The organism is Leifsonia xyli subsp. xyli str. CTCB07 (assembly GCF_000007665.1).
Lineage (GTDB): Bacteria > Actinomycetota > Actinomycetes > Actinomycetales > Microbacteriaceae > Leifsonia > Leifsonia xyli_C.
The window spans coordinates 1,539,012-1,596,264 of record NC_006087.1 but is presented as its reverse complement, the minus strand read 5'-3'; the positions used below and the strand labels follow the sequence as shown (position 1 = coordinate 1,596,264).

At 68.1% G+C, this 57,253-nt stretch carries 53 protein-coding genes and 4 pseudogenes (2 of these 57 only partly in view); 45 read left to right on the top strand and 12 right to left on the bottom strand.

Going from position 1 to position 57,253, the window contains the following annotated elements; translation table 11 throughout:
* The 18 genes and pseudogenes from LXX_RS07615 to LXX_RS16790 form a co-directional block, all read left to right on the top strand.
* Positions 1-1,043: the 3' portion of a peptidoglycan D,D-transpeptidase FtsI family protein gene (locus LXX_RS07615; RefSeq protein ID WP_223227615.1), read on the top strand. The gene continues 724 nt to the left of window position 1, outside the view; the window shows 1,043 of its 1,767 coding nt (coding positions 725-1,767); the start codon falls outside the window, past its left edge; the stop codon is at positions 1,041-1,043.
* Between the two features lie 11 nt (positions 1,044-1,054).
* Positions 1,055-2,599 carry a Mur ligase family protein gene (locus LXX_RS07610; protein ID WP_011186327.1) on the top strand — a complete coding sequence of 515 codons (1,545 nt, stop codon included), beginning with the start codon at positions 1,055-1,057 and terminating at the stop codon, positions 2,597-2,599.
* Positions 2,600-4,027, top strand: coding sequence for a UDP-N-acetylmuramoyl-tripeptide--D-alanyl-D-alanine ligase (gene murF / locus LXX_RS07605; protein WP_011186326.1), 1,428 nt, complete (start codon positions 2,600-2,602; stop codon positions 4,025-4,027).
* The gene (gene mraY, locus LXX_RS07600; RefSeq protein ID WP_011186325.1) at positions 4,024-5,139 is read left to right on the top strand and encodes a phospho-N-acetylmuramoyl-pentapeptide-transferase; all 1,116 of its coding nucleotides are present in this window, start codon (positions 4,024-4,026) and stop codon (positions 5,137-5,139) included. The genes murF and mraY overlap by 4 nt, the downstream gene beginning before the upstream one ends.
* A complete protein-coding gene (gene murD / locus LXX_RS07595; protein WP_011186324.1) occupies positions 5,136-6,689 on the top strand; it encodes a UDP-N-acetylmuramoyl-L-alanine--D-glutamate ligase in 1,554 nt (517 codons plus the stop codon). The genes mraY and murD overlap by 4 nt, the downstream gene beginning before the upstream one ends.
* Positions 6,649-7,863, top strand: a complete 1,215-nt coding sequence (ftsW, locus tag LXX_RS07590; protein ID WP_011186323.1) for a putative lipid II flippase FtsW — start codon at positions 6,649-6,651, stop codon at positions 7,861-7,863. Before murD ends, ftsW begins: the two co-directional genes overlap by 41 nt.
* Complete coding sequence (locus LXX_RS07585; RefSeq protein WP_011186322.1) at positions 7,860-8,936, top strand: UDP-N-acetylglucosamine--N-acetylmuramyl-(pentapeptide) pyrophosphoryl-undecaprenol N-acetylglucosamine transferase; 1,077 nt, start codon at positions 7,860-7,862, stop codon at positions 8,934-8,936. Before ftsW ends, LXX_RS07585 begins: the two co-directional genes overlap by 4 nt.
* Positions 8,937-8,977: 41 nt before the next feature.
* On the top strand, positions 8,978-10,390 hold the full coding sequence (murC, locus tag LXX_RS07580; RefSeq protein ID WP_041767602.1) for a UDP-N-acetylmuramate--L-alanine ligase: 1,413 nt from the start codon (positions 8,978-8,980) through the stop codon (positions 10,388-10,390).
* Between the two features lie 3 nt (positions 10,391-10,393).
* Positions 10,394-11,359 (top strand): FtsQ-type POTRA domain-containing protein, encoded by a 966-nt coding sequence (locus tag LXX_RS07575; RefSeq protein WP_041767601.1) that lies wholly within the window; start codon positions 10,394-10,396, stop codon positions 11,357-11,359.
* Positions 11,360-11,512: 153 nt separating this feature from the next.
* On the top strand, positions 11,513-12,688 hold the full coding sequence (ftsZ, locus tag LXX_RS07570; protein WP_041767600.1) for a cell division protein FtsZ: 1,176 nt from the start codon (positions 11,513-11,515) through the stop codon (positions 12,686-12,688).
* A complete protein-coding gene (locus LXX_RS07565; RefSeq protein ID WP_041767599.1) occupies positions 12,654-13,358 on the top strand; it encodes a YggS family pyridoxal phosphate-dependent enzyme in 705 nt (234 codons plus the stop codon). Before ftsZ ends, LXX_RS07565 begins: the two co-directional genes overlap by 35 nt.
* A 63-nt stretch (positions 13,359-13,421) precedes the next feature.
* Positions 13,422-13,928 (top strand): cell division protein SepF, encoded by a 507-nt coding sequence (locus LXX_RS07560; protein ID WP_041767598.1) that lies wholly within the window; start codon positions 13,422-13,424, stop codon positions 13,926-13,928.
* Between the two features lie 82 nt (positions 13,929-14,010).
* Positions 14,011-14,307, top strand: coding sequence for a YggT family protein (locus LXX_RS07555; protein ID WP_011186316.1), 297 nt, complete (start codon positions 14,011-14,013; stop codon positions 14,305-14,307).
* Between the two features lie 144 nt (positions 14,308-14,451).
* Entirely contained in the window at positions 14,452-15,273 is an 822-nt protein-coding gene (locus tag LXX_RS07550; RefSeq protein WP_011186315.1) for a DivIVA domain-containing protein, read from the top strand.
* Between the two features lie 31 nt (positions 15,274-15,304).
* Positions 15,305-15,856: a signal peptidase II gene (gene lspA / locus LXX_RS07545; protein WP_081423122.1), complete on the top strand. Its 552-nt coding sequence runs from the start codon at positions 15,305-15,307 to the stop codon at positions 15,854-15,856.
* On the top strand, positions 15,856-16,776 hold the full coding sequence (locus tag LXX_RS07540; RefSeq protein ID WP_011186313.1) for an RluA family pseudouridine synthase: 921 nt from the start codon (positions 15,856-15,858) through the stop codon (positions 16,774-16,776). Before lspA ends, LXX_RS07540 begins: the two co-directional genes overlap by 1 nt.
* 127 nt (positions 16,777-16,903) lie before the next feature.
* Entirely contained in the window at positions 16,904-20,419 is a 3,516-nt protein-coding gene (gene dnaE, locus LXX_RS07535; RefSeq protein ID WP_011186312.1) for a DNA polymerase III subunit alpha, read from the top strand.
* A gap of 111 nt (positions 20,420-20,530) precedes the next feature.
* Positions 20,531-21,031, top strand: a pseudogene (locus LXX_RS16790) (glycosyltransferase); the annotation flags it as partial.
* 355 nt (positions 21,032-21,386) lie between these two features.
* On the opposite strand, the gene LXX_RS07530 reads toward LXX_RS16790, so the two are convergent.
* Positions 21,387-21,902 carry a flavin reductase family protein gene (locus tag LXX_RS07530; RefSeq protein WP_011186311.1) on the bottom strand — a complete coding sequence of 172 codons (516 nt, stop codon included), beginning with the start codon at positions 21,900-21,902 and terminating at the stop codon, positions 21,387-21,389.
* A gap of 62 nt (positions 21,903-21,964) precedes the next feature.
* Between LXX_RS07530 and hisD the strand changes: the two genes are divergently transcribed.
* The 3 genes from hisD to LXX_RS07515 are packed head-to-tail and all read left to right on the top strand — an operon-like array spanning position 21,965 to position 24,848.
* Positions 21,965-23,278 carry a histidinol dehydrogenase gene (gene hisD, locus LXX_RS07525; RefSeq protein ID WP_041767597.1) on the top strand — a complete coding sequence of 438 codons (1,314 nt, stop codon included), beginning with the start codon at positions 21,965-21,967 and terminating at the stop codon, positions 23,276-23,278.
* 38 nt (positions 23,279-23,316) lie between these two features.
* The gene (gene nrdR, locus LXX_RS07520; RefSeq protein WP_011186309.1) at positions 23,317-23,790 is read left to right on the top strand and encodes a transcriptional regulator NrdR; all 474 of its coding nucleotides are present in this window, start codon (positions 23,317-23,319) and stop codon (positions 23,788-23,790) included.
* 26 nt (positions 23,791-23,816) lie between these two features.
* Complete coding sequence (locus LXX_RS07515; RefSeq protein ID WP_011186308.1) at positions 23,817-24,848, top strand: quinone-dependent dihydroorotate dehydrogenase; 1,032 nt, start codon at positions 23,817-23,819, stop codon at positions 24,846-24,848.
* Positions 24,849-24,902: 54 nt separating this feature from the next.
* On the opposite strand, the gene LXX_RS07510 is transcribed toward LXX_RS07515, so the two are convergent.
* Together LXX_RS07510 and LXX_RS07505 are read right to left on the bottom strand one after the other, a co-directional pair.
* Positions 24,903-25,781, bottom strand: coding sequence for a ribonuclease HI family protein (locus LXX_RS07510; protein ID WP_011186307.1), 879 nt, complete (start codon positions 25,779-25,781; stop codon positions 24,903-24,905).
* 1 nt (position 25,782) lies between these two features.
* Positions 25,783-26,379, bottom strand: coding sequence for a DUF3043 domain-containing protein (locus LXX_RS07505; protein WP_041767596.1), 597 nt, complete (start codon positions 26,377-26,379; stop codon positions 25,783-25,785).
* A 43-nt stretch (positions 26,380-26,422) separates the two neighbouring features.
* Between LXX_RS07505 and LXX_RS07500 the strand changes: the two genes are divergently transcribed.
* The 9 genes and pseudogenes from LXX_RS07500 to LXX_RS07470 all read left to right on the top strand — a co-directional run bounded on the left by LXX_RS07500 (position 26,423) and on the right by LXX_RS07470 (position 34,585).
* On the top strand, positions 26,423-27,844 hold the full coding sequence (locus LXX_RS07500) for a dipeptidase (protein ID WP_041767595.1): 1,422 nt from the start codon (positions 26,423-26,425) through the stop codon (positions 27,842-27,844).
* Between the two features lie 78 nt (positions 27,845-27,922).
* A complete protein-coding gene (gene erpA, locus LXX_RS07495) occupies positions 27,923-28,279 on the top strand; it encodes an iron-sulfur cluster insertion protein ErpA (RefSeq protein ID WP_011186304.1) in 357 nt (118 codons plus the stop codon).
* A gap of 146 nt (positions 28,280-28,425) precedes the next feature.
* A complete protein-coding gene (gene coxB / locus LXX_RS07490; RefSeq protein ID WP_011186303.1) occupies positions 28,426-29,316 on the top strand; it encodes an aa3-type cytochrome oxidase subunit II in 891 nt (296 codons plus the stop codon).
* Between the two features lie 8 nt (positions 29,317-29,324).
* The gene (gene ctaD / locus LXX_RS07485) at positions 29,325-31,073 is read left to right on the top strand and encodes an aa3-type cytochrome oxidase subunit I (protein WP_041767594.1); all 1,749 of its coding nucleotides are present in this window, start codon (positions 29,325-29,327) and stop codon (positions 31,071-31,073) included.
* A 4-nt stretch (positions 31,074-31,077) separates the two neighbouring features.
* Positions 31,078-31,500, top strand: coding sequence for an aa3-type cytochrome oxidase subunit IV (locus LXX_RS07480; protein ID WP_041767593.1), 423 nt, complete (start codon positions 31,078-31,080; stop codon positions 31,498-31,500).
* Between the two features lie 590 nt (positions 31,501-32,090).
* The gene (locus LXX_RS13645; RefSeq protein WP_081423024.1) at positions 32,091-32,501 is read left to right on the top strand and encodes a helix-turn-helix domain-containing protein; all 411 of its coding nucleotides are present in this window, start codon (positions 32,091-32,093) and stop codon (positions 32,499-32,501) included.
* Positions 32,502-32,520: 19 nt separating this feature from the next.
* Positions 32,521-32,941 (top strand): annotated as a pseudogene (locus LXX_RS16785) (branched-chain amino acid ABC transporter permease); the annotation flags it as partial.
* Positions 32,942-32,976: 35 nt separating this feature from the next.
* Positions 32,977-33,885 (top strand): ABC transporter ATP-binding protein, encoded by a 909-nt coding sequence (locus LXX_RS07475; protein ID WP_041768357.1) that lies wholly within the window; start codon positions 32,977-32,979, stop codon positions 33,883-33,885.
* Positions 33,872-34,585 (top strand): annotated as a pseudogene (locus LXX_RS07470) (ABC transporter ATP-binding protein). Before LXX_RS07475 ends, LXX_RS07470 begins: the two are co-directional and overlap by 14 nt.
* 15 nt (positions 34,586-34,600) lie before the next feature.
* Here the strand turns inward: LXX_RS07470 and thrC are convergent.
* On the bottom strand, positions 34,601-36,010 hold the full coding sequence (gene thrC / locus LXX_RS07465; RefSeq protein ID WP_011186297.1) for a threonine synthase: 1,410 nt from the start codon (positions 36,008-36,010) through the stop codon (positions 34,601-34,603).
* 114 nt (positions 36,011-36,124) lie between these two features.
* Between thrC and smc the strand changes: the two genes are divergently transcribed.
* The 4 genes from smc to ffh all read left to right on the top strand — a co-directional run bounded on the left by smc (position 36,125) and on the right by ffh (position 42,757).
* Positions 36,125-39,670: a chromosome segregation protein SMC gene (smc, locus tag LXX_RS07460; protein ID WP_011186296.1), complete on the top strand. Its 3,546-nt coding sequence runs from the start codon at positions 36,125-36,127 to the stop codon at positions 39,668-39,670.
* Positions 39,671-39,766: 96 nt separating this feature from the next.
* Positions 39,767-40,642 carry a signal recognition particle-docking protein FtsY gene (gene ftsY, locus LXX_RS07455; protein ID WP_011186295.1) on the top strand — a complete coding sequence of 292 codons (876 nt, stop codon included), beginning with the start codon at positions 39,767-39,769 and terminating at the stop codon, positions 40,640-40,642.
* The gene (locus tag LXX_RS07450) at positions 40,642-41,142 is read left to right on the top strand and encodes a DUF2004 domain-containing protein (RefSeq protein WP_011186294.1); all 501 of its coding nucleotides are present in this window, start codon (positions 40,642-40,644) and stop codon (positions 41,140-41,142) included. Before ftsY ends, LXX_RS07450 begins: the two co-directional genes overlap by 1 nt.
* A gap of 43 nt (positions 41,143-41,185) precedes the next feature.
* Positions 41,186-42,757, top strand: a complete 1,572-nt coding sequence (ffh, locus tag LXX_RS07445) for a signal recognition particle protein (protein ID WP_011186293.1) — start codon at positions 41,186-41,188, stop codon at positions 42,755-42,757.
* A gap of 65 nt (positions 42,758-42,822) precedes the next feature.
* Here the strand turns inward: ffh and LXX_RS07440 are convergent, their stop codons facing one another.
* The 6 genes and pseudogenes from LXX_RS07440 to LXX_RS07425 all read right to left on the bottom strand — a co-directional run bounded on the left by LXX_RS07440 (position 42,823) and on the right by LXX_RS07425 (position 48,055).
* Positions 42,823-43,947 carry a hypothetical protein gene (locus tag LXX_RS07440; protein ID WP_041767592.1) on the bottom strand — a complete coding sequence of 375 codons (1,125 nt, stop codon included), beginning with the start codon at positions 43,945-43,947 and terminating at the stop codon, positions 42,823-42,825.
* A gap of 154 nt (positions 43,948-44,101) precedes the next feature.
* Positions 44,102-44,233 (bottom strand): annotated as a pseudogene (locus LXX_RS16780) (IS5/IS1182 family transposase); the annotation flags it as partial.
* Positions 44,172-45,191 (bottom strand): IS30 family transposase, encoded by a 1,020-nt coding sequence (locus LXX_RS07435; protein ID WP_223227743.1) that lies wholly within the window; start codon positions 45,189-45,191, stop codon positions 44,172-44,174. The gene LXX_RS07435 and the pseudogene LXX_RS16780, both read right to left, overlap by 62 nt.
* Complete coding sequence (locus LXX_RS16775) at positions 45,131-45,586, bottom strand: transposase (RefSeq protein ID WP_223227607.1); 456 nt, start codon at positions 45,584-45,586, stop codon at positions 45,131-45,133. The genes LXX_RS07435 and LXX_RS16775 overlap by 61 nt, the downstream gene beginning before the upstream one ends.
* 629 nt (positions 45,587-46,215) lie before the next feature.
* The gene (locus tag LXX_RS07430) at positions 46,216-46,737 is read right to left on the bottom strand and encodes an SGNH/GDSL hydrolase family protein (protein WP_223227614.1); all 522 of its coding nucleotides are present in this window, start codon (positions 46,735-46,737) and stop codon (positions 46,216-46,218) included.
* A 181-nt stretch (positions 46,738-46,918) separates the two neighbouring features.
* On the bottom strand, positions 46,919-48,055 hold the full coding sequence (locus LXX_RS07425) for a glutamate--cysteine ligase (RefSeq protein WP_011186290.1): 1,137 nt from the start codon (positions 48,053-48,055) through the stop codon (positions 46,919-46,921).
* 200 nt (positions 48,056-48,255) lie between these two features.
* Here LXX_RS07425 and rpsP point away from each other — a divergent pair, with 200 nt between their 5' ends.
* Genes rpsP through rimM form a run of 3 tightly spaced genes read left to right on the top strand, consistent with a single transcriptional unit; the run spans position 48,256 to position 49,607 of the window.
* Positions 48,256-48,717, top strand: coding sequence for a 30S ribosomal protein S16 (rpsP, locus tag LXX_RS07420; protein ID WP_011186289.1), 462 nt, complete (start codon positions 48,256-48,258; stop codon positions 48,715-48,717).
* Positions 48,718-48,721: 4 nt separating this feature from the next.
* Positions 48,722-48,952, top strand: coding sequence for an RNA-binding protein (locus tag LXX_RS07415; RefSeq protein WP_011186288.1), 231 nt, complete (start codon positions 48,722-48,724; stop codon positions 48,950-48,952).
* A 1-nt stretch (position 48,953) separates the two neighbouring features.
* Positions 48,954-49,607 (top strand): ribosome maturation factor RimM, encoded by a 654-nt coding sequence (gene rimM, locus LXX_RS07410; protein WP_011186287.1) that lies wholly within the window; start codon positions 48,954-48,956, stop codon positions 49,605-49,607.
* A 121-nt stretch (positions 49,608-49,728) separates the two neighbouring features.
* Here the strand turns inward: rimM and LXX_RS07405 are convergent, their stop codons facing one another.
* Positions 49,729-50,175, bottom strand: a complete 447-nt coding sequence (locus LXX_RS07405) for a FadR/GntR family transcriptional regulator (protein ID WP_223227613.1) — start codon at positions 50,173-50,175, stop codon at positions 49,729-49,731.
* 153 nt (positions 50,176-50,328) lie between these two features.
* On the opposite strand from LXX_RS07405, the gene LXX_RS07400 reads away from it, so the two are divergent.
* Positions 50,329-51,558, top strand: coding sequence for an MFS transporter (locus tag LXX_RS07400; RefSeq protein WP_041767591.1), 1,230 nt, complete (start codon positions 50,329-50,331; stop codon positions 51,556-51,558).
* Between the two features lie 22 nt (positions 51,559-51,580).
* The gene (trmD, locus tag LXX_RS07395; protein ID WP_011186284.1) at positions 51,581-52,264 is read left to right on the top strand and encodes a tRNA (guanosine(37)-N1)-methyltransferase TrmD; all 684 of its coding nucleotides are present in this window, start codon (positions 51,581-51,583) and stop codon (positions 52,262-52,264) included.
* Between the two features lie 23 nt (positions 52,265-52,287).
* Here the strand turns inward: trmD and map are convergent, their stop codons facing one another.
* On the bottom strand, positions 52,288-53,052 hold the full coding sequence (map, locus tag LXX_RS07390; protein ID WP_041767590.1) for a type I methionyl aminopeptidase: 765 nt from the start codon (positions 53,050-53,052) through the stop codon (positions 52,288-52,290).
* A 114-nt stretch (positions 53,053-53,166) separates the two neighbouring features.
* Between map and LXX_RS07385 the strand changes: the two genes are divergently transcribed.
* From LXX_RS07385 to LXX_RS07360, 6 genes are all read left to right on the top strand, one after another.
* A complete protein-coding gene (locus tag LXX_RS07385; RefSeq protein ID WP_041768349.1) occupies positions 53,167-53,661 on the top strand; it encodes a hypothetical protein in 495 nt (164 codons plus the stop codon).
* Between the two features lie 193 nt (positions 53,662-53,854).
* Complete coding sequence (rplS, locus tag LXX_RS07380; protein ID WP_011186282.1) at positions 53,855-54,202, top strand: 50S ribosomal protein L19; 348 nt, start codon at positions 53,855-53,857, stop codon at positions 54,200-54,202.
* A gap of 221 nt (positions 54,203-54,423) precedes the next feature.
* Positions 54,424-55,107: a ribonuclease HII gene (locus tag LXX_RS07375; protein ID WP_141692876.1), complete on the top strand. Its 684-nt coding sequence runs from the start codon at positions 54,424-54,426 to the stop codon at positions 55,105-55,107.
* Positions 55,108-55,119: 12 nt separating this feature from the next.
* Entirely contained in the window at positions 55,120-55,443 is a 324-nt protein-coding gene (locus LXX_RS07370) for a DUF2469 family protein (protein ID WP_011186280.1), read from the top strand.
* A gap of 145 nt (positions 55,444-55,588) precedes the next feature.
* Complete coding sequence (locus LXX_RS07365) at positions 55,589-55,945, top strand: YraN family protein (RefSeq protein WP_011186279.1); 357 nt, start codon at positions 55,589-55,591, stop codon at positions 55,943-55,945.
* Positions 55,945-57,253 carry the 5' portion of a YifB family Mg chelatase-like AAA ATPase gene (locus tag LXX_RS07360; protein WP_011186278.1) on the top strand. It continues 227 nt past the right edge of the window, so the window shows 1,309 of its 1,536 coding nt (coding positions 1-1,309); its start codon is at positions 55,945-55,947; its stop codon lies off the right edge, out of view. The genes LXX_RS07365 and LXX_RS07360 overlap by 1 nt, the downstream gene beginning before the upstream one ends.

Genomic DNA, 57,253 nt, shown 5'->3' with positions numbered 1-57,253 from the left:
TCGCCGAGCAGACGCTGGCCCAGCAGGTGCGGGCGACCGGCTCGACGTTCGGTTTCGTCACGGTCGCGGAGGCGAAGACCGGCAAGATCAAGGCAGTCGCGCAGTATCCGTCGCTGGACCCGAACAACATCTCGGCGACGGACCCGTCGTACTGGAATCTGCTGCCGTTCACCGACCCCTACGAGCCGGGTTCGACGTTCAAGGCGCTGACCGCGGCCATGCTGATCGACCAGGGCAAGGCCAGCCCCACCTCGCAGGTGCTCGCCCCCTACGAATGGAAGTCGGGCAACGGCGCGGACCTGCACGACTCGGGCTACCACGCCCCGCTCCGGCTGACGCTGACCGGCGTGCTCATGATGTCCTCCAACACCGGCATGTCGCAGCTCGGCCGGGCGCTGAGCGACCAGACCCGCTACGACTATCTCAAGAAGTTCGGCATCGGTGAGGACACCGGTCTGCCCTACCCCGGGCAGTCGGACGGCATCCTGCGCCCGGTGGGGGACTGGGACGACCAGACCAAGTACGCGACCATGTTCGGCCAGGGCGTCTCGGCCACGCAGCTGCAGATGGTCGGCGCGTATCAGGCGCTCGCCAACGGCGGCGCCCGCATCCCGCTCACGATGGTCGAGAGCTGTACGCAGCCCGACGGCAAAGAGAAGACCCTCCCGAAGCCGCAGCCGGTGCCGGTCGTCTCGCCCCAGGCCGCCGCCACGACGCTCGGGATGATGGAGTCGGTGGTGACCAAGGGCGAGCTCAAGAGGCAGCTCCAGATCCCCGGCTACCGCGTCGCGGCGAAGACGGGAACCGCCCAGCAGCCGGACGGGAAGGGGGGCTATCTGCCCTCGTACTACGTCTCCGTGATGGGCATCGCGCCGCTCGACGATCCTCAGTACGTGGTTTCGGTCAACCTCGGATACCCGACTACCATTACTTCATCGGCAGCAGCCGCTCCGCTGTTCCACACGATCATGAGTCAGGTGCTGAAGACTTACCGGGTGAAGCCCTCGACGTCGGGCCCGGCCGACTATCCTCCGTATTACTGAAAGTGAGCCCCGTGACAGGACCGGCGCCCTCCGCTCTGCGCCCTGAGCATCCCGTCGCCCGCCCGCTCGCCCAGCTGGTCGCGCTCTTCGGGCTCGATGTCCGGGGTGACCTCGACGGTGTCGAGGTCACCGGGGCGGCTCTCGCGAGTTCCGCCGTCGAGCCCGGCGATCTCTACGTCGGCGTCCCCGGCCGGAACGCCCACGGCGCGGCCTACGCCGCCGCCGCCGCCGAGGCTGGCGCTGTCGCCGTGCTCACCGACGGGGACGGCGCGGACCTCGCTGCCGCTGCGGGCCTCCCGATCGTCGTCACCGCCGACCCCCGGGCGGCGCTCGGCGCCGTCGCGGCCTGGATACACCGCACCGAGGACAATGCGGCGACGCTGTTCGGCGTCACCGGCACGAACGGCAAGACGAGCGTCGTCTACCTGCTGTACGCGATCCTGGGCCAGCTCGGAATCGTCGCCGGACTCACCTCGACGGCCGAGCGCAGGATCGGCGAGCACGCCATCACGAGTACACTCACCACGCCCGAGGCCACCGAGCTGCACGCCCTCCTTGCCCGGATGCGCGAGGAAGGCGTGCGCGCTGCGGCGATCGAGGTCTCGGCGCAGGCGCTGAGCCGCCACCGGGTCGATGGGATCGAATTCGACGTGGCCGGTTTCACCAACCTCAGCCACGACCACCTCGACGACTACACGGCGATGCCGGACTACTTCGCCGCGAAGCTGGAGCTGTTTCAGCCGGACCGCGCCCGTCGCGGTGTCGTGACAGTGGACTCCGAGTGGGGGCACAGGCTCGTCGAGCAATCGCGCATCCCGGTCACGACGCTCTCGAGCGTGGCGGGATCGGAGGCCGACTGGAGAGTGACCGTCCTTGAGGAGACCCTGGCCCGCACCGCGTTCGCACTGGAGGGCCCCGGGGGACGCCTGCTGGAGACGAGTGTGCCTCTCCTTGGCGCCTACAACGCCTCGAACGCGGCGCTTGCGATCGTGATGCTGGTGGAGTCGGGCTACGATCTCGACGCCATCGGCGCCGCGCTCGAGCGCGACGGCGGCATCGACGCCTACATCCCGGGCCGCGCCGAGCGTCTCTCCGGCGACCGCGGTCCCGTCGTCTTCATCGACTACGGCCACACTCCTGACGCCTTCTCCTCGACGCTCGCGGCGCTGCGCCGCGTGACCGCGGGCAGGATCGTCATGGTCTTCGGCGCAGACGGGGACCGCGACATCACCAAGCGCGCCGAGATGGGCGCCATCGCGGCCCGCGGCGCGGACGCCGTGGTGATCACCGACTTCCACCCACGCTGGGAGGATCCGGCCACGATTCGCGCCGCCCTTCTCGAGGGGGCGCGGAACGCCGTCCCGGAGCGCGATCTGTACGAGGTCCCCGACCCGCGCACCGCCTTCCGCACCGCGCTTTCCCTCGCCGGTGAGGGGGACGTGGTGCTGTACGCCGGCCCCGGACACGAGGATTACCAGGAAGCGGCGGGCGAGCGCATCCCCTATTCCGCGCGCGACGACGCCCGTCTCGCGCTGCGAGAGGCCGGGTGGCTGTAGATGATCGCGCTCACTCTGTCCGAGATCGCCGCCGCGACCCGCGGGCGTCTCCTCCTCGAGGGCACGGACGCCACACCGCGTACCGTCGTGGACGGCCTCTCCACCACCGATTCGCGCGAGGTGGTCCCCGGCTCGATCTTCTTCGCGAAGCCCGGCGAGACGACAGACGGCCATCTGTTCGTGCCGCAGGCCCTCGACTCTGGCGCCGCGCTCGTCGTGGTGGACCGCGAACTCGACGTCGCCGGGCCGCAGCTGGTGGTGGAAGACACCGTCGTGGCCCTCGGCGAACTCGCGGCCGACGTCATCGCCCGTGTCCGCGCCCTCGGGAACCTCCGGATCGTCGGGATCACCGGCTCGAACGGCAAGACCACGACCAAGAACCTGCTGCGCGCCATCCTGGAACAGAGCGGCCCGACCATCGCCCCGCGCGCCTCGTTCAACAATGAGGTCGGGGCGCCGGTGACGATGCTCGAGGTCTCCGAGAGGACGCAGTACCTCGTCGCCGAGATGAGCGCGAGTGGCATCGGAGAGATCGCCCGGCTGGTGGGCATGGCGCGGCCCGACATCGGCATCGTGCTCAAGGTCGGCCTCGCGCACGCCGGCGAGTTCGGCGGGATCGAGAAGACTCTCGCTGCGAAGACGGAGATGGTCAGCGACCTGCTGGAGTCGGATGTCGCCGTCCTGAACCTGGACGATCCGCGGGTGGCGTCGATGGCTGACAAGACCGCGGCCCATGTGCTGTGGTTCGGACTGGACGACCGCGCCGCGGTTCGGGCCAGCGACATCCGCTCGACCTCGCGTGGCACCTCCTTCGTTCTGCGCCTGCCCGGTGCGGACGGGGGCGACGCTGCATCGCGCCCGGTCCGGTTCCACGTGCTCGGGGAGCATCACGTCATGAACGCGCTGGCGGCGGCGGCGGCGGCCCACACGCTCGGTATCGGCATCGACCGCATCGTGGGAGGGCTAGAGGCGGTCCAGCGCGCCGAGCGCTGGCGGATGGAGGTCCTGGGCGGCGCGGGCGGCGTGACCGTGATCAACGACGCCTACAACGCCAGCCCCGATTCGATGTCGGCTGCTCTGAAGACGCTCGCGCAGATCGCCGGGCCGGGGGAGCGGACCATCGCCGTCCTCGGCGAGATGAGCGAGCTCGGCGAGTTCTCGGGCGAGGAGCACGACCGGGTCGGACTGCTCGCGGTCCGTCTCGGCATCGACCAGCTCGTCGTCGTCGGCCCCCCGGCTCGCCGGATGCACATCACCGCGATCAACGAGGGCTCCTGGGATGGTGAGTCGCTCTACTTCGAAAGCCAGGACGCGGCCTACGACCACCTGAAGGAAACGTTGCGCGCCGGGGACACCGTGCTCGTCAAGTCCTCCAACTCCGCCGGCTTGCGATTCCTCGGCGACCGACTGGGAGAATTGTTCTCGTGAGAGCCCTGCTGACCTCCGGCGCACTGTCGATGGCGTTCACGCTTTTCCTGACACCGGTCTTCATCCGGCTGTTCCGCCGCCTGCAGTGGGGCCAGTTCATCCGCGACGACGGCCCGCAGAGCCACCACGCCAAGCGCGGCACCGCCACGATGGGCGGCATTGTCGTCATCCTCGGCACGCTCTTCGGCTACTTCGTCGCGCTTCTCCTCACCGGAGACGAGACGAGCGTGTCGGCGCTGCTCGTCCTCTTCCTCATGGTCGGGCTCGGCACCGTCGGCTTCGTCGACGACTTCCTGAAGACCCGCCGCGAGCGGAGTCTGGGGCTCACCGGCTGGGCGAAGGTCGCCGGCCAGGTGTTGGTCGCGACCGTGTGGGCGCTCCTGGTGATCATGTTCCCGAACGGGCGTGGCGCCACACCGGCCACGATGAGCGTCTCGTTCATCCGTGACCTGCCGGGTCTCGACTTCGCCAACATCACCCGCTTCGGTGCGATCGGCGTGATGGTCGGCTACGGGCTGTATCTGATCTGGATCAACTTCATCGTCGCCGCCGCCTCGAACGGCGTGAACGTGACCGATGGGCTGGACGGTCTCGCCTCCGGAGCGAGCATCCTCGCCATCGGCGCCTACATCATCATCGGGTTCTGGCAGTCCATCCAGTCCTGCGCGAGCTCGACGCTCAACCCCGAGAACCTGTCCAAGTGCTATGACGTTCGCGATCCGTTCGACCTCGCGGTGGTCGCGACCGCGATCGTCGGCGCGGTCGTCGGCTTCCTGTGGTGGAACACCTCGCCCGCGCAGATCTTTCCCGGGGACACCGGCTCGCTGGCCCTCGGCGGCGCCGTCGCCGCGCTGGCGATCCTGAGCCACACCGAGTTGCTGCTGGTCCTGATCGGCGGCCTGTTCGCCATCGAGGCCGGTTCGGTGATCGTTCAGCGGGCGTACTTCAAGCTCACGCATGGCCGCCGCATCTTCCTGATGAGCCCGATCCACCACCACTTCGAGCTGAAGGGCTGGGCCGAGGTCACCGTGGTGGCCCGATTCTGGATCGTGGGCGGACTGCTGGTGGCCGCCGGCGTCGGAACCTTCTACCTCGAATGGCTCGCCACATGACCGCATCGGAGGAGCGTCTCGCCGCTCTGACCAGCTGGCACGCCGACTGGTCGGGCCTGCGGGTCGTGGTGTACGGGCTCGGAGTGACCGGATTCTCCGTCGCGGACACCCTGGCCGAGCTGGGCGCGTCCGTGCTCGTCGTCGCGTCCCGGGCGGACCACGAGCGCGCGATGCTCCTGGACGTCATCGGCGCGGAGCTGCTGCTGCAGGCCGATCTGAGCGCACCGCCGGAGAGGCTGACCGCGTTCGGCCCCGAGCTGATCGTGGTCTCCCCGGGCTTCCACGCGGACCACCCGCTGCTGCTCTGGGCGGACCAGCAGGGCATCCCGGTCTGGGGCGACATCGAACTGGCGTGGCGGCTGCGTGACAAGACGGCCCCTCCGGGCAGCGGAAACAGCCCGGCCGACTGGATCTGCGTCACGGGCACCAATGGCAAGACCACGACCGTGCAGCTCACCGCGACCATGCTGCTCGCGGGCGGCTCCCGCGTCGCGCCGTGCGGTAACATCGGCGTCGCCGTGCTCGACGCGATCCGCGATCCGCAGGGCTTCGATGTCCTCGTGGTCGAGCTGTCGAGCTATCAGCTGCACTGGATCAACCGCAACGCCGGGGGCGAGGTCTCGCCGTACGCAGCCGCCTGCCTCAACATCGCGGACGACCACCTCGACTGGCACGGCTCGCTCGAGGCGTATGCCGCCGCGAAGGCGAAGGTCTACGAGAACGCGCAGGTTGCCTGCGTGTACAACCGGGCGGATGAGGCCACTCTGCGGATGGTGGAGGAAACGGAGGTCGTGGAGGGCGCCCGCGCGATCGGCTTCGGCCTCGATGTGCCCGGCCCGAGCGACTTCGGGATCGTGGACGGCATCCTGTGCGATCGCGCCTTCCTGGACGATCGCCTCCACAGTGCGATCGAGCTCACCACGCTTGAGGAGCTGCGCGAGGCCGGCCTGGCCGCCCCGCATATCGTGGCCAACATTCTGGCCGCGAGTGCGCTCGCCCGCGCCTACGGTGTCGAGCCCTGGGTGGTCCGGGATGTGCTCAGCGCCTTCCGTCTGGACGCGCACCGCATCGAGCTGGTGCGCATCGAGGCCGGGGTCAGCTGGGTGGACGATTCGAAAGCCACCAATCCGCACGCCGCGGATGCATCGCTGCGGGCCTACCCGTCGGTGGTCTGGGTGGTCGGCGGGCTGTTCAAGGGCGTGGACCTCGATGGTCTGGTGAAGAGGCACGCCGCGCGTCTTCGCGGTGCAGTGCTCATCGGCGCCGATCGAGACCTGCTGCGTTCCGCATTCCAGCGACACGCCCCTGGGCTCCCCGTGGTTGAGGTGGACGCCGACGAGACTGAGCACGTCATGCCGACGGCGGTCCGGCTGGCCGCCGCTCTCGTCCGAGACGGGGACACGGTCTTGCTGGCACCGGCGGCGGCGTCGATGGATCAGTTCTCCGACTATGCAGAGCGCGGGCGTCTCTTCCAGGCGGCCGTCAACGAATACTTGGGAGGTGGGGCGGATGACGGCAGCTCCGCCTCGCGTCCCGGCTCCGGCGGCTGAGCCCGCGTCCCGGCTATCGGGCATCGTCTCCCGAATCTCCCTGGGACGGTCGGCCTCGAGTGAGTCCGCCGACTATTTCCTGCTGCTCGGCACGACCCTGTTCATGGTGGTGTTCGGCCTGGTCATGGTGCTCTCGTCGTCGGCCGTGGAGTCCCACAACGACACCGACAACTTCTTCTCGCGGTTCTGGTCGCAGGGCGCGTATGCGCTCATCGGGCTCCCGCTCATGTTCCTCGTCTCGCGGCTATCGGCCCGCTTCTGGCGCAAGACGATCTGGTTCTTCCTGGCCGCGGCCTGCTTCCTGCAGTTCCTCGTTCTCGTGACGCCCCTCGGCGTCGAGATCGGCGGCAACCGCAACTGGCTGCGCATCGGCTCGCAGACCGTGCAGCCCTCGGAGGCGATCAAAATCGCCCTGGTGGTCTGGCTCGGGGTGGTGCTCGCCCGCAAAGCCGATCGGCTGAGCGACTGGCGGCACGTCGCCATCCCGGTCCTCCCCGTCGCGGGCGGTGCGATCGGGCTGGTGGTGCTCGGCGGCGACCTCGGGACGACCATGGTCATGGCCGGGTTCGTGCTTGGGGGCATGTACTTCGCCGGTGTCCGGCTGCGGTATTTGTTCGTGGGGGTGGTGGGGATCGGAATTCTGGCGTTCTTCGTCGCGACCTCCAGCGCCAGCCGCCTCGGCCGCATCGCCGCGCTGTTCGGCGGTTCCAGCGCGGCGAACCCCGATGTCAACTGGCAGATCGACAACGGCTTCTACGCGCTCGCCTCCGGTGGTGTCGTCGGCGTCGGCCTCGGCAACTCGCACTCGAAGTGGTCCTGGCTGCCGGCGGCCGACACCGACTTCATCTTCGCGATCATCGGCGAGGAATTGGGCCTCATCGGCGCGGTCGTCGCCCTCTTGCTCTTCGTGGTCCTGGCCTTCGTGTTCCTGCGCATCATCCAGGCCTCCGCCGATCCGTTCGCGTGGGTGACCACGGCGGCGATCATGGTCTGGCTGATCGGGCAGGCGTTCGTGAACATCGCGGTGGTCCTCGGTGTCATCCCCGTGCTCGGCGTCCCGCTCCCACTGATCTCCGCGGGTGGGACTGCCATGATCAGTTCTATGATCGCGATCGGAATCGTCCTCTCCTTCGCCCGCCAGAACGCCCGCGCCGCGAAGGGTGCGGCCGAGTGACCGCCTACCTGCTGGCCGGCGGCGGCACCGCCGGCCATGTGAACCCCCTGCTCGCCGTCGCCGACCGCCTGCGCCGTGACGACCCCGCCGCCGAGGTGCTCGTGTTGGGGACCGCGGAGGGCCTGGAGGCACGCCTGGTTCCTGCCCGCGGCTACGAGCTGGCGACCATCCCGAGGCTCCCGTTCCCGCGCCGCCCCAACGCTGCCGCGGTGCGCTTCCCGGGGGAGTACCGGCGCTCGGTCCGCGCGGTCGGCGAACTGATTCGCGCGCGTGGAATCGCCGCCGTGGTCGGCTTCGGCGGGTACGCGGCTGCGCCGGCGTACTCCGCCGCGCGCAAAGCGGCCGTGCCGCTCATCCTCCACGAGGCCAACGCCCGGCCCGGTCTCGCCAGCCGGCTGGGCGCCCGATACACGCCGTGGGTGGGTGTCGCCTTCGAGGGCACGAGGCTTCCGCACGCGCGGTTCGTCGGAATGCCGCTGCGTCCGGAGATCGAGGAGCTCGACCGGGTCGCCGCGCGTCCGGCCGCGCTGGCCGAATTCGGCCTTGCCGCCGACCGGCCGACCTTGCTCGTCACAGGTGGCTCTCTCGGCGCGCGCCGGATCAATCAGACGATTGCCGCCCGGGCCGTCCGGCTGACGGAGGCCGGCTGGCAGGTGTTGCACATTCAGGGCGGTCGTGGGGAACTGAGCGACCCCGGCCTCCCGCACTACCGGCTGCTCGGCTACTGCGACCGGATGGATCTGGCGCTCGCGCTCGCCGATTTCGCTGTCGCGCGAGCGGGCGCCGCGACCCTGTGCGAGTTCGCGGCCCTCGGCGTCCCCGCCGTGTACGTGCCGTTTCCGATCGGCAATGGGGAGCAGCGCCACAACGCGGCCGGTGTGGTCGCGGCTGGCGGTGGCGTCCTGGTCGACGACGCTGGTTTCCTCCCCGCCTGGGTGGACGCGCAGCTGCTCCCGCTGCTGGCCGACCGTGCCCGTGTGGCTGAGATGGCGGAGCGCGCGGCGAGTGTCGGCGTCCGCGATGGCTCCGACCGTGTGGTGGCGCTCATCCGGACCGGGCTCTCGGCGGCTTAGCGTCATAATGGTGTGAGTTCCGTAAACCGAAAGCAGCGCGCGTGACGATCAAACCCGACTTGACTCTGACCATCCCCGATGAGCTCGGAAAGCTCCACTTCGTCGGCGTCGGCGGGTCGGGGATGAGCGGCATCGCCCGTCTGTTCCTTGAGTCCGGGCACACCGTGACCGGTTCCGATGTCCGTCACTCGGCGAATGTGGACGCGCTTCGAGCGCTCGGAGCGAACATCGCGATCGGCCACGACGCGGCGAACGTCGGTGACGCCGACACACTGGTGGTGACCGGTGCGCTCTGGCTGGACAACCCGGAGTACCGGCTCGCGCTCGAGAGGGGCCTGCCCGTGCTGCACCGCTCGCAGGCGCTCGCGTGGCTCATCAACCGGAAGCGGCTCGTAGCGGTCGCCGGCGCTCACGGTAAGACGACGTCGACCGGGATGATCGTCACGGGCTTGCTCGGACTCGGCGCAGACCCGAGCTTCGTCAACGGCGGCGTCATCGCCTCGCTCGGTACGAGCTCGCGGGCCGGCAGCGGCGAGCTGTTCGTGGTCGAGGCAGACGAGTCGGACGGTTCTTTTCTGCTGTACGACACGGCTGTCGCCCTCATCACCAACGTCGATCCCGACCACCTCGATCACTATGGCTCGCTGGAGGCGTTCGAGGACGCGTTCGTCGCCTTCGCCGAGGAGTCCGCTGAGCTCGTCGTGGTCTCCTCCGACGACCCTGGCGCGCAGCAGGTCACCCGCCGGCTGCGCAAGGCGGCGCCCGGCAAGCGCGTGCTGACCTTCGGCGAGGCGGAGGATGCGGACATCCGCGTGTATTCGATCGTCACGGACGGCCCGGTTGCCTTCGCCCTGAGCCATGACAGCGACGTGTACTCCGCCTGCCTCCGCGTGCCCGGCCGGCACAACGCGATCAATGCGGCCGGTGCTTTCGCCCTGCTGACCGGTCTCGGCTTCGAACCGGCCGCCTCCCTCGCGGCGATCGCCGAGTTCGGTGGAACGGAACGTCGCTTCGAGCTTCACGGGACGGTCGCGGGCGTCAGCGTCTACGACGACTACGCCCACCACCCCACCGAGGTCGCCGCCGCGCTCTCGGCCGCCCGAACGGTGGTCGGCGACGGCCGCATCATCGCGGTCCACCAGCCGCATCTGTACAGCCGCACCCGTCTGTTCGCGAAGGAGTTCGCGGAGACGCTGGAGGCCTATGCGGACGAGACGGTCGTGCTGGATGTCTACGGCGCGCGCGAGGACCCCGAACCCGGTGTGACCGGTGCGCTCGTCGCGGATCTGTTCGCCCACCCGGAGCGTGTCGCGTTCATCGCGGACTGGCAGGCCGCGGCCGATCACACGGCCGAGATCGCCCGCGAAGGCGATTTCGTGATCACGCTCGGTTGCGGCGATGTCTACCGCATCGTTCCGCAGCTGCTCGACTCGCTGCGTCGTGTGCGGGAGTAGCCGGTGAAGCGTCCGCAGGGATTCGACCGGTCGGCCGCCGCGTCGCCTCCGGCCGCGCCGCGGGCGGAGGAACCGGCCACGCTGGAGATGGAGCAGGAACCGGTCGCACGGACGCAGGAGCCCCGCGCGCCGGCGCAGCGCGCGGCCCCCGAGGCGTTCCCCGCCCGGGTATCGCCCTACGAACGCCTCCCCAGCAATCGCGAGATCGGCAAGGCCCTCCGGGCTGCGCGCAAGGAGCGCCGGCTCCTCGAGCGCGCGGAGGTCCGGCGTTTCACCAGACGCTCGCGCCGCCGCAAACAGCTCTGGACGGCCGCGGCCGCCGTTGGCGGGGCGCTCGTGCTCGGTGTGGTGCTGGTCGGCTTCTCCCCGCTGCTCGCGCTGAAGAACATCGAGGTCACCGGGACGGAGCGCCTCGACCCCCAGGCTATCCGGCAGAAGCTCGGCGATCAGCTCGGGCGGCCCTTGCCGCTGCTCGACCAGGCGGCGATCTCGAGCGATCTGGCCGCCTTTCCCCTCATCCGCAGCTACAGCGTCGAGAGCCATCCGCCCGACACGATCGTCGTGCGCGTGGTGGAGCGTCAGCCGATCGGAGCGATCCAGCAAGGGTCCGCTTTCACCGTGGTGGATGCCGCGAAAGTGCCGATCTCCTCCACTCAGGCGCGTCCGGAGGGCATGCCGCTCATCGCCGCCAGCGGACCCGCCGCGGACGCGGACGCGGACTCGGGCTTCGCTGCCGCTGCGGGTGTGCTGTCGGCGCTGCCCGCGGATGTGCGTGCGCAGGTGGACACGATCACCGCGAAGACCAAGGACGATGTCTTGTTCACGCTGCGCGGCAGCGGCGCGACGGTGGTGTGGGGGAGTGCGGAGGACTCCGCGCTGAAGGCCGCCGATCTCGCTGCCCTGCTGAAGAGCGTCCCGGGGAACAGCCGCTACGACGTCTCCTCCCCGCACAGTGTGACGACGGGATGAGGCGATGACGACGGGATGCGCTGGGAGTTTCCCGACACGCCTTGTGGCTGCCGGGGTGGGCGGCTCCGTCCCTCTACCGTCGAATTGAGAATTGCATACTCAGCATAACTTTAAGCCTCGACTTGAGGTTGAAGGTTCCCGTGGAGGCCGGACGTGACAGCAAACCAGAACTACCTCGCCGTGATCAAGGTCGTCGGCATCGGCGGAGGCGGCGTCAATGCCGTCAACCGCATGATCGAGCTCGGCCTGCGCGGCGTCGAGTTCATCGCCATCAACACGGACGCCCAGGCGCTGCTCATGAGCGACGCCGACGTGAAGCTCGACGTGGGCCGTGAGATCACCCGCGGCCTGGGAGCCGGCGCCGACCCCGAGGTCGGCCGCCGCGCCGCCGAGGACCACGCGGAGGAGATCGAGGAAGCGCTCGCCGGAGCCGACATGGTCTTCGTGACCGCGGGCGAGGGCGGCGGCACCGGCACCGGAGGCGCTCCCGTGGTCGCGCGGATCGCGAAGTCGATCGGCGCGCTCACCATCGGCGTCGTCACCAAGCCGTTCTCCTTTGAAGGCAAACGCCGCTCGCAGCAGGCCGACTCCGGTGTCCAGCGCTTGAAAGAAGAGGTCGACACCCTCATCGTGGTGCCGAACGATCGGCTGCTGGAGATCAGCGACCGCGGCATCAGCATGCTCGAGGCGTTCTCCACCGCCGACCAGGTGCTCCTCGCCGGTGTGCAGGGCATCACTGACCTCATCACCACCCCCGGGCTCATCAACCTCGACTTCGCGGACGTCAAATCCGTTATGCAGGGCGCGGGCTCCGCGCTCATGGGCATCGGCTCCTCACGCGGCGCGGACCGTGCGATCAAGGCGGCCGAGCTGGCTGTCGCCTCGCCGCTGCTGGAAGCGTCCATCGACGGCGCCCACGGAGTGCTGCTCTCCATCCAGGGCGGCTCCAACCTGGGTATCTTCGAGATCAACGACGCGGCGCGGCTCGTCCAGGAGGCAGTGCATCCGGAGGCGAACATCATCTTCGGCGCGGTGATCGACGACACCCTCGGCGACGAGGTGCGCGTCACCGTGATCGCCGCTGGCTTCGACGGTGGCGAGCCGAGCGCGAAACCGGCGATCGACTCCCGCCGCTCCAGCTTCGTCGAAGCCGGTGGCGAGGACGCGGCCACCGGTGCAGCCGCGACGGCCGGGGCCGGTGAGCCCGACGCTCCCTCGGCCGAGGCGTGGCACGCGACCGGCGAGCCCCCCGCGACCGAGACGGCCCAGAAAGACCCGGCGTTCGACGACGAGAATGACGACCTCGATATCCCCGACTTCCTCAAGTAGCCCGCTCGCGGAGCAGCTGGTTGCCGTGAGGGAGGGCGTCGCCGACGCCGCCCGGGCCGCCGGCCGGTCGCCGGATGAGCTGACGACGATCGTGGTGACCAAGTTCCACCCGGCGTCCCTCGTCCGCGAGCTGGCCTCGCTCGGGGTGCGGGATGTGGGGGAGAACCGGCACCAGGAGGCGCAGGAGAAGGTGTCCGTGCTCGCCGATCTGGAACTCACCTGGCATTTCGTCGGGCAGTTGCAGAGCAAGAAGGCGCGCCAGGCCCGGCGGTACGCCGGCGTCGTCCACTCGATCGACCGCCTCTCGCTGGTGGATGCGCTCCGGAACGACGACGGAACCGTCCTCGGCGCCTTCGTCCAGCTCAACCTGACGGACGATCCCGCTCGCGGTGGTGTCGCCGGCCGCGACCTGGAGCCGCTGGTCGACCACATCCTTGCCGCACCCGGTCTGCGCCTCCTCGGTGTGATGGCGGTCGCCCCGCTGGATGAGGAGCCGGCGCGCGCCTTCGAACGTGTCCGGGTCGCGAGCGAACGGGTTCGCGCACTTGCCCCGGAAGCGGTCGCCATCTCCGCCGGAATGTCCCAGGACTACCGGGAGGCCATCGCCGCCGGCGCGACACACCTTCGGATCGGCACGGCCATTACCGGGAATCGGCCGCTCGTTCGTTAATCTCGGAAGCAAGAAGATTCGCGTGCGGCGCCGCCGGGCGCCCCGGCCTACACGGAGGAAGCGATGGCCAACCCGCTGAAGAAGACAATGGTCTATCTGGGCCTCGCCGACGAGGAACTGGAGTTCGAGGAGGAGCAGACGCAGCATCAGCCCCGCCGCGAAGCCGCTGCGCCCGCGTCGGTCCAGCCTGTCCCGCACCCCGCTGCGGTCGCCCCCGTGCAGAACCGCGCGCCGGTGACCCCGCTGCGCAAATCGTCCACCGCACGGAATGCTCCGGTACAGGAAATGAATGAGATTCTCACGGTCCACCCCCGCCAGTACCGTGACGCCCAGGCGATCGCAGAGTCGTTCCGCGAGGGCATCCCGGTCATCATCAACCTCTCGCAGATGAGCGAGGGCGACGCGCGCCGTCTCATCGACTTCGCCAGCGGCCTCTCGCAGGGTTTGTACGGCAAGATCGAACGGGTCACTCCCAAGGTCTTCCTGCTGTCTCCGTCGCACATCGTCGTCTCCGGCGAGCACGGGGGCCAGGAGGCCGAGGTCGACGCCTCCTTCTTCGCGCAGGCCTGAACCGCCGCACGCACTTCGCACAAGGGCACACTGTCCGGCCGGACAGTGTGCCCTTGTGCGTGCTCTGGTTCATACTGGAAGCGTGCTAGTCGTCTCGGTCATCGCGAACGTCCTCTACTACGTCCTCCTGATCTACTTCTTCGTGCTCTGGGCTCGCTTCGTGCTGGATCTGGTGCGCACTTTCGCGCGCCAGTGGCGGCCGCGCGGCGTCGGGCTTGTCCTCGCTGAGTCGGCCTATGTGGCGACCGACCCGCCCATCCGCTTCTTCCGTCGCGTTCTCCCACCGCTGTCGATGGGGCCGGTCGCGCTCGACTTCGGCTGGAGCCTCACTATGCTCGTCGTGATCATCGGCTTGTACGTCACCGTGAGCTTCATCTGACCGCCGCCGCCCGGTGCCAGCGCCGGGCGGGGACGTGTACTCCGACGCGCCTGGGCGCGGCGGAGTGGGCACCGCTGTCGCATTTTGCTAGCGTTGGCTAAGCACTCATTGTTCGTCTCTTTTTAAGATATAAGGTGGCTAGTCATGGCGCTGACTCCGGAAGACGTGGTCAACAAGCGGTTTCAACCGACGAAGTTCCGCGAAGGCTACGACCAGGACGAGGTCGACGATTTCCTTGACGAGGTCGTCGTCGAGCTGCGTCGGCTGACCCAGGAGAACGAGGAGCTGAAGCAGCGTCTGGTGGCGTCCGACTCGCGCATCGCCGAGCTGCAGCGCACTGTCGGTGTCTCTGGCCCGGTCGCGGCTTCTCTGGGCGCCAGCGACGGCGAGATCCTGCGCCTCCAGCGTGAGAACGAGGAGCTTCAGCAGCGCCTCGCCATCGCCCAGCGCGAGACCGCCGAGGCTCGACAGCAGGCCGCCGCCGCTCCCTCGGCCGGTGCTCCGCTGGCCGCCGCCGGCTTCGCTGTGGGCGCTGCCACGGACGCGAACGACCCCAACGCCACCAACAACCTCCTGCAGCTCGCGCGTCGTCTCCACGAGGAGCATGTTCGCGAGGGTGTCGAGAAGCGCGACGCGCTCATCGCCGAGGGACACGCGACCGCCGCCCGCATCGTCGCCGAAGCGGAGTCGAAGCAGCGCGCGCAGATCGCCTCCCTGGACCAGGAGCGCGTCGGCCTCGAACGCCGCATCGAGGAGCTGCGCGGTTTCGAGCGCGACTACCGCTCGGGCCTGAAGAGCTACATCGAGAACCAGCTCCGCGACCTCGACAGTCAGCAGGTCGGTGGGTCCGGTTCCTCGAACCGCGCCTCCGGCGTTCCCGCCCCGGTGCCCGCGAGTCATGGCGACCTCTCGAACGGCTCCGACCAGGGCGCCCAGCCTCCGGTCTTCCCCGGCTTTGGAGGCTAGTCCCTCTCGGACCAAGGCCAGCGTCGGGGCCTTGGTCATCCTGGCCGTGGTCGCGCTCTGCGTGTACCTCATGGACCAGATCACCAAGGCGCTGGTTGTCTCCAACCTCTCCGAGGGCCAGCAGGTCGCTGTCCTGGGGCAGCTCCTTCAGCTCCACTTCGTCAAGAACCCGGGCGCCGCGTTCTCGATCGGCAGCGGCTCCACGTGGATCTTCTCTCTCGTGGGCGTCGGCGTGCTCGGCTTCGTCATCTGGTACGCCCCGCGCATCCGCTCGACGGCCTGGGCCATCCTGTTCGGCCTCCTCCTCGGCGGGCTGCTCGGAAACCTCACCGACCGGCTCTTCCGGGAGCCGGGGTTCGGGGTTGGACACGTGATCGACTTCCTGCAGATCCCTCTGCTGACGGCCATCTTCAATCTCGCGGATGTTGCGATCGTCTTCAGCATGGGGCTTTTCCTCCTCCTGACCCTGCGCGGGATCGGTCTCGACGGACGCAGGCAGCGGGACGAGGGCGCCGGCGTCAGCAGCGCTTCGCCCGCCGGTGACGAGTCCGCCGCGGACAAACCGGAGAACCTGTCTGCCTGATGGAGTCCCGCAGCTTCCCCATCCCAGACGGTCTGGGCGGCGTGCGCGTCGACGCCGGCCTCGCCAAGCTCCTCGGTTTCTCGCGCAGTTTCGCCGCGGAGGTCGCCGAGTCTGGCGGCGTGACCGTGGATGGCCGCGAGGCCGGCAAATCCGACCGCCTCCCCGCCGGGTCCTGGCTCGATGTGACCTGGCAGCCACGCGAGGAGCCGCGGATCGTGCCGATCGTTGTGTCCGAGCTCACCATCGTTCACGAGGACGACGACATCGTCGTCCTCGACAAGCCGGCCGGTGTGGCCGCGCACCCGTCGATCGGCTGGGAGGGTCCCACCGTGCTCGGCGCTCTGGCGGCGGCCGGGTTCCGCATCTCGACCTCGGGGGCCCCCGAGCGCGCGGGGATCGTACACCGGCTGGATGCGGGCACGAGCGGTCTCATGGTTGTCGCCAAGTCCGAGCACGCCTACACCGTGCTGAAGCGGGCTTTCCACGATCGGACGGTCGAGAAGATCTATCACGCGGTGGTGCAGGGGCATCCAGACCCGCTGACCGGGACGATCGACGCACCGATCGGCCGGCATCCGAAGTCCGATTGGAGATTCGCGGTCGTCGCCGGCGGCAAGCCGTCGGTGACCCACTACGAGACCATCGAGGCGTTCCCTGCGGCGAGCCTGCTCGAGATCCACCTGGAGACAGGTCGAACGCACCAGATCCGCGTCCACATGTCCGCGCAGCGCCACCCCTGTGTCGGCGACGCGATGTACGGCGCCGATCCCACCCTCTCGGCCCGGCTCGGCCTGACCCGTCAGTGGCTTCACGCGGTCCAGCTCGCGTTCGCTCACCCGGCGACGGGGGAGTGGGTCACCTTCACCACCGCCTATCCCGCCGACTTCCGGAACGCCCTCGACATCCTCCGCACCCTCTGACCCCGGCCCCTTCTCCCCTTCCGACCGCAGAAAGAGGGAAGAGTCTGCCGTCGGCTGGTGCGCAATCCCCTCCGGGTGTGTGGGGGACAGACGGCCGTCGGCGCGGAGCCCTAGGCTGGGAGACGAAATGGCCGACTCCTTCGTTCACCTCCACGTCCACAGTGAGTACTCGATGCTCGATGGCGCGGCTCGCGTCAAACCGCTCATCGACGCCGCGGTGGAGCAGGGGATGCCCGCCGTCGCGGTCACCGACCACGGCAATATGTTCGGCGCGTTTGACTTCTGGCGCACCGCCATCGACGCCGGAATCAAACCGATCATCGGCACGGAGGCGTACCTTACGCCAGGCACCCACCGCACCGACAAGACCCGCATCCGCTGGGGGGACGGCGGCGGGGACGATGTCTCCGGCTCCGGCGCCTACACGCACATGACTTTGCTCGCTGCGACGACCGAGGGGATGCACAACCTCTTCCGGATGTCCTCGCTGGCCTCCATCGAGGGCTACTACTTCAAGCCGCGGATGGATCGCGAGCTGCTCAGCCAGTATGCCAAGGGCATCATCGCGACGACGGGCTGCCCCTCCGGAGAGGTCCAGACCCGCCTCCGGCTCGGCCAGTACGAGGAGGCCAAGAAAGCCGCCGCCGAGTTCCGCGACATTTTCGGCAAAGAGAACTTCTACGCCGAGATCATGGACCACGGGCTCGGCATCGAGCGCCGCATCATGTCCGACCTCATCCGGCTGGCGAAGGAGCTCGGCCTCCCGCTGGTCGCGACGAACGACCTCCACTACACCCACGCCGCCGATGCGAAGAGCCACGCGGCGCTGCTGTGCGTGCAGTCCGGCTCCACCCTGGATGACCCCAACCGGTTCAAGTTCGACGCGGACGAGTTCTACTTGAAGACCTCCGAGCAGATGCGGCAGCTCTTCCGCGATCACCCGGACGCCTGCGACAACACGCTTACGATCGCCGAGCGGGTGGATGTGCGGTTCGACACCGCCGCCAACTACATGCCGCGTTTCCCTGTCCCGGCCGGCGAGACCGAGCAGACCTGGTTCGTCAAGGAGGTCGAGCGGGGCCTCGCCGAGCGTTACTCGAACGGTGTCACGCCGGAGGTGCGCAAACAGGCCGACTACGAGATCGGCGTCATCTCGCAGATGGGCTTCCCCGGCTACTTCCTCGTCGTCGCCGACTTCATCAACTGGTCGAAGGACAACGGCATCCGGGTGGGCCCCGGCCGCGGTTCCGGCGCGGGTTCGATGGCGGCCTACGCGATGCGGATCACCGACCTCGACCCGCTGCGGCACGGCCTCATCTTCGAGCGCTTCCTCAACCCCGACCGCGTCTCCATGCCTGACTTCGATGTCGACTTCGATGACCGCCGCCGCGGCGAGGTCATCAAGTACGTGACGGACAAGTACGGCGAGGAACGGGTCGCCCAGATTGTCACGTACGGCACGATCAAGGCCAAACAAGCACTCAAGGACTCCTCCCGCGTGCTCGGGTTCCCGTTCGGGATGGGCGAGAAGCTCACCAAGGCGATGCCGCCGCCCGTCATGGGGAAGGACATCCCGCTCACCGGGATCTTCGACAAACAGCACCCGCGCTACAAGGAGGCCCTGGACATCCGCGCTGTCGTGGAGTCCGACCCCGAGGCCAAGACTGTGTTCGACACAGCGCTCGGCTTGGAGAACCTGAAACGGCAGTGGGGCGTCCACGCGGCCGGCGTGATCATGTCCTCGGACCCGCTCATCGACGTCATCCCGATCATGAAGCGGGAGCAGGACGGCCAAATCGTCACGCAGTTCGACTACCCGGCGTGCGAATCCCTCGGCCTGATCAAGATGGACTTCCTGGGCTTGCGGAACCTGACGATCATCAACGACGCGCTCGACAACATCGAGGCGAACCGCGGCGAGAAGCTGGTACTGGAAAACCTGGAGCTGGACGACCGCGCCGCCTACGAATTGCTCTCCCGCGGTGACACACTCGGCGTGTTCCAGCTCGACGGCGGCCCGATGCGCTCGCTGCTGCGGCTGATGAAACCGGACAACTTCGAGGACATCTCGGCCCTCATCGCGCTGTACCGGCCCGGTCCGATGGGCGCGAACTCGCACACCAACTATGCGCTGCGGAAGAATGGGCAGCAGGAGATCACGCCCATCCATCCCGAGCTCGCGCAACCGCTTCAGGACATCCTCTCGACCAGCTACGGCCTGATCATCTACCAGGAGCAGGTCATGGCCATCGCGCAGAAGGTCGCGGGCTTCTCGCTCGGACAGGCCGACATTCTGCGCCGTGCGATGGGCAAGAAGAAGAAGTCGGAGCTGGACAAGCAGTTCGAGGGCTTCTCACAGGGCATGGTCGAGAACGGCTACTCGGTGGCGGCCGTGAACAAGCTCTGGGAGATCCTGCTCCCGTTCTCCGACTACGCGTTCAACAAGGCGCACTCGGCCGCGTACGGGGTCATCTCGTATTGGACCGCCTATCTCAAGGCCCACTATCCGGCCGAGTACATGGCTGCCCTTCTCACCAGCGTCGGCGACTCCAAGGACAAGATGGCGCTGTACCTCAACGAGTGCCGTCGCATGGGCATCGAGGTGCTCCCACCCGACGTCAACGAGTCCAGCCTGTACTTCGCGGCCGTCGGCGAGGACATCCGCTTCGGGATGGGCGCGGTGCGCAACGTCGGCGCCAACGTGGTCGAGGGCGTCCGGGAGGCGCGGGAGTCGAGCGGTCGGTTCGAGTCGTTCCACGACTTCCTCAGCAGAGTGCCGGTTCACGCCGCCAACAAGCGCACCGTCGAATCGCTCATCAAGGCGGGCGCTTTCGACTCGCTGGGCTACACCCGACGGGCGCTGGTGGAGGTCCACGAGGATGCGGTGGAGTCCGCGGTCAAGATCAAGCGCAGCGAGGCCAATGGCGATGTCGGGTTCGATTTCGACAGTCTGTGGGGGGACGACGAGCCGAACCGGTCGCAGCACCACATCCCCGAGCGTCCGGAGTGGGTCAAGCGCGACAAGCTCGCGTTCGAGCGCGAGATGCTCGGCCTGTATGTCTCCGACCATCCTCTTGCGGGGCTGGAACTGCATTTGGCGAAGCTCGCGAGCACGTCGATCGCCGACCTCGTCGCCTCGGAGACCGTTCAGGACGGCGAGACCGTCGTCATCGCGGGTCTCGTGACCAGCGTTCAGCACCGTGTCGCGAAAGCCTCCGGCAATCAGTACGGGATGATCCAGGTCGAGGACTTCGGCGGTGAGATGACCGCCATGTTCATGGGCAAGGCCTATCAGGAGTTCCAGGGCATGCTGCAGGGCGACTCGATCGTCGTCGTGCGCGGTCGCGTGAGCCTGCGCGACGACGGGATGAACCTGCACGCGTTCAGCCTGATGGTCCCGGACCTCGGCCAGGCCGACGACGTCGGGACCGTGACGATCACCATGCCGGACCAGCGGGCGACCACCGACACGGTCACCGAACTCGCGTCCGTCCTCACCCGCCATCCGGGCGAGAGCGAGGTGCAGCTGCGACTGGTGAAGGGCTCGGTCGCCCGCGTGTTCGAGGTTCCGAAGCCGGTGAAGGTCTCTCCCGATCTGTACGGCGAGCTGAAGGCTCTCCTCGGGCCGAACTGCCTGGTGTGACGCTCCGCGCGCGGAGCGTCCACGCGACATAACGGATGCTGCCCCCCAACTGACCGTCGACGTCTTCTTAAGGACCAGCTGACAGCGATCGCCGGGAGGCAGAGTGGAACGATGTCTGACGTCGAGCACTTCATCCTCACCCGGTTCGGCGTCCTGTGGACGGACAGCCAGCCGCCGCTGGACGAGAACTGGCTTCGCTACCGGATAGGGCTCTTCGAGGCGGTGTGCCTGCCCAGCGTGCAGAGTCAGACCACGGAGGCGTTCCGATGGCTGCTGCTCATCGACGAAGGCTGCCGGGCACCGTGGCTTGAAGCGGAGCTTGTGCGGCTTGGCGAGGGCACCGCGTTCGAGACGGTGTGGCTTCGCGATCATTTCTGGAACAGCGTCGACAAGGTCGTCACTACCCGTGCCCGTGCGCCGTACGTGATCACGACGCGTCTCGACAGCGATGACGCGATCGCCACCGACTACTTCGCCCGTATTCACGAGGTGTTCGACCGTCAGGACGCCCTCTTCGTGAACTTCCAGCGGGGACTGCAGTTCGAACGCGTGGGTGGGCTCTATCGGTACTACCACTCCTCGAACGCGTTTCTGTCGTTCATCGAGCGTCGCGAGGAGGACCGCCCCGTGGGCACTGTGTTCTCTTCGACGGCGCACGCCGACGTGCTGCAAGTGTCCGCCCTTCCCTGTTGGCTGCAGATCGTGCATGGCGGAAACCTGATGAACGAGATTCACGCTGTGGCGTGGCAACTGCGCCCGGAATCGTTCGATTATGATCGCTTCCCGGTGGAGCTGCCCCTCGTGTCGGTGACCCGCGGCAGACTCTTCGCCTCCCGTTCTCGCACGGTCGTCCGGCGTGTTGTCCGGCTGCTGCGCGGCGGGGGGATGGGGCGGCAGATCCTGTCACCCTCACCCGCGGTGACCGCATCCAGAAGCGCCGCAGGCATCCAGAGGGTCGGCCGCGCCTCTAACCGAGTTCTATCGGCCGGTGGTAGCGCCGCTCGTGATAGAGCAGCGGCGCGTCCGGCTCGCCCAGCTCGCCGCCCTCGATCTGCACCACGACCACGGCGCTGTTGTGGACGGGGAAGCGGCCGACGATGCGGGCCACCATCCACGCCGTCACATCCTTCATCACGGGCAGGCCGTGCGGACCCCGGTACCAGTGATCGCCGAGGAAACGGCGCGTGTTGTCCGCGGAGAGTAGCTCGGCGACGCTCTTGTTGCGCACGCCGAGCATGTGGATGACGACGCGGTCGTTCTCCGCGAGCGCCGGCCAGCTGGAGGCGGAGAGCGCGATGTTGAACGTGGCGAGCGGGGGCACGGCCGCGAGGGAGGCGAGTGAGGTCGCGGTGAACCCGACCGGGCGGCCCGACGCATCCTGCGCGGTCACGATGGCCACTCCGGCCGTGTGCCGCCGGAAGGACATGCGGAAGGCGGCGAGGTCGGGCGTCGGGTCGCGGGGGCGGGCGGGTTCGCTGTTCATACTCTGCTGTCGGGAACCGTTCGGCTGGGGCTGTTCCGGGATGCGGCTAGGCTGATCGGGTCATGATGCAGACCATTGACCTTCGCGGAGTCCAGCCTACTCGCACTGCCTTCGAGCGCCTCGTTCCCCGTCCGGTGGTGGATGTGCAGGCTGCGATGACCGTCGCCGCCGACCTCATCGCCGATGTGCGGAAGCGCGGCGCGGCGGCCCTGCGGGAGCAGGCCGAGCGCTTCGACGGCGGTGTTCCCGCGTCCGTGCGGGTTCCGGTCGCGGAGATCGTGGCCGCGGTGGACGCTCTTCCCGGCGGGGTGCGGGAGGCGCTCGAGGAGGCGATCGCCCGCGTGCGCGAGGCGACCGCCGCCCAGGTTCCGCCTGCGGCCGTGACCCGTATCGGACCTGGCGCGGTCATCGAGCAGCGCTGGCAGCCGGTGGAGCGCGCCGGCCTCTACGTCCCGGGCGGCAAGGCGGTGTACCCGTCGAGCGTCGTCATGAACGCGGTCCCAGCGCAGGTCGCCGGGGTTGCCTCCATCGCACTCGCCAGCCCGCCGCAGCGCGAGTTCGGCGGTGCGGTCCACCCGACCATCCTCGGAGCGGCCGGCCTGCTCGGAATCGACGAGGTGTACGCGATGGGTGGCGCCGGAGCGATCGGTGCGCTGGCCTGGGGTGTGGGAGAGCTCGGGCTCGAACCGGTGCAGGTGATCACCGGGCCGGGCAACATCTATGTCGCCGCCGCCAAGCGCGTCGTGCGGGGGCAGACCGGCATCGACTCCGAAGCGGGCACGACCGAGATCCTCGTGATCGCCGACGACACGGCCGACCCGCGCTACGTCGCCGCCGATCTGATCAGCCAGGCGGAGCACGACGAGGCCGCGGCTTCCCTGCTCGTCACCGACAGCCCGGCCTTCGTGGGCCGCGTCGCCGCCGAACTGGAGACGCTCGCCGCGTCGACCCGCTACGCCGAGCGCGTGCGTGCTGCGCTCGGCGGTCAGCAGTCCGCCGTCGTGCTCGTGGACGATCTGGACGCTGCGGCCGCGTTCAGCAACGCCTACGGCCCCGAGCACCTCGAACTCCAGACGGCCGATGCGGAGGCAGTGCTCGCCCGCATCCAGAACGCCGGCGCCATCTTCGTGGGGCCGCATGCGCCCGTCAGCCTCGGCGACTATCTCGCCGGCTCCAACCACGTCCTGCCGACCGGCGGCCAGGCCCGCTTCTCGCCGGGCCTCGGCGCTTACTCCTTCCTGCGCCCGCAGCAGGTGATCCGCTACGACCGGGAAGCGCTTCGCGCGGTCGCCGGCCGGATCGTCGCGCTGTCCGGCGCGGAAGACCTGTCAGCGCATGGCGAGGCGGTGACCCTGCGCTTCGAGGAGCGGGCCTGACCGGGCCCGGTGTCCTGATCGCCGCTAGAATTCTCAGTATGTTCTGCCCTTTCTGCCGCCATCCGGATTCCCGTGTCATCGACTCCCGCACGAGCGACGACGGTCTCTCCATCCGGCGGCGGCGGCAGTGCCCCGAGTGCGGCCGCCGGTTCTCAACGACGGAGACCGCCAGCCTCAGCGTCATCAAGCGCAGCGGTGTCGTCGAGCCGTTCAGCCGGGAGAAGATCGTGCTCGGCGTCCGGAAGGCGTGCCAGGGCCGGCCGGTGACCGATTCCGATCTCGCCGTCCTCGCCCAGAAGGTCGAAGAGACCATCCGCTCCACCGGGGCCTCCCAGATCGAGGCCAATGACATCGGCCTGGCCATCCTGCCCGAGTTGCGCGAACTGGACGAGGTCGCCTACCTCCGCTTCGCGAGCGTCTATCAGGCGTTCGACTCGCTGGAGGACTTCGAATCGGCCATCCAGCAGCTCCGGGTCGAGCATCGCGGCGAGCCGGCGGACGTCCAGGTCTGAGGCCGGCCGGGTATTCTCGTACCGGCATGTATCGCACACTTTTCTCCCTCGTCCTGTCCCGGTTCGATCCCGAGCGGGCGCATCGCCTCGCGTTCGCGGCGATCCGAGCCTTGCCGGTGATCGGTCTCGGCTCCCTCCTGCGTCGCTTCACCGCGCCCGACCCCTCGCTGGCGGTGGAGGCGCTCGGCCTCCGGTTCGATTCGCCGTTCGGGATTGCCGCGGGCTTCGACAAGGATGGCGAGGGCGTCATCGGCCTCGGCGCTCTGGGGTTCGGCCATGTGGAGGTCGGCACGATCACGGCGCGCCCGCAACCGGGGAACGACAAGCCCCGGCTGTTCCGCCTCCTTCCGGATCGCGCGGTGATCAACCGGATGGGCTTCAACAACCACGGCGCGGGCGCGGCGGCGAACCGCCTTCTGCGGGTGCGCCGAGCCCGTCGTCGTCCGGTGCTCGGCGTCAACATCAGCAAGAGCCGCGCCGTCGCCGTCGAAGACGCCACAGCCGACTACCTCATCAGCGCCCGCGCCCTCGCTCCGGTCGCCGACTACCTCGTTGTGAACGTCAGCTCCCCGAACACGCCCGGCCTCCGCGGCCTCCAGGAGCGGGAAGCGCTCGCACCCCTGCTGAGCGCCGTGAAGGCGGCGTCGGGGAAGAAGCCGCTCCTGGTCAAGATCGCACCCGATCTCACCGACGAGCAGATCGTCGCGGTCGCGAGGCTCGCCGTCGAACTCGGTCTCGCGGGCATCATCGCCACCAACACGACCATCGCGCGGGACGGTCTCAGCTCCGATCCGGCCGTGGTTGAGGCCGCTGGCGCGGGCGGGCTCTCGGGTGCGCCGCTCGCGGCCCGCTCTCTGGAGGTGCTGACGCTCATCCGTGCGAACGTTCCCCCCAGCCTGTGCGTGATCTCCGTCGGCGGCGTCGAGACGGCCCAGGATGTGCAGCGGCGACTGGATGCCGGAGCGACCCTCGTGCAGGGATACACGGCCTTCCTCTACCGCGGACCGCTGTGGGCGCGGCAGATCACCCGCGGGCTGTCCGCGCTTCGCTCTCGCTGAGCGCGGCGTCGGAAAGGGAAGAGTCCCGGAACGACACGCTGCGGGCCGTTACACCTAGGCCTCGGGGGTGCCCTGGTGGAAGCGAAGCCGCCAGCGTCCCGCGGAGCGCAGCCACAGCGAGCTGCGCAGGGTGCTACCGCGCGCGTCCACCGTCCGCAGCGTGAGCAGGATGGCGTCGTCGCCGAGCTTCTGGGCGCCCAGAACGGTGAGCTCGGTCGCGGGGGTGTCCTCGTCGGCCGGGGACTCGAGCAGCGCGTCGCGGCCCCAGAGCCGTCCTGATCGCCCGATCTCCTCGAATCCGGAATGCAGCAGCGCGGCGACTTGCGAGGAGTCGGCGCGCACGGCCGGATCCAGCAGCTCACGCTCCAGCCGCTCCACCGTCTGCTCGTCGGTCTCCTCAGCCGGCAGGCCGTCGAAGAGATCGAACTCCAGCACGGCGTCGGCGGCGGGTTCGCCCGCGCCCGACGATCGCCCCGGCCAGCCCGGACCGATCGGGATGGTGTCGCCCTTCTGGTAGGCCGTGGCGGCTGCCCGCGCCCGCGCATCGGCGGCCTCGTTGAGGTCGTGGCCTGCGTGGCCCTTCACCCACTCGAACGTGTAGCTCCGACCCTGCAAGCCGCGGTCGAGCCGTTCCAGGAGCTCGCGGTTGAGCACGGGGGAGCCGTTGGACTTGCGCCACCCCTTGCGCTTCCAGCCCGGCATCCATTTGGTCACCGAGTTGATGACGTATTGGCTGTCGCACAGGATGCGGAGGTCGTCGTCCTGGTGCGCGGTCGATTCCAGGAGGTCGATGACGGCCATGAGCTCACCCATGTTGTTGGTGCCGTGCGGCCAGCCGCCTGCCGACCAGCGCTCGTCGTCCACATACCAGGCCCAGCCTGAGGGGCCGGGGTTGCCGAGGGCGGAGCCGTCCGCCGCTGCCACGATCGTCACGTCAGCCAGGGTACCGGCCGCGCTTGACCTGCGGTTTCGGCAGACGCATGGCCCGCAGCTGGAATGCCCGCATGGCGGCGTACCAGCGCAGGCCCCGCTCGACTTTCGACTCGCCGAATTTACGGCCGACGCGGCGCCGGACCTGGAAGCCCAGGATGAAGCCGTCGATCACCGCGATCAGGAAGAATGTCCACAGCGCGATCAGCCCCCACACCTGCATGAAGGCCCAGGGCAGGAAGCTCAGGACGATGACCACGAGCATGACTGGGATGAGGAACTCGCCGATGGAGAAGCGCGCGTCGACGAAGTCGCGCACGAAGCGGCGCTGCGGGCCGCGGTCACGGACCGTCAGGTAGCGCTCGTCGCCGTTCGCCATGCCGATGCGCGCCTTCTCGCGCGCCTCCGCCTGGTTGGCACGGGCCAGCTTCGCCGCCTCTTTGCGGTCGTTGGGCACCAGCGGGCGCTTGCGCGCGGCCTCCTGCTCCCGGCGGGAGGGAGTCGGAATGCCTTTGCCCTGCTTCAGCCGGGCAGCGGTGTCTTCCGGGGTCTCGACGACGGGTTTCTCCGCCTCGGCCGCCGGTTTTTGTCGTTTAGCCAACGTCAAGCCTTCGATAGTCGGGGGTCGGCTTAAGATTACCCGCATGACCGACTCGCAGCCGACTTCCCCCGCAGAGCACTCAGCGACCGAGTGGCGCGTGTACGACGCCGTGGCGGCGGGGCTCCCTTCCACCATCGCCGAGCTCTCTCGTCTCGTGCGCATCCCCTCGGTGTCGTGGGCCGCCTACGACCCGGAGAACGTGCGGGCGAGCGCCGACGCCGTCGCGGCGCTGCTGACCGGCACCGGGGCGTTCGACACGGTGGAGGTGAAGCGCGCCCCGATCCAGGGCGGGACCCTCGGCCAGCCCGCCGTGCTCGCCACCCGCGCCGCCAGGAACGGGCGCCCGACTGTGCTCCTCTACGCGCACCACGATGTGCAGCCCCAGGGCGACGCCGCCGGCTGGGACACGCCGCCGTTCGAGCCGACCGTCCGCGGCGACCGCCTCTATGGTCGCGGCGCCGCCGACGACAAGGCCGGTGTGATGGTTCACGTCGCGAGCGTCCGCGCCCTGGCCGAGGCGCTCGGCCCCGACTTCGACCTCGGCCTCGCGGTCTTCATCGAGGGGGAGGAGGAGTTCGGTTCGCGCTCGTTCGCGAACTTCCTCGCAGAGAACAAGACCGCGCTGAGCGCCGATGTGATCATCGTGGCCGACTCCTACAACGTGGATGCCGACACGCCCGCGCTGACCGTCTCTCTGCGGGGCAACGTCACCTTCACGCTCACCGTCTCGACTCTCGAGCACGCCTCGCACTCCGGTATGTACGGCGGCGCCGCGCCCGACGCCATGCTCGCGCTCGTCAAACTCCTGGCGACCCTGCACGACGAGAACGGCGAGGTCGCCGTCGAGGGCTTCCTCGCGCACACTCCCGCCCCCGAGCCGCCGCACCTCCCCGAAGAGCAGTTCCGGAAGGACGCCGCGTTGCTGCCGGGCGTGACCCCCATCGGCTCGGGGCCGCTCCTGTCGCGCCTGTGGTCCAAGCCAACGGTGACCGTAACCGGTGTCGACGCGCCGAGCGTGGCCGACGCGTCCAACACGCTTCTGGCGAGCGTCGCGGTGCGTCTGAGCGCCCGCGTCGCCCCGGGCCAGCCCGCAGCGGATGTCTTTTCCGCCCTGGAGCGGCACCTCCGCGCACACGCGCCGTTCGGCGCGCACATCGCGATCGAGGACGTCGACACCGGCGAGGCTTTCCTGGTCGACACCGGCGGCTGGGCGGCGGCCGAGGCCAAACGGGCGATGGCCGACGGGTGGGGCAAGGGGGCGGTGGAGACCGGCGTGGGCGGGTCCATCCCGTTCATCGCCGATCTCGTGCGGGAGTTCCCGGCCGCGCAGATCCTGGTCACCGGTGTCGAGGACCCCGACACCCGGGCGCACAGCCCGAACGAGTCGCTGCACCTCGGCGTTTTCAAGCGGGCCGTTCTGTCCGAGGCGCTGCTCTTGGCCCGCCTGAGCGTGTACTCGGAGTAAAGGTGCGAACGCGGCGTTTCACCGGAAAAGCGACGTAGAATCGTCGCAGATCCGCATCCACTTGTGCAAGGGAGTCCCATGACCGACACAGCGCTGACCGGCACTCAGGCCCACGGCGTCGGCCTCACCGACACGGCGGCCGTCAAGGTTAAGAGCCTGCTCGAGCAGGAAGGGCGCGATGACCTGCGGCTGCGCGTTGCCGTCCAGCCGGGCGGTTGTTCGGGCCTGATCTACCAGCTGTACTTCGACGAGCGGATGCTCGACGGCGACGCCGCCGTCGACTTCGACGGCGTCGAGGTCATCGTCGATAAGATGTCCGTCCCGTACCTCGACGGCGCCACGATCGATTTCGAAGACACGATCCAGAAGCAGGGCTTCACGATCGACAACCCGAACGCGGCGGGCTCCTGCGCCTGCGGAGACTCCTTCCACTGAGGCTCGCCTCGCACACACGTTCGCACAGGGCCGCCACGCACCGGGCGGCCCTGAGTGTACGAATCAGGGTGTCCGGCGGAGTAGGGTAGACACAGCCACATACATTTGGATGTGAACTGTCCCAGAAGTCACTCGAAAGGTCACCGGTGCGTCACAATCGCCGTCTCCGATGGGCTGCAATCCCTGTCGCAGCGACACTCGTCGCTGCGCTGGCGGGATGTACGCAAGCACAGCTGAACGGATTCCTCCCGGGATTCGTCGAGGGCGAGTCGCCCGTCACCAACCACACCGAGCGCATCAGCGGGCTCTGGGTGACGAGCTGGATAGTCCTCCTGCTCGTCGGCCTCGTAGTCTGGGGCCTCATCCTCTGGGCCGCCATCGTCTACCGCCGCCGGAAAGGCCAGACCGGCCTGCCCGTGCAGATGCGCTACAACATGCCGATCGAGATCTTCTACACGATCGTTCCGCTCATCCTGGTGCTCGGCTTCTTCGCCTTCACCGCGCGCGACCAGAACGCCATCGAGAAGCCGTACGCCAACCCGGATGTGACCATCCAGGTTTACGCCAAGCAGTGGTCCTGGGACTTCAACTACCTCGACGACAACGTCTACGACCCGGGCATCCAGGTCCAGCCGGACGACGCGAACGCCACGCCGGGCTCGGTCGTGGAGGGTTCGATCCCGACTCTTTACCTCCCGGAGCACAAGAAGATCACCCTTCAGCTCGACTCGCGCGATGTGATCCACTCGTTCTGGGTGCCGGCGATGCTGTATAAAAAAGACGTCATCCCGGGCAAGACCAACTACATGTATTTCGAGACGGACCGTACCGGCACCTTTGTCGGCAAGTGCGCCGAGCTCTGCGGCGAGTACCACTCCGCGATGCTCTTCAACGTGAAGATCGTCTCCCAAGCCGAGTACGACGCCCACCTCCAATCGCTGCGCGACAGGGGATACACGGGCAAGCTCGGCTCCGAGTACGACCGCAACAACCTCCCCGGAACCGACGCACCGAAGGCCCCCGAGGGTAACGAGTAGGACACACGATGACGACGACTTCACCGGCGCCAGGAGCGACCACAGCGCCCGCTCCGAAGCCCGCCCTCTTCTCCGCCAATGGAGTGGAGCGCAAGGGCAACATCCTCGTGAACTACATCACGTCGACGGACCACAAGACGATCGGGTACATGTACCTGATCTCCTCCTTCGTCTATTTCCTCATCGGCGGTGTGATGGCCCTCATCATCCGCGCCCAGCTCTTCGAGCCGGGTTTGCAAGTCGTGGCGACCAAAGAGCAGTACAACCAGCTGTTCACGATGCATGGAACGATCATGCTGCTCATGTTCGCGACACCGCTCTTCGCCGGCTTCGCGAACGTGCTCATGCCACTGCAGATCGGCGCTCCGGACGTGGCGTTCCCGCGGCTGAACGCGCTGGCCTACTGGTTCTACTCCTTCGGCTCCCTGATTGCGGTCGCCGGCTTCCTCACCCCGCAGGGCGCCGCCTCGTTCGGCTGGTTCGCCTACGCGCCGCTCTCCAGCACGACGTTCTCTCCGGGCGTGGGGGGAAACCTGTGGGTGCTCGGCCTTGGGCTGTCCGGCTTCGGGACCATTCTCGGCGCGGTGAATTTCATCATCACGATCATCACCATGCGCGCCCCGGGCATGACGATGTTCCGGATGCCGATCTTCACCTGGAACACGCTGGTGACGTCCATCCTCGTGCTGATGGCCTTCCCCGTGCTCGCCGCTGCGATGTTCGCCCTCGCCGCCGACCGTGTGTTCGATGCGCACATCTACGACGCCGCCAACGGCGGGGCGCTGCTCTGGCAGCACCTGTTCTGGTTCTTCGGCCATCCCGAGGTGTACATCATCGCGCTGCCGTTCTTTGGCATCGTGTCCGAGATATTCCCCGTGTTCAGCCGCAAGCCGATCTTCGGGTACAAGACCCTCATCTACGCGACGATCGCCATCGCAGCCCTCTCCATCACCGTGTGGGCGCACCACATGTACGTGACCGGTTCGGTGCTCCTGCCCTGGTTCTCGCTCATGACCATGCTCATCGCCGTCCCGACCGGCGTGAAGATCTTCAACTGGATCGGCACCATGTGGCGCGGTTCCCTCACGTTCGAGTCGCCCATGCTGTGGTCGATCGGCTTCCTCATCACGTTCACCTTCGGCGGTCTGACCGGTGTCATCCTGGCGTCGCCGCCCCTGGACTTCCACGTCTCCGACACCTACTTCGTCGTGGCGCACTTCCATTACGTCGTGTTCGGAACGGTCGTGTTCGCTATGTTCGCCGGCTTCTATTTCTGGTGGCCGAAGTGGACGGGCAGGATGCTCAACGACCGTCTCGGCAAGTGGCACTTCTGGCTGCTGTTCATCGGCTTCCATATGACCTTCCTTGTGCAGCACTGGCTGGGTGTCGTCGGGATGCCGCGCCGCTACGCGACTTACCTGCCCTCGGACGGCTTCACCTGGATGAACCAGCTCTCGTCCGTCGGCGCCCTCCTCCTCGCGGTCTCGATGATCCCGTTCTTGGTCAACGTCTACCTGACCGCCCGTCATGCGCCCAAGGTGACCGTGAACGACCCCTGGGGGTATAGCCGCTCCCTGGAGTGGGCGACCTCCTGCCCGCCGCCGCGGCACAACTTCACGTCGATTCCGCGCATCCGGTCAGAGTCCCCGGCGTTCGATCTGAACCACCCCGAGGCCGGTATCCCCATCGGCATCGGCGGCGGCAAAGACGCCCCGGACACCCCCGTGCTCGACCTCGCAGACAACAAGGTGAAGTGAACCCATGAGAGCCAACGCGATTCTCTTCTGGATCCTCGCGGTCTTCTTTCTCCTCTCGGCGATCGCCTACACGCTCTGGAGCCTGATCGACCCCATGCACCTCAAGGTGGAGTGGGTCGGCACGGTCGCGCTCGCGCTGAGCGCCATCCTGGCCGCCTTCCTCGCCTTCTACATCGGCCGTTCGCACGCCTCCCAGGGCGGCGAATTGCCGGAGGACCGTCTCGACGCGAACATTGACGACGGCGACCCCGAGCTCGGCCACTTCTCTCCGTGGAGCTGGTGGCCCGTGGCCCTCGCCAGCGCAGCCGCCCTCGTCCTCCTGGGCCTTGCCGTCGGATTCTGGCTCTGCTTCATCGGAGTGGCTTTCGCCTTCGTCTGCATCGTGGGCTGGGTGTTCGAGTACTACCGCGGCCACTTCGCTCGCTGAGCGAATCGCACAACCGCAGAAGCGGCCGTCCTGCCGGGGCGGCCGTTTCGCGTTGGGCGCGCCGGGACGCGGGACGGCGGAGCCCGGGCTCCGCCGCTTCCGGTCTGGCGGGTGCGCTGGGTGAGCGTCCTCGAAGGAAGGGCATTGCGACGCACCACCGAACGGTTTCACGATCACCCGGAAGGTGTTGGCCATCCCGATGCGCGAGAAACAGGCGGCGGTCGCTCAGCCTCGGCGCGTGAACCGGAGCAGGTCCACTGAGACGGTCGCTGAGAGCGCGCTGGAAAGGCTCTGCCGGACATGGTGGGCCGAGGGGCCCATAGCGGGCAGCGCTGCGCGCAGAGTGTCGTCTAGCTGTGATGTCCAGTAGTTCACGCATCGGTGACGGTGTAGCTTGGCTATAGAGCAGGAATGCTCACAGTCTCCTTCGTGGAAGAGGGACTGTCCGCTCGCCGAGTAAAAGCATTCTATCTCATAAGTCGGCGAATAAATAGGTTTCCTTGGATGGGTTGGTATACGTGTCTCGGCGTCAGCCCTCGGATGCGAGCGACTTGCCGGCGCGAGCGGAACGCCTGGTTGAGGCTCTCGCGATGACCCCATTGCGCATGGGCGTGCTGCGCTATCTCCTTATCCATCGTGATGGTGGTTCTAGCGTGGAAATTGCTACCGAGTTGGGTGTCACAAGCCCTGGTGTGCTTTCGCACCTCACGCACCTCGAGGAACTCGGGGCGATAGAGACCCCTGCACGCCGGCTCGCGAGTGGCCGACGTCAACGTGGCGGCGTGTACCGCATCACCCCTCGCTGGTTTTCCAAGGCCGAGGAAAACGCTCTTCGAACAATCGTCGGCCTAGGGGAATCCGAGGAGAACCCAACGTCAACCTCATTGGGAGATTTCACGATGAGTGAACTCGCCGAGGAGCTACATAAGAGAGCTACCCAGCAGGAGTGGGCAGAATCGGCCGAGGGCCGCGCCGCACGGCGAACCGAGTTCCTCGGCTAAGCTCTAGCATGGCTCCAGTAACCTGGAGCGCAGCCGTGTCGGCCGCGCCTGGATCGCCATCCGCGAGGACGAGGACGCCGCCGAGATCATGGGCGTGCCGACCTTCGGGTACAAGGTGTGGGCGTTCGCGATCGGCGCCGGCGTCGGCGGACTCTCCGGGGCGTTGTTCGCTGGCCAGGTCGGCTTCGTGAACAACCAGAAGTTCGACGTTCAGACCTCCATCCTGTTCCTCGCGGCCGTCGTGCTCGGCGGTGCGGGCAACAAGGTGGGGGCCATGCTCGGCGGCGCGATCGTGGCGTACATCCCGCTGCGGTTCACCGCCATCGCCGACTACAAGTACCTGATCTTCGGCGTCGCTCTCGTGCTGATCATGATCTTCCGCTCACAGGGTCTGTTCCCGGCGCGGCAGAAGCTTCTGGCGTACGGGCGGCACGCGGTGCCGAAGGCTGCCCGGCAGAGAGCAGGGCGCGAAGCGATGACCGGTGAGCGAGCGCTCATCCCCGACGCCGAGACGGTCCTCGGCGCGAACGAGGAGGAGCTGAAGGCCACCGGCGTCCACCTCGCGGTCGCCGAAGCGGTCGCCCCCGACCGCGAGATCGGGGGCGGGGCTGGCGAGAGCATCGTGGAGGTCCTGGGCCTCACCGTAAAATTCGGCGGCCTGCTCGCTCTCGATGATGTGTCGTTCGACATCCGTCGCGGTGAGATCCTCGGCCTGATCGGCCCCAACGGCGCGGGCAAGACGACCTGCTTCAACGCCATGACCGGCGTTTACAAACTCACCCGAGGCGACGTGCGGCTGGAAGGCCAGTCGATCAAGGGGCAGAAGCAGCACCGGATCACCCGCATGGGACTTGCCCGGACGTTCCAGAACATCCGCCTCTTCGGGGGGATGACCGCGCTGGAGAACGTGGTCGTCGGGCTCGACGCCCGGCACCGCACCTCCGTTCCCGGCGCTCTGCTGCGCCTCCCGCGGCACACGCGCGAGGAGAAGTCCTCGATCGAACGCGGGATGGCGTTGCTCGAGTTCGTCGGCATCGCCGACCAAGCGGCGGCGCTCTCCCGAGCGCTCCCGTACGGGTCCCAGCGCCGGCTGGATATCGCGCGGGCCCTCGCGACCGATCCGAAGGTGCTCTGCCTGGACGAGCCGGCCGCCGGCTTCAACCCGGCCGAGAAGGAGGACCTCATGGACCTCATCAAGGCCATCCGGGCAGACGGGTACACCGTGCTGCTGATCGAACACGATGTGAAGCTGGTCATGGGAGTGACCGACCGGATCGTCGTCCTGGAGTTCGGGCGCAAGCTCGCGGACGGCATCCCGGAAGCCATCCGGAACGATCCGCGTGTGATCGCCGCGTACCTCGGGGAGCCCGATTCCACTGCTTGAACTGAAGAACCTCCGCGTGTCTTACGGTCGCATCGAGGTCATCCACGGCCTATCCTTCTCCGTGGAGGAGGGCGAGATCGTGAGCCTCATCGGGGCCAATGGCGCGGGCAAGTCGACCACGATGAAGACGATCTCCGGCCTCCTGAACCCGACAGCCGGCTCGATCGTCTTCGATGGCCGGGACATCAGCAGGATGAGGGCGCACATCCGCGTCGTCCAGGGCATCTCGCAGGCGCCGGAGGGCCGCGGGATCTTCCCGGGCATGACGGTCATGGAGAATCTGGACATGGGCGCGTTCGGCCGCAGGGACCGCTCGACGATGGGTGAGGACTTCTAGCGGGTGTTCGGCCTGTTTCCGCGTCTCGCCGAGCGCAAGACTCAGCTCGGCGGCACGATGTCCGGCGGCGAACAGCAGATGCTTGCCATCGGCCGGGCGCTCATGTCGAATCCCCGCCTGCTGCTCCTGGATGAGCCGTCGATGGGGCTGGCTCCTCAGTTCATCCGCCAGATCTTCACGATCATCTCGGAGATCAACAAACAGGGGACCACCATCCTGCTGGTGGAGCAGAACGCGAACCAGGCCTTCGCCCGCTCGAACCGCGCGTTCGTGCTGGAAGCCGGGAACATCACACACGCGGGAAACGGCCGCGAGCTGCTGGAAGCCCCGGCGATCAAGGAGGCGTATCTGGGCGTGGGGTAGCATCCCTCCGTCGGCTCAGCGCAAAGCGCGCTCCGCGATGAGCGCCCGCAGCTGTCCCTCGTCATTGGGGAGGGCGGTCACTCGCTGGGCTGCGTTCAGCAGGGCACGCGTCGCGGTGTCTGGGGTCGGTGCCACACCCAGCGCCTCCGCAATCGTCTCCGGGAACTTTTCTGGTTTCGCCGTCTCGAGGACGAGCATCGGAACCCCCGGCTCCACCAGCGGCCGGGCCACCTTCACACCGTCGGCCGTGTGCGGGTCGATGGTGACTCCGGAGCTCTCGGCGACCGCCCGGATGGTCGCCAGGCGGTCGGCGTGGGTGCTCGTCCCGCTGACGATCCCGAACTCGGGGAGGAAACGGTGCTGTTCGGCGGAGAGGTCGATCTCGCCGGTGGCCTCCAGTTCGCGCCAGGCGGCCGCCGTGCGCTCGGCTGAGCGGCCGATCAGATCGAAGACGAAGCGTTCGAGGTTGGAGGCGCGCGAGACATCCATCGACGGGCTGGAGGTCGGCAGTGTGTCGGCGGCGCTGCGCGGCCGGTAGCGGCCCGTGCGAAAGAAGTCGTCCAGCACATTGTTCTCGTTGGTGGCGAGCACCAGCCTGCGCACGGGCAGTCCCATCCGGCGGGCGTAGTGCCCGGACAGGATGTTGCCGAAGTTCCCGGACGGGACGGCGAAGGATACCTCCGCCGGGCCCCGCGCGTCCGTCGCCCGCAGCCATGCCCAGACGTAGTAGGCGATCTGCGCCGAGATCCGCCCGAAGTTGATCGAGTTGACCGCGCCGAGGCTGTGTACCCGTTTGAACTCCAGATCTTCCGCTATCCGCTTCACGAGGTTCTGGCAGTCGTCGAAGACACCGTCGACCACGACATTGTGGACGTTGTCGTCGAGCAGCGAGTACATCTGCGCCCGCTGGAAAGCGCTCATCCGCCCGAGCGGCGAGAGCATGAACACGGCCAAGCGCTCCCGCCCGCGCAGTGCGTGCTCTGCGGCCGAGCCGGTGTCTCCGGATGTGGCGCCGAGCACGTTGAGGACGCGGTCCGACTCGCGGAGCACGACGTCCAGCGTCTCGCCGAGGAACCGCATCGCCATGTCCTTGAACGCCAGGGTCGGCCCCTCGGACAGGCCGACCAGCGTCATCCCGCCGTCGATCTCCCGCAGCGGCACGATCTGCGACGACGCGAACGCCTCCGGACGGTAGGCCGCCCGGCAGATGCGGGACAGCTCCTCGCGGGGGATGTTCGTGGCGAACAGCCCGATGACCTCTTTCGCGAGCCCCGCATAGTCCAGGGGCCGCCATCGTTCCAGCAGTTCGGCGTCGAGCCGGGGCAGCTCTTCGGGGACGACCAGACCGCCGTCCGGGGCCAGCCCTTCGATCAGGGTGTCGGAATACGGCCCGAGCAGGCCACCGCGTGTGGAGATGTACCGCAAGTCTCTCGTTTCCTCAGCTGTCGGGAGTTGATGCCGGCCGCCCCAGCCTAGGCGATGCCGCCTCCCGCGGCGTGCGGGCGGCGTGCGGACAGCATCCTCCGGTAGATTCTCTGCGTGTATTTGAAGAGTCTGACGCTGAAGGGGTTCAAGTCGTTCGCGCAGCCGACGACGTTCGCCTTCGAGCCCGGCGTCACCTGCGTGATCGGGCCGAACGGCTCGGGCAAGTCGAACGTCGTCGACGCCCTCGCGTGGGTTATGGGCGAGCAGGGCGCCAAAACGCTCCGCGGCGGGAAGATGGAGGATGTCATCTTCGCCGGCACCGAGACCCGCGGCCCGCTCGGCCGCGCGGAGGTGCATCTCACGATCGACAACAGCGATGGCGCCCTCCCGATCGAGTACACCGAAGTGACCATTTCGCGCACGCTGTTCCGCAATGGCGGCAGCGAGTACGCCATCAACGGCCAGTCCTGCCGGCTTCTGGATGTGCAGGAGCTGCTAAGCGACTCTGGTCTCGGTCGCGAGATGCATGTCATCGTCGGCCAGGGCCAGCTGGACGCCGTGCTGCGCGCGACGCCCGAGGAGCGCCGCGGTTTCATCGAAGAGGCCGCCGGCATCCTGAAGCATCGCCGGCGCAAGGAGAAGACGCTCCGCAAGCTCGACGCGATGCAGACCAATCTGACTCGGCTGAGCGACCTGGCGGGTGAGGTGCGCCGGCAGCTGAAACCGCTCGGGCACCAGGCGGAGATCGCTCGCGAGGCCCAGTCCATCGCCGCGATCGTCCGAGACGCCCGGGCGCGTCTGCTCGCCGACGATGTGGTCGGCCTGCGCCGCACGCTCGACGGCCACGTCCGCACCGAAGCTGAGCGCCACACCGAGCAGATCGTCCTCCAGGAGCAGCTTGAGCAGAAGCTGTTGCGCCGTACACGCCTCGAACAGGCTCAGGTGAGCGATAGGGCGGACGCCGCGCGCGCCACCGCTTTCGCGCTCGAACAGGCCCAAGATCGGCTCCGCAGCCTCTACACGCTCGCCACCCAGCGGCTCGCCCTGCTCGGCAGCCAGGCGGAGGCCGCCGCCGATGGTCCGCGCGTGAGCCTCCAGATGGTTCAGGACGCCGCCGACGAAGCCGAACGCCTCCGCACTCTCGTCGCCGAAGCCGAGGCCGCTTGGCGGACCGCCCAGGAGGCGACCCGCCAGGCGCGTTCCCGTCTCGATTCCGTGGACGAGGAGATCGCCGCGCAGAGCGCCCTGGTCTCCAAGCACGACCTCGAGATCAGTACGCTGAACGGCCAGGCTGAGGCCGCCGCTCAGCGCCTCGCCGCCGTCCGCGGCGAAGTGCTCCGTCAGCAGAACGCCCTCGACGCCGCCACCGAACGCCGGGAGAAGGCGCGCGCCGAATTCGCCGCCCGCGAGGCCGACGCCGCGATCGCCGACGCGGGCGAGGACGCTCTCGACGAGCTCTACGAAATCGCCCAGGCCGATGTGTTCGAGGCCGAAGGCGAGATCGAACGTCTCCGCGAAGAACTACACGCGCTGGAACGCGAACGCGACGCCCTCGCCGCCCGCACCTCCGCCCTCTCGCTCGCCCTCGGACAGAAGGACGGCTCCGCCGCTCTGGTCGCCGCGCGGCCCACCGGTGTCCGTGGCCTCGCCGCCGAGCATATCCGTGTCCGCCCCGGCTACGAGGCGGCCGTCGCCGCCGCGCTCGGGACGCTCGCCGATGCTGTCCTCGCCGACACCCGCGATGCCGCGTTCGAGGCGGTTGCGCTCGCCGCGGCCGACGACTTCGGCCGGGTGGAGGTCATCGTCGCCGATGCTCCCGCCGTCATCGTCGACCTCTCCGGGGTCGAGGGCGTCCGGCCGGCGCGCGAGGTGGTGGACGCGCCCTCCGGCGTCCTCGGCATCCTGGCGTTCACTGCGATCGCCGACGACCTCGACTCCGCCCGGGCCGCCTCCGACGCCTACCGCAAGCGGAAGCTCGCCGGCCCCGTCACCCTCATCACACGCGCCGGCGAGGTGCTCACCGAGCACCTCCTCCGCGGCGGCTCTGGCGCCAAGCAGAGCCGTATCGAGCTGCTGGCCGATCGGGACGCCGCCGAGGAGCGCTTGGCCGAGGTCGCCTCTCTCAGCGATCGCGCCCGGTTCGCGCTCGCCGAGCAGCGCGGCGTGCTGCAGGTCGCCAAAGAACAGTCGCAGACCGCTCTCGCCGCCCTCCGTGAATCGGATGCGAAGCTTGCCGCCCAGGCTGAGCAGCTGAACCGCGTGAAAGTGCAGCTGGAGGCCGCGCAGGCCGAGTTCGACCGGCTCAGCCGCGCGCTGGAGCAGGCCGCCGAGCGCGTCGCGGAAGCCGAGTCCGCCGCGGAGAGGGCGGCATTCGAGCTCGCGGCCGCCCGCTCGCGGCCCCGTCCCATCCTCGACGTCAGCGCCCGCGACACCCTCTCGTCGGAGCTGGAGGCGGCGCGCGAGACCGAGGTCGAGTCCCGTCTCGCCGTCGAGACCGCCAAAGAGCGCGTCCGCGCCGAGCAGGCCCGTGGCGAGGCGCTCGCCCGCCAGCTGGAGGCTGAGCGCGCCGCCGCCGACGAGGCCGCCCGCCGCGCTGTCATCCGCCGCCGTCAGCTGGACGCCGCGCAGTCTGTCGTGGACGCGCTTCCCGCCGTTCTCGCTTCCGCCGATCGCTCCGTCTCGCAGGCCCGCGTCGAGCTGGCGTCGGCCGAGGCTGAGCGCGCCAGCCAGAACGAGGAGCTTCAGACGGTCCGCCGCGAGGAAGGCCTCCTCCGGGAGCGTCTGCACGCGATCACCGAGAGCGTACACGGCCTGGAACTGCAGATCTACGAGAAGAAGCTGCATCTGTCGAGCCTGCTGGAGCGCGCTGGCAGCGAGCTCGGCCTGGTCGAGGAGGTGCTGGTGGCCGAGTACGGCCCCGAGGTTCCCGTACCCGTCGACCGCGGTCGCGACGACGAGCCGCTCGCTGCGGGGGAGGAGCTGCCGACGGTCCCGTTCGCCCGCGAGCAGCAGCAGAAGCGCCTGGCCGCCGCCGAGCGCAAGCTCGGCCAGCTTGGCCGTGTCAACCCGCTCGCCCTGGAGGAGTTCGCCGCGCTGGAACAGCGCCACAAGTTCCTCTCCGAGCAGCTCGTCGACCTCACCAGCACCCGCAAGGACCTCCTCACGATCATCGAGGAGATCGACGAGAAGATGCAGACGATCTTCGAGTCCGCGTTCACGGACACGGAGGAAGCGTTCCGGCGGGTCTTCCCCATCCTGTTCCCGGGCGGAACGGGCAGCATCGTCCTCACCGCCCCCGACGACCTGCTCACCACGGGCATCGAGGTCTCGGTGAAGCCGGCGGGAAAGAAAGTCGAGCGGCTCTCGCTCCTTTCGGGCGGGGAGCGCTCGCTCGCCGCCGTTGCCCTGCTGGTCGCGATCTTCAAAGCGCGGCCCAGCCCGTTCTACATCATGGACGAAGTGGAGGCGGCGCTCGACGACGCGAATCTCGGCCGTCTGCTGACGATCTTCGAGGACCTGCGCGAGAACAGCCAGCTCATCGTGATCACGCACCAGAAGCGCACGATGGAGGTCGCCGACGCGCTCTATGGCGTCTCCATGCGCCAGGACGGCGTCTCGGCGGTCGTCGGCCAGCGGGTCGCTCAGGAGCGGGCGTCGTAGCAGCCGTGGACGCTGCCCGGTCGCCACGGTATCACCGCGGTGAGCGAAGGGCGCCGCGGGAGCGACGAGCGCCGCGGGAACAACTAGTCTGAGGGCATGGCAGACCGCACCCCCTGGTCCTTGTCGGGCGCCCTCCGCGGGATGTTCGCCAAGAAGACCATCGACGAGACCACCTGGGACGACTTGGAGACGGCACTTATCACCGCCGATTTCGGCCCCGATGTCACCGAAGCGGTCATCGACGATCTGCGCGTCAAGGTCGGCCGCTACCGCACCACCGACCCCGCCGATCTGCAGCGGATGCTGCGCGAGACGATGGGGGAGCGGCTCTCCCGGCTGGACACCACCCTCAAGCTGAGTGACCGGCCGGCGGTTGTGCTCGTCGTGGGCGTCAACGGCGTCGGCAAGACCACCACCATCGGCAAGTTCGCGAAGTTCCTGCGCAGCTACGACCGCTCGGTCGTCGTCGGCGCGGCCGACACTTTCCGCGCTGCGGCGGTCGAGCAGCTCGCGACCTGGGCCGAGCGCTCCGGCGCCGGAATCGTCCGGCCTCAGCAGCAGGGGCAGGACCCTGCCTCCGTCGCCTTCCAGACCGTCGAGAAGGCGAAGAGCGACGGCACCGAGATCGTCCTCATCGACACCGCGGGCCGCTTGCAGACCAAGGGCGGCCTGATGGATGAGCTGTCCAAGATCAAACGCGTGGTCGAGAAGCAGGCGCCGATCGCGGAGGTGCTGCTGGTGCTCGACGCGACCACCGGGCAGAACGGCCTCGCGCAGGCCCAAGCGTTCCTTGAGCACGCCGGGGTCACCGGGCTCGTCCTCACGAAGCTCGACGGTTCGGCGAAAGGCGGCTTCGTGCTCGCCGTGCAGGAGCGTACCGGCATTCCGATCAAGTTGGTGGGCCAGGGCGAGGGTATCGACGACCTCACCGGTTTCACGCCGCACGTCTTCGCGCAGCAGCTGGTCGGCTGATGGCCATCGAGCACGACTTCTTCGGGCTCATCGACGAGACCGCCTCCGGCGGACTCGTCTGGGGCGACACGGTCGAGCTGGCTGACCAGTCCGTCGAGCTGGAGCTCCGGGCCGAAAAGCAGTCCCTCGTGACCGAGGACGCCCTGGACGCGGCAGCCGCGCTCATCCAGCGTCTCGACGGCTTCGACGCCCGGGCACGCGACGCCCTGATCGCCGAACTGAGCTTGCGACAGTCGGCGGCGACGAGCTATATCGACGAGCATGTCGACCGGATGGGGGAGACCCTGCTCGATCTGCTCGTCTACAACTCGGGCGACATCGCCATCGACGTGCTGCGCTCGTTGCAGCTGCTGCGCATCGTCATCCGGCCCGGCACCACTGACGAAGAGGAGGTCTTCGCGACCTTCGACTACGCCATCGACGCTGAGGAGACGGACACCGTTCTCACCGTCTCTTTCGATGCCCGCGGAGACGTCGTCGCGGTGGAGACGCAGAGCTGAGACTCGGGCCAGGACCATCGGCGCCCGGTAGACTTGTCCGATCATGGCTACTTTTGGCACCCTGTCCGACCGTCTCGCGGACACCTTCAAGAACCTGCGCACTAAGGGCAAGCTGTCGCCATCGGACGTCGACGGTACCGTGCGCGAGATCCGCCGCGCCCTGCTCGACGCCGACGTCGCGCTCGACGTGGTCAAGGAGTTCACCGGCAGGGTGCGCGAGCGGGCGCTGAACGACGACGTCAACAAGGCGCTCAACCCGGCCCAGCAGGTCGTGCAGATTGTCAACGAGGAGCTCATCGGCATCCTCGGCGGCGAGCAGCGCCGGCTGCAGTTCGCGAAGAAGCCGCCGACGGTGATCATGCTCGCGGGCCTGCAGGGCGCCGGAAAGACGACCCTCGCCGGCAAGCTGGGCAAGTGGCTCGTCAAGGACGGCCACACGCCGATCCTGGTCGCGGCCGACCTCCAGCGTCCCAACGCGGTCAACCAGCTCCAGATCGTCGGCGAGCAGGCTGGCGTCCCGGTCTACGCCCCGGAGCCCGGCAATGGCGTCGGCAACCCGGTGAAGGTCGCCAAGGATGCCCTGACGTTCGCCGAGACCAAGCAGTACGACACGGTTGTCATCGACACTGCCGGTCGTCTCGGCGTCGACGCCGAGCTGATGAAGCAGGCGGCGGACATCCGCAAGGCCACCGACCCCGACGAGGTCCTCTTCGTCATCGACGCCATGATCGGTCAGGACGCGGTTGCGACCGCGAAGGCTTTCCAGGACGGCGTCGACTTCACGGGCGTCGTCCTCTCCAAGCTCGACGGCGACGCCCGCGGTGGCGCGGCGCTCTCTGTCGCCTCGATCACCGGCCGCCCGATCATTTTCGCCTCCACCGGTGAGGGGCTGGACGACTTCGAGCCGTTCCACCCCGACCGCATGGCGTCCCGCATCCTGGACCTTGGCGACATCCTCACCCTCATCGAACAGGCGCAGGAGGCCTTCGACGAAGAGGAAGCGCGCAAGGTCGCCGAGAAGTTCGCGACCGACACCTTCACGCTCGACGACTTCCTGGGGCAGATGCAGCAGCTGCGCAATATGGGCTCGATCAAGAAGATGATCGGGATGCTGCCCGGCGCTGGCCAGATGAAGCAGCAGCTCGACCAGTTCGATGAACGCGAGATCGTCCGCACTGAGGCCATCATCCAGTCGATGACCAAGGCCGAGCGCACCACCCCCAAACTTTTGAATGGCTCCCGGCGTCTGCGCATCGCCAGGGGCTCGGGCACGACGGTCACCGAGGTCAATGCCCTCGTAAACCGTTTCGAGCAGGCCGCCAAGATGATGAAGACCGTTGCGAAGGGCGGCGTTCCGAACGTTCCCGGCATGGGACCGATCCCCGGCGCGGGCTATGTGGGCCGCAGTAAGCAGCAGGCCAAGAAGAAGGGCGGCTCCCGGTCGGGCAACCCCGCCAAGCGCGCCGCCGAGAACGCGGCGCTCGCCTCCGGTGCGAAGCCGGCGGCCGCTTCCCTCCCAACAGGCAGCGGCTTCGGTCTCGGCGCCGCCGCTGCGCCGGGGGGAGCTTCTTCTGAGGAGGAGATGGCTGCGCTGCAGAAGTTCCTCGGCCGTTGAGCGGACGTTAGGTTCGGCAAAGGCCCGGCTGGTGCGTCCGCACCAGCCGGGCCTTTGCCGTGCGCTCAGGGAATCCTGATGGTGCGGCAGCCGAGGGTGGTTTTGCTGGTGAGTTGTGGGTAGTCGGGGGTTGTTACACAGGCGGTGTGGGTGCCGGGGGTTGTGGGTGCGGTGAGGGTGAAGCCGCGGGTGCCGGTAGTGGCGTATTTGGTGTTGATGTCGGTGCGGAGTTGGTTGGTGGTTGCGGTGGTTGCGGGGGTGCCGTCGATGGTGAGGGTGACGGCGGAGTTGCTGAGGTTGTCGCGGTCGAGGGCCCAGCCGGTGACGGTGATGGAGTGCCCGGGGGTTTGGGCGATGGTGTCGTAGGAGCCCTCGGGAGCCGCGCCCGTGACGACGACAGTGCGGCAGCCGAGGGACTGCTGGTTCCCGACTGGATAGTTCGTCGCCGTGACGCAGACCTGTCTGAGGCCACCGGCCGCCGTGACCGTCATATCGAATCCGCGGCTACCGGTGACGCCGTAGCGCGCATTCACGTCGGCGCGAGTCAGGGACGTCGTCCCACCGCCGGCGCGAGCGCCGTCCACGGTGACGGTGAACGTGGTGGCCGCGGACTGATCGGGATCGAACGACCATCCCGTCACTCGCACCTTGTTGATTCCGGGGGATGCTGCTGCGTCGAGCTCGCCGACCGGATTCTCCCCGCGGAGATAGCTCAATCCGTTCCGGTCACCGGCCTGGTAGCTGGCGGTCGGAGCGGCCGACGGGTACATCACCTGGCGGGCTCCGCCGTAGCTTCCCGAGTAGTGGGCGAGCCCGAGAGACTGTGGCCGATTTCGTGCGCGACGATCTCCTTTTTGACGGCAGCGGTCTGGACCGCTGTCGGGGGGAAGTATCCAGATCTGTCCGGCCAGCACGATCGCGCCATTGCCCGCGATGGCTCGGCTCTTCCCGAGGTAGGGGCCTCCGCAGCCGGCGATGCCGCCGCCGCTGCCGCAGGGAGAGGAGATGAAAGCCCCGATGTAGATGGTGTTGGCGGGCACGGTGCCCCCGGGGTCGCTGAACTGGCCGGGAGCCACGTTGATGCTGGCGAGTCCGGCCGCGGTGAGTTCGGACGCCGCCGCCTGCGCGAAGCCTCGGTACGCCTCGACCCCGGGGGGTCGCGATGAGCCGGATCTCGTAGCGGAACGCATTGGAGCGCACACCCGAGAGCAGTGCGTAGCCGGCGTTGGCGAAGGGTTTGATGACCGGAGCGTCGGGAAGCTACCCGCCGGTTTTGAAATCGAACCGCGGCGAGTCGTGGTCGACGGATGCGGGGGTTTCGCCGCTGACGGGCCGGGGAAGAGCCGTGGACGCCGGAGCGGAGGGGCTCGGCTGGGTGGGTGGGCGGATTCCAGTGGTTGTTGCAACACGACGATTAGCTGGCGAGTAGTTTAGCGAGGCGTTCGGCTGGGGTTTCCCAGCCGAGCGTTTTGCGTGGGCGGGTGTTGAGCTCGTGGGCGACGTTCGTCAGGTCGGTTGCGGTGAATCGGGCGAGGTCTGTTCCCTTTCCCTTGGGGAAGTATTGGCGAAGGAGTCCGTTGGTGTTCTCGTTGCTGCCGCGTTGCCAGGGACTCGCGGGGTCGCAGAAGTAGACCGGGATGTCGGTGGCTATCGTGAACGACTTGTGAGCTGCCATTTCCGAGCCCTGGTCCCAGGTGATCGAGCGACGGAGTTCGCGTGGGAGTGTCTTGACGGCGCTGATCAGTCCGTCCCGGACGGATTCTGCGGTGCGATCGATGGGGAGATGGATCAGCATCACGAACCGGGTGGAGCGTTCCACGAGGGTGCCGATGGCGCTGTTGCGGTGTCCGCCGATGATGAGGTCGCCTTCCCAATGTCCGGGAACGGCGCGGTCCTCGATTTCGGCGGGACGGTCGGAGATCATTACCATCGGATCCGCGAAACGATGTCTGCGAGCGGCGCCAGAACGATGCGGTTTCCGCTTGGCCCGGCCGGTCCGCAGCACCATCGTGAGCTCGCGGCGGAGTTGTCCACGGCCCTGCACGTAGAAGGCTTGATAGATCGTCTCGTGCGCCACGCGCATCTCCGCATCGCCGGGGAACTCGCGGATCAGCGACCGGCTGATCTGCTCCGGCGACCAACGTAGCGTCAGCTTCCGTTGAACGTAACTGCGCAGCTGCGGATTGCGGACCAGCCTCGTGGCTTTCGGTCGCGGTCGGCGGCTGGCCGCTTTCCGATGCGCCACGTATGGATGGTAGCCGCCCTCTCCAGGAAGCTGATTCCGGCGAATCTCTCGACTGATCGTCGACACCGAGCGACCAAGCTTGGCCGCGACCCGACACAACGAAAGGCCGGCCCTGGTCAGGTCCCGGATCAGCTCACGCTCCTGCAGGGAGAGGAATCGTGGGTGGAGTGCGGCTTCGAGCGAACGCATCGACGCCCGCTGAACAGGATCAACAACGACAGGCACCCTGTCTTTGTAATCGACCACGCGACCATCTGGATAAATGCGTCGCCCGTTCGACTGTCCCAGAGGTATCCCGTGTTCGGGCTGATTCCGACTCGTCCCACCGCTTCGCGGCGCGAGAGCCCGCTGCTCCGCAGCTCCAGGTACTCGTCCTTGCATGGGTGCGCGCTCATGCCGCCGCCGGTGTAGCCGTGACTAGCCAGGCCCGCCTTGCGAACCCATTGCGCGCACGTCGCGGGGTTGAACCCTAGCTCCCTCGCCGCGATCGTCGTACTCCTGGACTCCTTGAAAATGACGAAGAAGGCTTCACGCTCCGCCTGGGTGTACTTCCTCTTCCCCGCACTGCGCCTTAAACGGGACACGGTCCTTGCAACTCCTAGAAACTCCAGATGTTGCAACAACCGCTAGAACCCAAGAGGTGGCTGCCGGTGCGGGGGTCAGCGTGGGGGTGGCTGCCTGTGCGGGCGCCGAGGCCGGCGACTCTGGAGCGGCCGTCTGAGCCGTGGCCACCGGTGTGCTCTCCGCGGTCGGGACGGGCTGCTCCTCGCCAGCCGCCGGTGAAACCGGAATCAGCGCGGCGGTGCTCAGCGCGAGTGCGGCGACGGCGGCAAACGTGGTGGATATGCGGTGTCGGTACATGGAATTTGTTCTCCTTCGTACTCGCGCGGTCCAGCGAATGTGGAAAGTGTAACCACAACCGCACATGCACGTAATGCTTGTCTCAGATGTCACGCAAAAACCACAGTAACCGCACTGTCAAAAGCCGGAACTTGGCGGAATGCCGCAGTAAGCACTCTGATGTACAAGCGAAAAAACACGGTATGCAGCAAGCGACGACGCTGAGTCAGAGTGGTGCTCCGAGTGGCGTGAAAACGGTCGCGCTGAGCGTCAGCGCGCTGAGCGCGAGCTCTCGGGTGTGTACGCAGCCATGATGGGCCGAGACGGAACGCTGTGGGTCTGGATCGGGGGCGTCCCTCGTCGCGAACGGACCTCAGTCGTCGAGTCGCTCGAGCACGACCGAGGCTATCGCCTGCTGGCCGGCCACAGTGGGGTGCTCGCCGTCATCCTGCACTCGCCCGTTCACTCCCCGGTAGGGCTGGCCGAGGTTGAGCCATTCGCCCCCGGCGCCGGTCACGACGGACTTGAGTGCGGAGTCCAGCGGCGCGAGCTGGTCGTCCCCGACGGCGCCGCTGAGCGCGCTGAAGCCGATGAGCTGCGCGCCCGGGAGCGCTTTCTTCAGTCGGCCGACCACTGCGGTCATCGCCGCTGAGACCTCGTCGATGTCCTGTCCGAGGTCGTTGTCGGAAGCGCCGATCAGCACGATTTGCGCCTTCGTGGCGATTGCCCTCTCGATCTGTGCCGTGTAGTCCTCGTCCCCGTCTCCGCGCGTCACGAATCCTGACCCGGCGACGCTGAGGTTGTCGAGCTCCCAGCGGAGATCGGCGGCCACCAGCGCTGGCCAGGCTTCGGACGGCTCCACCCCGAGCCCGGACTCGATCGAGTCGCCGATCACGGCGTGGGGTCTCCGGCCGCTGCGACTTCTGGCGTCACCGAGCAGCCACACAGCACGAGCGTTGCGGCGAGCACTGTGGAGATCGCGGTGCCGGCCAGGGCAAGCGATCGGTGGCGAAGCATGCCTTCAGGGTAAAGGCCGGACCCTATGGGCGCAGTGTGTTTTTTCCGGCCCAGGTGGGTCAGCCCAGCCCGTTTCTCAGCTCGTTCGTGAGCGAGCTCACGACCTCCTGGAGGCTGCCGCCGTTCGCTTCGGCGACGGCCAGCTGCCGCTGGTAGCTCGCCCCGGTCCTCAGGATGGTGTGTACCTGTGCGAGTTGCTCCGCGCAGCCGAGCCGCTCGGCGATCGGTGCGAGGGTCTCGGTCAGCTCGGCCAGTTCGTCGCGCACGAGCCGTTCGGCCCCGTCTGGTGCGACGATCACCTCCGCGTCCAGCCCGTACCGCGCGGCCCGCCACTTGTTCTCGCGCACGAACCAGGGCTGCAGCGTGACCGGTTTGACGCCGTCGTCCAGCTCGCCCAGCATCTGGTCGGTGAGGCAGTGGATGAGCGCGGCCACCGCACCGACCTCGTCCGCCGTCGAGAGCCCGTCACAGGCCCGCATCTCCACCGTGCCCCACTTCGGCGAGGGGCGGATGTCCCAGCGCACCTCGCTGTGGTCGGTGACGACACCGGTGGTGACCAGGTCTTGCACGTACTCTTCGTAGTTCGCCCACGCACCGAACTGCCACGGCAGCCCCGCGGTCGGCAGCTGCTGGAACATCAGCGCGCGGTTCGAGGCGTATCCGGTGTTCGCCCCGGCCCAGAACGGACTCGACGCGCTGAGCGCCTGCAGGTGCGGGTAGTAGGTGAGCAGCCCGTTCACGATCGGGAGCGCTTTGTCGCGCTCGTCGATCCCGATATGGACATGGACGCCCCAGATCATCATCTGCCGCCCCCACCACTGTGTGCGGTCGAGCAGCCTGTCGTAGCGTTCGCTGGGCGTGATCCTCTGGTCGTACCACTGGGCGAAGGGGTGCGTCTCGGCACACATCAGCTCCACACCCCGGGGGTCGGTGACCTCGCGCACCATCCCGATCAGCTCCTGCAGATCGGCGATCGCCGCCGGAACTGTCCGGTGAACCTGGCTGACCACCTCGACGGTGTTCATCAGCAGTTCGTGCGTGATCTGGGGATGCTCGCGCCCGTCGGATGTCCCGAGCTCGCCCAGCACCTCCTTCGCAATCGGGACGAGGTCGCCTGTCGCGCCGTCCACCAGCGCGAGCTCCCACTCGATCCCGACGGTGGAGCGCTCAGACTCCGAGAATTCGAGCCTCTGCATCGCCGGAATCCCCGTTCGTTTGAGTGCCCACAGCGCCGATTGTTCATGGAGGGCGCTTTTCTGCCAGAATAGCTAGTTGAGTTCCGCAGTGCCCGACCCTCTATCCGGCGCGGCGGACGACACGAAGACCTCCTGCCGAGTGTGCCCCCACGCCCACGGCAGTCAGTTCGACATAACTCATCATTCGACACAGGAGAATTGTGGCTGTCAAAATCCGATTGAAGCGCCTCGGCAAGATTCGTGCTCCGCACTACCGCATCGTCGTCGCCGACTCGCGCACCAAGCGCGACGGGCGCGTCATCGAGGAGATCGGTCTGTACCACCCCACCGAGGAGCCCTCACGCATCGAGGTCGATTCGGACCGCGCCCAGTACTGGCTCGGCGTCGGCTCCCAGCCGACTGAGCAGGTGCTGGTGCTGCTCAAGCTCACCGGCGACTGGGGCACGTTCAAAGGCGACAAGAACGCTGTCTCGACCGTCAAGGTGGCCGGGGCCAAGGAAGCGTTCGTTGCCGACGAGAAGAAGAAGCCGGTGCTGAAGCCCAAGGCCGCGAAGCCGGCCGAGGCTGAGGCCGTCATTGAAGCCGAGGAGGCCGCTGAGGTCGAGGTCGTCGCCGAGGCCGGGGACATCGCCGACGAGGCTGCCGACGGCGAGAAGGCGTAACGCCTTGCTCGCTCCCGCTCTCACGCATGTGGTCAAGGGCATCGTCGACCATCCGGACGACGTGCGCGTGGTGGCCAAATCGTCCCCGCGTGGCGAGGTCCTCGAGGTTCGTGTGAACCCCGAGGACCTCGGGCGGGTCATCGGCCGTTCCGGCCGGACGGCGAAGGCGCTCCGCACGCTCGTGACCGCCCTGGCCGACGGTCGGCGCGTCCGCGTCGACGTCGTCGACGACTGAGGTGGCGGACCACAAGCTGCCGCGCAAGGAGGTCGCACCGCGACCGGATCAGACCGAGCTCCGCGTCGGACGGCTGACCAAAGCACACGGCCTCAAGGGTGCGATCAAACTCGAACTCTTCACCGACGAGCCCGGCAAACGGTTCGTCCCGGGAGCGGTCTTCACCCTGCAGGTTCCCACAGCGTCCAAATGGCACGGCAAGACCCTGGCGCTCCGTGAACTCCGTTGGTACAACGGCCACCCGGTCGGTTTCTTCGACGGAGTGGACGACCGCACGGAAGCAGAGAGTCTCGTCAAGGCGATCCTCTGGGTGAACCAGGACGTCCGCGAGCTTCCCGACGAAGAGGACGCCTGGTACGATAACCAGCTCGTGGGCCTCTCGGCCCACCGTGACGGTGCCGTCGTCGGCGCCATCGTGCGCGTCGACCACCTGCCCGGTCAGGATCTGCTGGCGATCAAGACCCCCGGCGGCGAAGTTCTCGTCCCGTTCGTCAAAGCGATCGTCCCCGAGGTCGACCTCGCGGCCCGAACCGTGACGCTCACCCCGCCGCCAGGCCTGTTCGAGGACCTGCCGGATGACGCACCGGCTGCTGGAGACGAGTCCGAACCCGTGTCCCCGCCCGTGACCGCAGAGGAGACTCCCGGCGGCGAGTGACGGCGGATCCGTCCGCGCCATCGCCGCGATCCGTTTCGCCGGAGGCCGGGTTCGCGGTGGACGCCTCTGGTGTGGCCGTTCGCGCCCCCGCCGCTGCGTCCGCTCTCCGTTCCCCGCCCTGTCAGCGCACCACCGTGAGACCGCGGGCTCGCAGTGAGTGGGCGTCCGCGTCCAGCGCCGCCAGAAGCCGCTCGTGGGTGCCGACGATGTGGACGTGGATGAGGGCGGCGGCCTCGTCGGCGTCCCGGGCCACGATGAGGTCCAGGATGCGGCGATGCTCCTCCCAGGCGGTGCGCCTGGCTGCTTCGGTGCGCACTTCGAGCCAGCGCGTGCGCGCGAGCAGCGTCATCGCTGCGACGACCGAATTGGCGAAGAAGCGGTTGCCGCTGAGCGCGGCGAGTTCGACGTGGAAGCCGGCGCCGGAGCGCACCGCGTCTTCGCGCTGCCGCGCCAGCTCGGAGGTTCCCAGACGGTCTCCGAGCTCCCGGATGGACCGATTGCTCGCGCGCACGCAGCTGAGACGGGCAGCGGCTGTCTCGACGGCGTCGCGCAGCGGCTCGCGCCTCACCGAACTCGCCTTCCAGTCCGCGTTCGGTGAGGCGCGAGCCGGGCACTCGCTCCAGGTCGAGGATCTGGGCGCGCAGCCGGTCGTAGGCGGTGGGCTGCTCGGACATGAGGCTCCTTTGGTACACCAATTTGGTATACCGATAGGGTATACCGCATGGAAGGCGGCACCACCGTACCAAGCCGGCACACGCGCACACCACGGCCGTGGCTGATGCTCGCGCTCGGCGTGCTCGGGCAGGCGAGTTCGACCGTGTTCGTCTCGACCCCGGCATTCCTCATCCCGGTGCTTCACTCGGAGAGCGGCCTCAGCCTCGCGCAGGCGGGGATCCTCGCCTCGACGCCGACGATCGGCCTCGTGCTGGCGCTCATCGCCTGGGGCGCGCTCAGCGACCGGATCGGCGAGCGGTGGGTGATCGCGGTCGGTCTGGCGCTCACGGCGCTCGCGGCGCTCGGCGCGATGTCCGTCTCGTTGTACCTCGCCTTCGGCGCTCTGCTTCTGATCGGCGGGATGTCCGCGGCAAGCCCCAACGCCGCCAGCGGGCGCGTCGTGATCGGTTGGTTCCCGAAGGAGCGCCGGGGGCTCGCGATGGGCATCCGGCAGATGTGCCAGCCGCTCGGCGTGGCGGTCGCGGCGATCAGCGTCCCTTCGCTGGCCGCCGGGGGCGGGATCGCGCTCGCGCTGGTCGTTCCCGCCGCGCTCTGCGGCGTCTCAGCAGTGCTCTGCGCGCTCGCGATCGTCGATCCGCCGCGAGTGGGGCGGGGCGGTGGAGACGCCAGCGAAGCGCATCCCCAGGCCTGCTGGCGGCCGTACCGCGAGACCTCGCTGCTGTGGCGCATCCACGGTGTGTCGATGCTGCTTGTCGTTCCGCAGTTCACCGTCTCGACTTTCGGGCTGGTCTGGCTGGTGGCCGAGCTGGGATTCTCCTCGCTCGCCGCTGGGATCGTCATCGGTGTGAGCCAGTTCGCCGGCGCGATCGGCCGCATCGGTGTCGGCGTCCTGAGCGATCGCGTCGGCAGCCACCTGCGTACGCTCCGCTGGGTGCCCATCGCGGCGATCGCTGCGATGCTGCTGATGGCGGTCGCCTCCGTTTTCGGTTCCGTGGCCGCAGCGGTCATCCTGATCGTCGTCGCCGTCGTCACTGTCGCCGACAACGGGCTGGCCTACACCGCGGTCGCCGAGATCGCGGGGCCGTCCTGGTCCGGCCGTGTACTCGGCGCTCAGAACACCGGGCAGTTCGCCGCCGCCTCGGTCGTCGGCCCGGTCGTCGGCGCGCCCATCGGCTGGCTGGGGTACCCGCTGGCGTTCGCCATCGTCGCGCTCTGCCCGGCCGTGGCGGCGCCGCTCGTGCCGCGTGACCACGAGCTGATGGCCGTTTCGGAGTGACCGCCCCCATAGACTGGCCGCCATGCGCATCGACATCGTCACGATCTTCCCCACCTTCTTCGATGTGCTCGATATCTCCCTGCTCGGTAAGGCCCGCCAGACCGGACGGATCGCGCTCGGCGTCCACGACCTGCGCGACCACACGCACGACCGGCACCGCACTGTGGACGACACCCCGTACGGCGGCGGCGCCGGGATGGTCATGAAACCCGGGCCGTGGGGCGAAGCGCTCGACGGCGTCCTGGACGGCGCGGAAGACCCCGTGGTGATCTTCCCTTCGCCCGCGGGCGAGCCGTTCACGCAGGCGATGGCCCGCGAACTCGCAGGGGAACAGCACCTCGTCTTCGGCTGCGGCCGTTACGAGGGCATCGACCAGCGCGTGTTCGACGACGCGGCATCCCACGCCCGTGTCCGCCTCGTCAGCCTCGGGGACTATGTGCTCAACGGGGGAGAGGTCGCGACGATGGCGATGATCGAGGCCGTCGGACGGCTCATCCCCGGAGTGGTCGGCAACCCGGAGAGCCTCGTGCAGGAATCGCACGGAGACGGACTGCTAGAATACCCATCGTATACGAAACCGGCCGAGTGGCGCGGCCGCGCCGTGCCGCCGGTGCTTCTCTCGGGCAACCACGGGGCCATCGCCGCCTGGCGGCGCGAGCAGTCGGTGGCGCGGACGGAGCGGGTGCGGCCCGACCTGCTGCCGTAGACCGTCGCCGCCAGTCTTCGGGGTCAGACGGCGGTGAGGACGAGCGGGCCGGACTCGGTGATCGCGATCGTGTGCTCCGAGTGCGCGCCACGCGAACCGTCCGCCGAGCGGAGCGTCCAGCCGTCCGGGTCCGTGACGATCTGGTCGGTGGTCTCCAGGAACCACGGCTCGATCGCGATCACGAGCCCCGGGCGCAGCGGGAAGCCACGGCCGGGCCGCCCATCGTTCGGGATGTGCGGATCGCCGTGCATCGTCCGGCCGACGCCGTGGCCGCCGAACTGGGTGTTGATTGAGTAGCCCTCTGTTTGCGCCTCGGCCGCGATCGCGGCCGAGATGTCGCCGGTGCGCCCTCCTGGCTGGGCTGCCGCGATGCCCGCCGCGAGAGCGCGGCGGGTCGTGTCGATGAGCCGCAGATCCTCGTCCCTCGCCTTCCCGACGACGACGCTGACTGCTGCGTCGGCCACCCAGCCATCGACGCTTGCTGCGAAGTCGAGGCTCAGCAGGTCGCCATCGCGCAGCCGGTAGTCGTGCGGGAGGCCGTGCAGCACAGCGTCATTCACCGAGGTGCAGATCACCTTCCCAAACGGGCTCGCTCCGAACGACGGGTGATAGTCGATGTAGCAGGACGTCGCGCCCCGTCGCCGGATGGCCGCGTGCGCGATCCGGTCCAGCTCCAGCAGATTCGTGCCGACCGTCGCCGCAGTGGACGTCTCGGCCAGCACCTCGGCGGCGAAACGGCCGGCGGGCCGCATCTGCTCGATCTCGGCGGGAGTCCTCAGCTCGATCAAGCGGGTCCTTCTTTCGGCACAGACGGGATGCGCCCAGTCTGGCATGCGCGCCTTCCATCCTGCCCTCGGCGAACCCGCAGCCCTCGCACAGTCGTGTGTGGCTACGCTGACTCTGTGATCATCCGGAAGGCGTTCTACTGGTGGCTGTTCCCTTCCGCCGTGGTCCTCCCCACCTGGCTGCTCGTCGGCTGGGCCGCGTTCCACACCGGAAGCGGCTGGTCGTTCCTGGGACTGCTGCTGCTATGCCCGCTGCTGTTCCTCGCGCTGCTCGCGATCGGGGGCATGCTCGCCGCCCGGAAGAGCGTGCGGGCCGCGAGGGCCGTCTCGTGGTACGACGTCGGGCTGCTGGCGTCGTGGAACGCCGCGCTCGTCGCCTTCGGCTTCTTCCCGGGCGCTGCGGCCGGCTGGCTCGCCGTCGCCGGGGTGCTCCTCTTCCTCGGCCTGTTCTGGCTGGGGCTGTGGGAGCTGGTGGCCGAACTGCGCGGCCGCGTGGGGGAGACCTCCGCGGCCTCTGAGCGGGCCGCGCAGCCGCAGCGGGTGCGGCGCGACCCGGGGATGTCCGCCGGGGACGCCGAGGTGATCGTCATCGAAGAACGGCGCGAGGGGTAGCTCTGCCGGAGCCTGGGGCTTCCACTTTGGCAAACCCACTCCCGGCATGGCACAATTAATCCTTGTGCCGCCGCCCGGCCCTGCCACAGGGGAGCCAGCGTTTCGCGCGGAAACACCCATCGAATCCCGGCCTCCACCAGCGAGGCCCCGAATCCGTTCCCGACCTGTCGGCGGGCGCAGAGAGCGAACAGCAATGCACATCCTCGACCAGGTCGACGCCGCTTCCCTCAAACAGGACATCCCGGCCTTCCGCGCCGGTGACACCGTCAAGGTTCACGTCAACATCATCGAGGGCAGCCGCTCTCGTGTCCAGGTCTTCCAGGGTGTCGTGATCGCCCGCTCCGGCGAAGGCGTCCGCGAGACCTTCACTGTCCGCAAGATCAGCTTCCAGGTCGGCGTCGAGCGCATGTTCCCGGTCCATTCGCCGGTCATCGACAAGATCGAGGTCGTCACCCGCGGCGATGTCCGCCGTGCGAAGCTCTACTATCTCCGCGAACTCCGCGGCAAGAAGGCGAAGATCAAGGAGAAGCGCGACAACTGAGCGTTTCCCTGTTCTCCGTCTGAGCTCCCGGTCCTCCGCAGGACCGGGAGCTCAGAGCTTTTGAGGGTGGGGTGTGCCGCCGCCCGGACGGACACGGAGGCCGGGTGCGCAGCGCTCTGCTGCCGGGTGGCCGTGCGTTCCCGATCACCGTTCTCCGTGCAGCGAGGGACGTGGCTGGACGGCTATTCTGAAGTCTCCCGTGCAACGGAGGAGGACGTGCGATGATGACCCCGGTGACCCCGTCGCTGCGATTCGAGAAGGCGCTGTACCGTCAGGGTGTCACCTCGATCGTCGCCGTGGATGAGGTCGGCCGCGGCGCGCTCGCCGGACCGGTCGCGGTCGGCATGGTCGTCATCGACACCGCCGTGAAGCGTATCCCGCTCGGGCTCCGCGACTCCAAACTTCTTTCCGAACCGGCCCGGGAGGCCCTGGAACCGGCCTGCCGCCGCTGGTCGCTCTTCCACGCAGTCGGCCTGGCCTCGGCGGACGAAGTCGACAGGCACGGCATCATGCGCTGCCTCGGCCTCGCGGGTGCGCGCGCCTTCGCCGTGCTGGAGGAGCAGGGAGCGCCCGTCCACGACAGCGCTCTCATCCTGGACGGCAACTACGACTATCTCACCCTCGCGTTGACCCGCCCGGCCCGTGTGGTCACCCGGGTCAAGGCTGACCGCGACTGCGCATCCGTCGCTGCCGCGTCCGTCATCGCCAAAGTGCATCGAGACCGCTTGATGATCGAGCACGATGCCGACGATCCCGGCTATGGCTGGGCGAGCAACAAGGGCTACTCGACGCCGGGGCACTTCGCCGCCATCGCCGAACTCGGACCCAGCGCCATCCACCGTCTCACCTGGCTCAAAGATGGCGGCCGGGCTCGGCATTCCGATCTGACGCCCGGACCGGCTTAGACTTGACGGACGATGGATGAGGACGAGTTCGACGACTACGACCGCGAGGTCGAGCTGGCTTTGTATCGCGAATACCGGGACGTCGTCTCGCAATTCAAGTACGTGATCGAGACCGAGCGCCGCTTCTACCTCGCGAACGAGGTTGAGTTCGCGCGCCGTGACACGGAGCACGACTTCTACTTCGAGTTGACGATGAACGATGTGTGGGTGTGGGACGAGTACCGCGCCGACCGGTTCGTGAAGTCCGTGCGTGTGCTGACGTTCAAGGATGTGAATATCGAGGAGCTGTCTAGCAAAGAGTTCGAACTGCCGAAGGAGCTGGCGTTGGACGAGTGACGGCTTCTCTGTCGTTCCTGGGTCTTTTGATGTTCTTCGGTGGGTGGGTTGTCCACATGCTGTGGTTGTTGCTGACTTCTCCACAGATTTTCCTGGCGCGTCCTTTGGGTGGTTGTTTCCCCCGAGGCTGGCTGTGGGAGGAATCATGGCAAAGAAAGACGAACTCGGCCGCCGTGGCGAAAGCGTTGCGGCTCACTGGCTCGAAGCGCACGGGTATGTTCTGATCGGCCGTAACTGGCGCATCCGGTCGGGCGAGATCGACATCATCGCGCGCACGGGGAACATCACGGTCTTCGTCGAGGTGAAGACGCGCGCCACGACGCACTATGGTCATCCCCTCGAGGCAATCACCCCGGAGAAGGCTGCGCGCTTGCGCCGGCTCACCGCCGAGTGGTGCCGCACGTACGGGCCCCTGCCGGGGGCGCTCCGGGTCGACGCGATCGGCGTCCTGAACGCCTGGAGCGCGAACCCGGAGATCCACCATCTGCCCGGGATTGTCTGATGGCGCTCGGCCGGACCTTCGCCGTCGCTCTCATGGGGGTGCGTGGCGACATCGTGGAAGTGGAGGCGGACATCTCCGCGGGCCTTCCCGCTTTCGTGCTGATCGGTCTCCCCGACACTGCCCTCGGCGAATCGCGCAAACGAGTCACCTCCGCGGCCGTCAACGCTGGTGTTCCGCTCGCTCAGCGCAAGCTCACCGTCAACTTGTCGCCGGCAGCTCTCCGCAAACAGGGATCGGCGTTCGACCTGGCCATCGCGATCGCGGCGCTGACCGCCTCCGGCGTCATCCCGGCGGAGTCCGCTGCGCGGACGGTGCATCTCGGCGAGCTCGGCCTCGGCGGCCGCCTCCGGCCGGTCCTCGGGGTGCTGCCCTCCGTCCTCGCGGCTCGCGCCGCTGGCTTCCGTCGCGTGCTGGTTCCTACGGCGAACGCCGACGAAGCGGCCCTCGTCGATGGCGTCGAGGTCGTCGCGGTTCCGGGCCTGCGGGCAGCCGCCATCGCGCACGGCTCAGAGCTCGACCCGATCGAGGTCGATCCCGTCCCGGCGGCGGGGACGGTCCTTCCCGCCGAGCCGGACATGTCCGACATCGCGGGCAACGAGGAAGCGGTCGAAGCCCTCGTCGTCGCGGCGGCCGGCGGGCACAACGTCACCATGATCGGCCTGCCCGGAGCCGGCAAGACGATGCTCGCCCGCCGGCTGCCGTCGCTCCTGCCCGACCTCACCCCGGACCAGGCGCTGGAGACCACGTCCATCCGCTCTCTAGCCGGTGTCGGGACTGTCGGCGGCCTCATCCACCGGCCCCCCTTTGAATCCCCGCGCCACACCGCCTCGGCCGTGGCGCTCGTGGGCGGAGGCAGCGGGAGGATCACGCCGGGAGCCGTGGTCCGGGCCACGAACGGCGTGTTGTTCCTGGATGAAGCGGCCGAGTTCCCGGCGGCCGTTCTCGATGTGCTCCGGCAGCCTCTGGAGAGCGGAACCATCACCATCCATCGAGCGAGCGGAGCCGCGACCTACCCGGCCCGGTTCCAGCTCGTCCTCGCCGCGAATCCCTGCCCCTGCGGTCAGTATGGATCGGCCGAAGAGGAATGCGTCTGCCCTCCGGCCGCCCGGCGCTGCTATCTGGCCCGCCTCTCCGGTCCGCTCCTCGACCGTGTCGATCTCCGTCTCACCGTCCGCCGCCTGGGTCTGGGTGCGCTTCGGCTCGGGAGGATCGGCGCACCGACCGGTCCGCCAAGCGCGGCCCTCCGCGTTCGCGTGGAGGCAGCCCGTGCTGCGGCAGCGTCCCGGCTGAGCGGGACCGCCTGGTCAC

Coding starts and splice junctions, on each gene's coding strand:
- LXX_RS07475 (WP_041768357.1), top strand. CDS start 32,977: ATGACCGGTGAGCGAGCGCTCATCCCCGACGCCGAGACGGTCCTCGGC.
- murF (WP_011186326.1), top strand. CDS start 2,600: ATGATCGCGCTCACTCTGTCCGAGATCGCCGCCGCGACCCGCGGGCGT.
- LXX_RS07435 (WP_223227743.1), bottom strand. CDS start 45,191: ATGCGTTCGCTCGAAGCCGCACTCCACCCACGATTCCTCTCCCTGCAG.
- LXX_RS07565 (WP_041767599.1), top strand. CDS start 12,654: ATGACGACCTCGATATCCCCGACTTCCTCAAGTAGCCCGCTCGCGGAG.
- erpA (WP_011186304.1), top strand. CDS start 27,923: ATGACCGACACAGCGCTGACCGGCACTCAGGCCCACGGCGTCGGCCTC.
- LXX_RS07450 (WP_011186294.1), top strand. CDS start 40,642: ATGGCCATCGAGCACGACTTCTTCGGGCTCATCGACGAGACCGCCTCC.
- LXX_RS07365 (WP_011186279.1), top strand. CDS start 55,589: ATGGCAAAGAAAGACGAACTCGGCCGCCGTGGCGAAAGCGTTGCGGCT.
- LXX_RS07500 (WP_041767595.1), top strand. CDS start 26,423: ATGACCGACTCGCAGCCGACTTCCCCCGCAGAGCACTCAGCGACCGAG.
- LXX_RS07375 (WP_141692876.1), top strand. CDS start 54,424: ATGATGACCCCGGTGACCCCGTCGCTGCGATTCGAGAAGGCGCTGTAC.
- LXX_RS07425 (WP_011186290.1), bottom strand. CDS start 48,055: ATGCAGAGGCTCGAATTCTCGGAGTCTGAGCGCTCCACCGTCGGGATC.
- nrdR (WP_011186309.1), top strand. CDS start 23,317: ATGTTCTGCCCTTTCTGCCGCCATCCGGATTCCCGTGTCATCGACTCC.
- LXX_RS07480 (WP_041767593.1), top strand. CDS start 31,078: ATGAGAGCCAACGCGATTCTCTTCTGGATCCTCGCGGTCTTCTTTCTC.
- ftsW (WP_011186323.1), top strand. CDS start 6,649: ATGACGGCAGCTCCGCCTCGCGTCCCGGCTCCGGCGGCTGAGCCCGCG.
- ctaD (WP_041767594.1), top strand. CDS start 29,325: ATGACGACGACTTCACCGGCGCCAGGAGCGACCACAGCGCCCGCTCCG.
- LXX_RS07530 (WP_011186311.1), bottom strand. CDS start 21,902: ATGAACAGCGAACCCGCCCGCCCCCGCGACCCGACGCCCGACCTCGCC.
- LXX_RS07440 (WP_041767592.1), bottom strand. CDS start 43,947: ATGCGTTCCGCTACGAGATCCGGCTCATCGCGACCCCCCGGGGTCGAG.
- trmD (WP_011186284.1), top strand. CDS start 51,581: ATGCGCATCGACATCGTCACGATCTTCCCCACCTTCTTCGATGTGCTC.
- murD (WP_011186324.1), top strand. CDS start 5,136: ATGACCGCATCGGAGGAGCGTCTCGCCGCTCTGACCAGCTGGCACGCC.
- LXX_RS07400 (WP_041767591.1), top strand. CDS start 50,329: ATGGAAGGCGGCACCACCGTACCAAGCCGGCACACGCGCACACCACGG.
- LXX_RS07560 (WP_041767598.1), top strand. CDS start 13,422: ATGGCCAACCCGCTGAAGAAGACAATGGTCTATCTGGGCCTCGCCGAC.
- rplS (WP_011186282.1), top strand. CDS start 53,855: ATGCACATCCTCGACCAGGTCGACGCCGCTTCCCTCAAACAGGACATC.
- ffh (WP_011186293.1), top strand. CDS start 41,186: ATGGCTACTTTTGGCACCCTGTCCGACCGTCTCGCGGACACCTTCAAG.
- dnaE (WP_011186312.1), top strand. CDS start 16,904: ATGGCCGACTCCTTCGTTCACCTCCACGTCCACAGTGAGTACTCGATG.
- LXX_RS07515 (WP_011186308.1), top strand. CDS start 23,817: ATGTATCGCACACTTTTCTCCCTCGTCCTGTCCCGGTTCGATCCCGAG.
- LXX_RS13645 (WP_081423024.1), top strand. CDS start 32,091: ATGACCCCATTGCGCATGGGCGTGCTGCGCTATCTCCTTATCCATCGT.
- LXX_RS07370 (WP_011186280.1), top strand. CDS start 55,120: ATGGATGAGGACGAGTTCGACGACTACGACCGCGAGGTCGAGCTGGCT.
- hisD (WP_041767597.1), top strand. CDS start 21,965: ATGATGCAGACCATTGACCTTCGCGGAGTCCAGCCTACTCGCACTGCC.
- LXX_RS07540 (WP_011186313.1), top strand. CDS start 15,856: ATGGAGTCCCGCAGCTTCCCCATCCCAGACGGTCTGGGCGGCGTGCGC.
- ftsY (WP_011186295.1), top strand. CDS start 39,767: ATGGCAGACCGCACCCCCTGGTCCTTGTCGGGCGCCCTCCGCGGGATG.
- LXX_RS07550 (WP_011186315.1), top strand. CDS start 14,452: ATGGCGCTGACTCCGGAAGACGTGGTCAACAAGCGGTTTCAACCGACG.